Annotated in this window: 51 protein-coding genes and 1 pseudogene (2 of these 52 only partly in view); 34 read left to right on the top strand and 18 right to left on the bottom strand. The window is 72.5% G+C overall.

All coding sequences use genetic code 11. The annotated features are described in order from the left end of the window. Both BRM1_RS11315 and BRM1_RS11310 read left to right on the top strand, forming a co-directional pair. Positions 1-792, top strand: partial view of an HAD hydrolase family protein gene (locus BRM1_RS11315; RefSeq protein WP_268526029.1) — the 3' portion only. The gene continues 204 nt to the left of window position 1, outside the view; only the last 792 of its 996 coding nucleotides appear in the window; its start codon lies beyond the left edge, outside the window; its stop codon occupies positions 790-792. 54 nt (positions 793-846) lie between these two features. Then, entirely contained in the window at positions 847-1,428 is a 582-nt protein-coding gene (locus BRM1_RS11310) for a GNAT family N-acetyltransferase (RefSeq protein WP_268526027.1), read from the top strand. A 66-nt stretch (positions 1,429-1,494) separates the two neighbouring features. Here the strand turns inward: BRM1_RS11310 and BRM1_RS11305 are convergent, their stop codons facing one another. After that, on the bottom strand, positions 1,495-2,400 hold the full coding sequence (locus BRM1_RS11305) for an amidohydrolase family protein (RefSeq protein WP_268526024.1): 906 nt from the start codon (positions 2,398-2,400) through the stop codon (positions 1,495-1,497). Between the two features lie 219 nt (positions 2,401-2,619). Here BRM1_RS11305 and BRM1_RS11300 point away from each other — a divergent pair, with 219 nt between their 5' ends. From BRM1_RS11300 to BRM1_RS11260, 9 genes are all read left to right on the top strand, one after another. After that, positions 2,620-3,636: a TetR family transcriptional regulator gene (locus BRM1_RS11300; protein WP_268526021.1), complete on the top strand. Its 1,017-nt coding sequence runs from the start codon at positions 2,620-2,622 to the stop codon at positions 3,634-3,636. Beyond that, positions 3,633-4,517 carry a 3-keto-5-aminohexanoate cleavage protein gene (locus BRM1_RS11295; RefSeq protein WP_160952735.1) on the top strand — a complete coding sequence of 295 codons (885 nt, stop codon included), beginning with the start codon at positions 3,633-3,635 and terminating at the stop codon, positions 4,515-4,517. The genes BRM1_RS11300 and BRM1_RS11295 overlap by 4 nt, the downstream gene beginning before the upstream one ends. A gap of 43 nt (positions 4,518-4,560) precedes the next feature. Then, positions 4,561-5,586, top strand: a complete 1,026-nt coding sequence (locus tag BRM1_RS11290; RefSeq protein ID WP_268526018.1) for a 3-hydroxyacyl-CoA dehydrogenase NAD-binding domain-containing protein — start codon at positions 4,561-4,563, stop codon at positions 5,584-5,586. 1 nt (position 5,587) lies between these two features. Then, positions 5,588-6,028, top strand: coding sequence for a thioesterase family protein (locus BRM1_RS11285; protein WP_268526015.1), 441 nt, complete (start codon positions 5,588-5,590; stop codon positions 6,026-6,028). A 148-nt stretch (positions 6,029-6,176) separates the two neighbouring features. After that, positions 6,177-7,772 carry an ABC transporter substrate-binding protein gene (locus tag BRM1_RS11280; RefSeq protein WP_268526011.1) on the top strand — a complete coding sequence of 532 codons (1,596 nt, stop codon included), beginning with the start codon at positions 6,177-6,179 and terminating at the stop codon, positions 7,770-7,772. Then, positions 7,769-8,725, top strand: a complete 957-nt coding sequence (locus BRM1_RS11275) for an ABC transporter permease (RefSeq protein ID WP_160952731.1) — start codon at positions 7,769-7,771, stop codon at positions 8,723-8,725. The genes BRM1_RS11280 and BRM1_RS11275 overlap by 4 nt, the downstream gene beginning before the upstream one ends. Continuing rightward, positions 8,722-9,615: an ABC transporter permease gene (locus BRM1_RS11270; protein ID WP_268526008.1), complete on the top strand. Its 894-nt coding sequence runs from the start codon at positions 8,722-8,724 to the stop codon at positions 9,613-9,615. The genes BRM1_RS11275 and BRM1_RS11270 overlap by 4 nt, the downstream gene beginning before the upstream one ends. Further along, entirely contained in the window at positions 9,615-11,312 is a 1,698-nt protein-coding gene (locus BRM1_RS11265) for an ABC transporter ATP-binding protein (RefSeq protein WP_268526004.1), read from the top strand. Before BRM1_RS11270 ends, BRM1_RS11265 begins: the two co-directional genes overlap by 1 nt. 97 nt (positions 11,313-11,409) lie before the next feature. Then, complete coding sequence (locus BRM1_RS11260) at positions 11,410-12,165, top strand: SDR family oxidoreductase (RefSeq protein ID WP_268526001.1); 756 nt, start codon at positions 11,410-11,412, stop codon at positions 12,163-12,165. Positions 12,166-12,169: 4 nt separating this feature from the next. On the opposite strand, the gene BRM1_RS11255 is transcribed toward BRM1_RS11260, so the two are convergent. The 3 genes from BRM1_RS11255 to BRM1_RS11245 form a co-directional block, all read right to left on the bottom strand. After that, positions 12,170-13,702: a DHA2 family efflux MFS transporter permease subunit gene (locus BRM1_RS11255; protein ID WP_268525999.1), complete on the bottom strand. Its 1,533-nt coding sequence runs from the start codon at positions 13,700-13,702 to the stop codon at positions 12,170-12,172. 69 nt (positions 13,703-13,771) lie between these two features. Then, positions 13,772-14,353, bottom strand: a complete 582-nt coding sequence (locus BRM1_RS11250) for a PadR family transcriptional regulator (protein ID WP_268525996.1) — start codon at positions 14,351-14,353, stop codon at positions 13,772-13,774. 354 nt (positions 14,354-14,707) lie between these two features. Then, positions 14,708-15,973 carry a CaiB/BaiF CoA transferase family protein gene (locus tag BRM1_RS11245; RefSeq protein WP_268525994.1) on the bottom strand — a complete coding sequence of 422 codons (1,266 nt, stop codon included), beginning with the start codon at positions 15,971-15,973 and terminating at the stop codon, positions 14,708-14,710. Between the two features lie 292 nt (positions 15,974-16,265). Here BRM1_RS11245 and BRM1_RS11240 point away from each other — a divergent pair, with 292 nt between their 5' ends. The 5 genes from BRM1_RS11240 (at position 16,266) to BRM1_RS11220 (ending at position 21,643) form a co-directional block, all read left to right on the top strand. Next, entirely contained in the window at positions 16,266-17,177 is a 912-nt protein-coding gene (locus BRM1_RS11240; RefSeq protein ID WP_268525992.1) for a LysR family transcriptional regulator, read from the top strand. 72 nt (positions 17,178-17,249) lie between these two features. Then, on the top strand, positions 17,250-18,476 hold the full coding sequence (locus BRM1_RS11235; protein ID WP_268525989.1) for an acetyl-CoA C-acetyltransferase: 1,227 nt from the start codon (positions 17,250-17,252) through the stop codon (positions 18,474-18,476). A gap of 178 nt (positions 18,477-18,654) precedes the next feature. Next, on the top strand, positions 18,655-19,446 hold the full coding sequence (locus BRM1_RS11230) for an electron transfer flavoprotein subunit beta/FixA family protein (protein WP_160952722.1): 792 nt from the start codon (positions 18,655-18,657) through the stop codon (positions 19,444-19,446). Positions 19,447-19,464: 18 nt separating this feature from the next. Then, positions 19,465-20,415: an electron transfer flavoprotein subunit alpha/FixB family protein gene (locus tag BRM1_RS11225; protein WP_160952721.1), complete on the top strand. Its 951-nt coding sequence runs from the start codon at positions 19,465-19,467 to the stop codon at positions 20,413-20,415. A 130-nt stretch (positions 20,416-20,545) separates the two neighbouring features. Continuing rightward, positions 20,546-21,643, top strand: coding sequence for a YihY/virulence factor BrkB family protein (locus tag BRM1_RS11220; protein WP_268525985.1), 1,098 nt, complete (start codon positions 20,546-20,548; stop codon positions 21,641-21,643). Between the two features lie 236 nt (positions 21,644-21,879). Here the strand turns inward: BRM1_RS11220 and BRM1_RS14085 are convergent. After that, positions 21,880-22,041, bottom strand: a pseudogene (locus tag BRM1_RS14085) (hypothetical protein); the annotation flags it as partial. An 81-nt stretch (positions 22,042-22,122) separates the two neighbouring features. On the opposite strand from BRM1_RS14085, the gene BRM1_RS11215 reads away from it, so the two are divergent. Beyond that, positions 22,123-22,791: a hypothetical protein gene (locus BRM1_RS11215; RefSeq protein WP_268525983.1), complete on the top strand. Its 669-nt coding sequence runs from the start codon at positions 22,123-22,125 to the stop codon at positions 22,789-22,791. Positions 22,792-22,873: 82 nt separating this feature from the next. Here BRM1_RS11215 and cls read toward each other — a convergent pair whose 3' ends face one another. Next, positions 22,874-24,361 carry a cardiolipin synthase gene (cls, locus tag BRM1_RS11210; RefSeq protein ID WP_268525980.1) on the bottom strand — a complete coding sequence of 496 codons (1,488 nt, stop codon included), beginning with the start codon at positions 24,359-24,361 and terminating at the stop codon, positions 22,874-22,876. A gap of 251 nt (positions 24,362-24,612) precedes the next feature. On the opposite strand from cls, the gene BRM1_RS11205 reads away from it, so the two are divergent. Next, a complete protein-coding gene (locus tag BRM1_RS11205) occupies positions 24,613-25,803 on the top strand; it encodes an acyl-CoA dehydrogenase family protein (protein ID WP_268525977.1) in 1,191 nt (396 codons plus the stop codon). A gap of 45 nt (positions 25,804-25,848) precedes the next feature. Here the strand turns inward: BRM1_RS11205 and fabG are convergent, their stop codons facing one another. The 3 genes from fabG to BRM1_RS11190 all read right to left on the bottom strand — a co-directional run bounded on the left by fabG (position 25,849) and on the right by BRM1_RS11190 (position 28,355). Next, entirely contained in the window at positions 25,849-26,592 is a 744-nt protein-coding gene (gene fabG / locus BRM1_RS11200) for a 3-oxoacyl-ACP reductase FabG (protein ID WP_160952717.1), read from the bottom strand. A 120-nt stretch (positions 26,593-26,712) separates the two neighbouring features. Continuing rightward, positions 26,713-27,876: an acyl-CoA dehydrogenase family protein gene (locus tag BRM1_RS11195; protein ID WP_268525972.1), complete on the bottom strand. Its 1,164-nt coding sequence runs from the start codon at positions 27,874-27,876 to the stop codon at positions 26,713-26,715. Between the two features lie 20 nt (positions 27,877-27,896). Then, positions 27,897-28,355, bottom strand: a complete 459-nt coding sequence (locus BRM1_RS11190; RefSeq protein WP_160952715.1) for a MaoC family dehydratase — start codon at positions 28,353-28,355, stop codon at positions 27,897-27,899. Positions 28,356-28,488: 133 nt separating this feature from the next. Here BRM1_RS11190 and BRM1_RS11185 point away from each other — a divergent pair, with 133 nt between their 5' ends. Further along, positions 28,489-29,262 carry an NUDIX hydrolase gene (locus BRM1_RS11185; RefSeq protein ID WP_268525970.1) on the top strand — a complete coding sequence of 258 codons (774 nt, stop codon included), beginning with the start codon at positions 28,489-28,491 and terminating at the stop codon, positions 29,260-29,262. Between the two features lie 26 nt (positions 29,263-29,288). Here BRM1_RS11185 and BRM1_RS11180 read toward each other — a convergent pair whose 3' ends face one another. Next, a complete protein-coding gene (locus BRM1_RS11180) occupies positions 29,289-31,229 on the bottom strand; it encodes a molybdopterin molybdotransferase MoeA (protein ID WP_268525967.1) in 1,941 nt (646 codons plus the stop codon). 52 nt (positions 31,230-31,281) lie between these two features. Between BRM1_RS11180 and BRM1_RS11175 the strand changes: the two genes are divergently transcribed. The 3 genes from BRM1_RS11175 to BRM1_RS11165 all read left to right on the top strand — a co-directional run bounded on the left by BRM1_RS11175 (position 31,282) and on the right by BRM1_RS11165 (position 33,858). Continuing rightward, complete coding sequence (locus BRM1_RS11175) at positions 31,282-31,851, top strand: molybdopterin-binding protein (RefSeq protein WP_268525964.1); 570 nt, start codon at positions 31,282-31,284, stop codon at positions 31,849-31,851. Further along, on the top strand, positions 31,851-32,705 hold the full coding sequence (gene fdhD, locus BRM1_RS11170; RefSeq protein ID WP_268525961.1) for a formate dehydrogenase accessory sulfurtransferase FdhD: 855 nt from the start codon (positions 31,851-31,853) through the stop codon (positions 32,703-32,705). The genes BRM1_RS11175 and fdhD overlap by 1 nt, the downstream gene beginning before the upstream one ends. A gap of 151 nt (positions 32,706-32,856) precedes the next feature. Then, positions 32,857-33,858, top strand: a complete 1,002-nt coding sequence (locus tag BRM1_RS11165; RefSeq protein ID WP_268525958.1) for an AMP-binding protein — start codon at positions 32,857-32,859, stop codon at positions 33,856-33,858. Between the two features lie 59 nt (positions 33,859-33,917). Here BRM1_RS11165 and BRM1_RS11160 read toward each other — a convergent pair whose 3' ends face one another. Beyond that, positions 33,918-34,715: a crotonase/enoyl-CoA hydratase family protein gene (locus BRM1_RS11160; protein ID WP_160952709.1), complete on the bottom strand. Its 798-nt coding sequence runs from the start codon at positions 34,713-34,715 to the stop codon at positions 33,918-33,920. Positions 34,716-34,738: 23 nt separating this feature from the next. Here BRM1_RS11160 and BRM1_RS11155 point away from each other — a divergent pair, with 23 nt between their 5' ends. Then, the gene (locus BRM1_RS11155; RefSeq protein ID WP_268525954.1) at positions 34,739-35,572 is read left to right on the top strand and encodes a class I SAM-dependent methyltransferase; all 834 of its coding nucleotides are present in this window, start codon (positions 34,739-34,741) and stop codon (positions 35,570-35,572) included. A gap of 141 nt (positions 35,573-35,713) precedes the next feature. On the opposite strand, the gene BRM1_RS11150 is transcribed toward BRM1_RS11155, so the two are convergent. After that, positions 35,714-37,702, bottom strand: a complete 1,989-nt coding sequence (locus tag BRM1_RS11150) for an FAD-binding monooxygenase (RefSeq protein ID WP_268525952.1) — start codon at positions 37,700-37,702, stop codon at positions 35,714-35,716. 144 nt (positions 37,703-37,846) lie between these two features. Here BRM1_RS11150 and BRM1_RS11145 point away from each other — a divergent pair, with 144 nt between their 5' ends. From BRM1_RS11145 to BRM1_RS11120, 6 genes are read left to right on the top strand one after another with little or no spacing between them, the layout of a single operon-like run. Next, a complete protein-coding gene (locus tag BRM1_RS11145; RefSeq protein ID WP_268525949.1) occupies positions 37,847-39,484 on the top strand; it encodes a fumarylacetoacetate hydrolase family protein in 1,638 nt (545 codons plus the stop codon). Further along, the gene (locus BRM1_RS11140; protein WP_160952706.1) at positions 39,481-40,191 is read left to right on the top strand and encodes a GntR family transcriptional regulator; all 711 of its coding nucleotides are present in this window, start codon (positions 39,481-39,483) and stop codon (positions 40,189-40,191) included. Before BRM1_RS11145 ends, BRM1_RS11140 begins: the two co-directional genes overlap by 4 nt. Then, positions 40,188-41,711, top strand: coding sequence for a 5-carboxymethyl-2-hydroxymuconate semialdehyde dehydrogenase (gene hpaE / locus BRM1_RS11135; protein WP_160952705.1), 1,524 nt, complete (start codon positions 40,188-40,190; stop codon positions 41,709-41,711). The genes BRM1_RS11140 and hpaE overlap by 4 nt, the downstream gene beginning before the upstream one ends. 23 nt (positions 41,712-41,734) lie before the next feature. After that, positions 41,735-42,853 carry a 3,4-dihydroxyphenylacetate 2,3-dioxygenase gene (gene hpaD, locus BRM1_RS11130; RefSeq protein ID WP_268525944.1) on the top strand — a complete coding sequence of 373 codons (1,119 nt, stop codon included), beginning with the start codon at positions 41,735-41,737 and terminating at the stop codon, positions 42,851-42,853. A gap of 14 nt (positions 42,854-42,867) precedes the next feature. After that, entirely contained in the window at positions 42,868-43,662 is a 795-nt protein-coding gene (locus tag BRM1_RS11125) for a 2-oxo-hepta-3-ene-1,7-dioate hydratase (RefSeq protein ID WP_268525940.1), read from the top strand. Next, positions 43,647-44,429, top strand: a complete 783-nt coding sequence (locus tag BRM1_RS11120; RefSeq protein ID WP_268525938.1) for an HpcH/HpaI aldolase family protein — start codon at positions 43,647-43,649, stop codon at positions 44,427-44,429. Before BRM1_RS11125 ends, BRM1_RS11120 begins: the two co-directional genes overlap by 16 nt. A gap of 9 nt (positions 44,430-44,438) precedes the next feature. On the opposite strand, the gene BRM1_RS11115 is transcribed toward BRM1_RS11120, so the two are convergent. Beyond that, positions 44,439-45,191 (bottom strand): sulfite exporter TauE/SafE family protein, encoded by a 753-nt coding sequence (locus tag BRM1_RS11115; RefSeq protein WP_160952703.1) that lies wholly within the window; start codon positions 45,189-45,191, stop codon positions 44,439-44,441. Further along, positions 45,188-45,319 carry a hypothetical protein gene (locus tag BRM1_RS11110; RefSeq protein WP_268525935.1) on the bottom strand — a complete coding sequence of 44 codons (132 nt, stop codon included), beginning with the start codon at positions 45,317-45,319 and terminating at the stop codon, positions 45,188-45,190. The genes BRM1_RS11115 and BRM1_RS11110 overlap by 4 nt, the downstream gene beginning before the upstream one ends. A 71-nt stretch (positions 45,320-45,390) precedes the next feature. Here BRM1_RS11110 and BRM1_RS11105 point away from each other — a divergent pair, with 71 nt between their 5' ends. The 4 genes from BRM1_RS11105 to BRM1_RS11090 all read left to right on the top strand — a co-directional run bounded on the left by BRM1_RS11105 (position 45,391) and on the right by BRM1_RS11090 (position 51,068). Beyond that, a complete protein-coding gene (locus BRM1_RS11105) occupies positions 45,391-45,990 on the top strand; it encodes a dienelactone hydrolase family protein (protein WP_160952702.1) in 600 nt (199 codons plus the stop codon). A 211-nt stretch (positions 45,991-46,201) separates the two neighbouring features. After that, a complete protein-coding gene (locus BRM1_RS11100; protein WP_160952701.1) occupies positions 46,202-47,227 on the top strand; it encodes a 3-oxoacyl-ACP synthase III in 1,026 nt (341 codons plus the stop codon). After that, positions 47,224-50,103 (top strand): alpha/beta fold hydrolase, encoded by a 2,880-nt coding sequence (locus BRM1_RS11095; RefSeq protein ID WP_268525929.1) that lies wholly within the window; start codon positions 47,224-47,226, stop codon positions 50,101-50,103. Before BRM1_RS11100 ends, BRM1_RS11095 begins: the two co-directional genes overlap by 4 nt. Next, a complete protein-coding gene (locus tag BRM1_RS11090; protein ID WP_268525926.1) occupies positions 50,100-51,068 on the top strand; it encodes an NAD-dependent epimerase/dehydratase family protein in 969 nt (322 codons plus the stop codon). The genes BRM1_RS11095 and BRM1_RS11090 overlap by 4 nt, the downstream gene beginning before the upstream one ends. A 174-nt stretch (positions 51,069-51,242) precedes the next feature. Here BRM1_RS11090 and BRM1_RS11085 read toward each other — a convergent pair whose 3' ends face one another. The 4 genes from BRM1_RS11085 to BRM1_RS11070 all read right to left on the bottom strand — a co-directional run bounded on the left by BRM1_RS11085 (position 51,243) and on the right by BRM1_RS11070 (position 54,966). Then, on the bottom strand, positions 51,243-52,526 hold the full coding sequence (locus BRM1_RS11085) for a TRAP transporter large permease (protein ID WP_268525923.1): 1,284 nt from the start codon (positions 52,524-52,526) through the stop codon (positions 51,243-51,245). Next, a complete protein-coding gene (locus BRM1_RS11080; RefSeq protein WP_268525920.1) occupies positions 52,519-53,106 on the bottom strand; it encodes a TRAP transporter small permease in 588 nt (195 codons plus the stop codon). Before BRM1_RS11080 ends, BRM1_RS11085 begins: the two co-directional genes overlap by 8 nt. A gap of 2 nt (positions 53,107-53,108) precedes the next feature. Beyond that, the gene (locus tag BRM1_RS11075) at positions 53,109-54,152 is read right to left on the bottom strand and encodes a DctP family TRAP transporter solute-binding subunit (protein WP_268525919.1); all 1,044 of its coding nucleotides are present in this window, start codon (positions 54,150-54,152) and stop codon (positions 53,109-53,111) included. Positions 54,153-54,300: 148 nt separating this feature from the next. Continuing rightward, a complete protein-coding gene (locus BRM1_RS11070) occupies positions 54,301-54,966 on the bottom strand; it encodes a GntR family transcriptional regulator (protein WP_268525916.1) in 666 nt (221 codons plus the stop codon). Between the two features lie 135 nt (positions 54,967-55,101). Here BRM1_RS11070 and BRM1_RS11065 point away from each other — a divergent pair, with 135 nt between their 5' ends. Further along, on the top strand, positions 55,102-55,665 hold the 5' portion of the coding sequence (locus tag BRM1_RS11065; protein WP_268525913.1) for a CaiB/BaiF CoA transferase family protein. It continues 609 nt past the right edge of the window; 564 of the gene's 1,173 nt are visible here — the first part of the coding sequence; the start codon lies at positions 55,102-55,104; the stop codon falls past the right edge of the window.

The following is a 55,665-nucleotide window of genomic DNA, read 5'->3' as shown; positions in this document are numbered from 1 at the left end:
TGGGGCCAGCTCGCGCGGCTGCGCGCCGCGGGCATCGCCTTCGCCCCGGCCAGCGGGCGCCCGTACGCCACGCTGGGCCAGCTCTTCGTCGAGGACGCGCCCGCCCCGCGCAGCGGCGAGCCGTACGCCCGCGGCATGTTCTTCCTGGCGGAGAACGGCGGCTTCGTCGTCCGCGACGACGCCCAGGTCTCCGCGCAGATCCTCGACCCCGGCGTGGTGCGCCGGATCGTCGAGGCCTCGCGCAGCCCCGAGCTGGCCGGGCTCGATGCCGGGATCATCGTGTGCGGGGCGCGCGGGGCCCGCGTCGAGCGCGGCGACGAGCGCTTCCTCGCCGAGGTGCGCCGCTACTATTCGGCACTCGACGTCGCGGCCGATGTGCTGGCCTTCGACCTGGAGGGCGGGGACTCGGTCACCGGGCCCATCGTCAAGCTCTCCGCCTATGCGTTCAGCCCCACCGAGCGGCTGGCCGAGGTGTTCGCCGGCATCACCGACCCGGCCGGGCACCGGACCGTCATCTCCGGGCAGAGCTGGATCGACATGATGCGCGCGGACACGGACAAGGGGGCGGCCCTGCGCAGCCTCCAGGCCCACCTGGGCGTGGGGCGAGCGCAGACGATGGTGTTCGGCGACTTCCACAATGACCTCGGCATGCTGACCGAGGCGGGCATCCCCGTCGCGATGGCCAACGCCCACCCGGACGTGCTGGCCGCGGCCCGCTTCACCGCCCCGCCGAACACGGCGGCCGGCGTCAGCCAGGTCATCGAGGCGGTGCTGCGCGCGCAGGGGGCGTAGCCGCCGCGCCGCGGGGCGGCGCGCGGTGTGCCGCGGCCCGCTAGGCTCGTGCCCATGGCTCTCTATCCCGGACTCGACCCGCAGAAGGCCGCGAAGCGGCACGTCCGCTACGCCCAGGCGCTCATCGACGCCGGCTTCGAATTCGAGCTGCAGACCGGTCAGGCCGGCCGCGACGACGTGGCCGGGCTCATGGCCGAGTCGGTCGCCGAGGCGCGCGAGGACGCGGGCGATCCCGTCGCGCAGGCGGGCTTCGCGCTCAATCCGCAGGATTCGGGCATCGCGGTGCGCTCCCCGGACGGTGAGCTGGCCGGCGCGAGCGTCGTCGCCGCCGTCGAGTTCGACGAGCGCACCGCGCTCTTCCTGCGCGGCCTGGGGGTGGCCGAGGCGTTCCGCTCCCGCGGGATCGGCACGGTCCTCATCGGCATGACGCCCCAGGTGCTCACGCAGGCCGGCCTGCCCAGCCGCTCGCGCATCGTCACCCGCTGCCCCGAGGTGCGGGCCACGTTCTTCCACCGCGCCGCGTTCACGGTCGAGCAGCCCGGCGCCGAGGTGCCCGAGGCCCTCGCGCGGGTCGGCGGCGAGCTGCTGCCGGACTTCGGGCCCACCGCCTGCTGGGCGCACATGGACGTGCCGTAGGCGGCACCTCTCCGAGCCCGCACTGCGCCGGCCCATCCCACGTCGGCCCACCCCACGCCGGCCTCGTCAAGCCGATTCGCTCAGGCCCAGCAGCCGCGCCCCGTTGTCGTGGAGGACGGCGCGCAGCCAGTCCGCGCCCAGCCCCAGGCTCTCGAGCGCCTCGAGCTGGTGGAGATAGGGGTAGGGGATGTTGGGGAAGTCCGTGCCGAGCACCACGCGCTCGCGCAGCTGTGCGAGGCGCGGCAGCAGCTCGCGCGGATAGGGGTCCGCCGCCTCGACGAAGTCCGTGAAGACCATCGTCGTGTCGAGGCCGACCGATTCGTGGGCCTCGGCCAGCGCAAGGAACTCGGCGTACTCCGGCATGCCCATGTGGGCGAAGACGAGGCGCAGCCGGGGGTGGCGGCGCAGCAGCTCGGCCGGGCCGCGCGGCCCGGTGAACTCCCCGGGCCGCGGCCCGGAGCCCACGTGGATGACGACGGGCACCTGTGCGTCCTCGACGAGGCCCCAGACGGCCGCGAGGCGCTCATCGAGCGGATCGAACGCGCCCACCTGCACGTGGACCTTGAAGATCCGCGTCCCGGCGGCCAGGGCCTGCGCCACGTACTCGGGCGCGGACTCCTCCGGGTAGAAGGTGGCCGACAGGGCGCACTCCGGCACGCGGGCCGCGAAGCCGCGCGACCAGTCATTCAGCCACGCGGCCATGCCGGGCCGGTGTGCGTAGTTGAGCGAGGTGAACGCCCGCAGCCCGAAGCCGCGCAGCGCGGCCACCCGCCCGTCCTCCGGCAGGCGGTAGGCGATGGGCCAGGCGCGCCCGATGAGCGGGCCGGCGGAGTCGAAGTAGTCCCAGACCTTGGCCAGCACCCGCTGCGGCATGAAGTGCGTGTGGACGTCGATGAGGCCGGGCAGGCCCAGGCTCTCGGTCAGGGCGCGGATGCGCTGGGGCTCGTCATCGGGCGGAGTCGCACTGGGCATGCCCCATGGTCTCATTCCGGCACAGCGTCCGGTGCGGCCGCATGGCCCCCACCGCAGCGCCCGCTCGCGCCCGCTCGCGCCTCGGTATGCCGGCGCGCCCCCTCCCACCTCGGTATGCCGGCCAGCGCCCGCCCCACCGGCCCGTTTGCGATTCGGACCGATAACTGACTGGGCATCAACCACTTGCGATGAGCGCAAGCGGTCCGTAGGCTCGCTGCCATGGTGAGCCCAGCAGTGCCCGCGGCGCCGGGCGGGGAGTCCGCGCAGGAGTCCCCCGCCCCTGCCGCCGCGTCGCGCACCGCAGCGCGGGCGCGCGAAGCCGTCGCCGCCTCGGGCCTGGCCCAGCGCGAGGTGGCCCGCCGCATGGGACTCGACGAGACGAAGCTGTCGAAGTCGCTGCGCGGGGCGCGGCGCTTCCAGCCCGACGAGCTGTTCCGGCTGGCCACGGCCACCGGCGCCACCGTCGCATGGCTGCTCGCCGACTCCGGCTCCGCGGCGGCGCCGCGGCCGGGCTCACTGCCCGCGGCCCACGGCAGGGGCGAGCACGCCTCCCGCCGCCTCGCCATCGTCGAGCGCGCCTGGGAGCTCTTCGCCCACCGCGGCTTCTCCGGTGTGCGGATGTCCGACGTCGCCCAGGCCGCCGGGGTCTCCCCGGCCGCCCTGCACTACCACTTCGAGTCCAAGCGCGAGCTGTTCCACGAGACGCTGCGCTACTCCATCAAGCTCGCCTACGACCGCCAGGCGGCGGAACTCGCCGGCATCGCGGACCCGGCAGCCCGGCTGCGCCGCCTGTTCGCCCTCCAGGCCCCGCAGGGCGAGACCGGCCGCGCGGAGTGGTCGATCTGGATGCAGACGTGGGCCTCGGCCGCCGTGGGCGAGGGCGCCCAGGTGCACGCCGAGGGCTACGGCCGGTGGCGCAGGACCGTCGCGGCGATCGTCGCCGAGGGCTGCGCGAGCGGGTCCTTCGCCCCCGCCTCGACGGCCGAGCAGGACGCCGCAGTCGAGGCGCTCACGGCCTACGCCGACGGCCTGGGCATCCGGGTCATGACGGGAATGATCGACGCGCCGGACATGCTCGCCCGCCTCGCTGCGGCCATCGAGCGCACGCTGCGCCCGCACGCCCCCTCCCCCGCAGCGGCACTGCCGCGCCCGCCGCTGGCAGCTGCCCCTGAGCCCCCTGACTCCCGGCACACCCCGACCGCCCCGCCCACCCCCACGGAAGGAACCGCGCCATGAACCGCAACGTCATCGTCACCTGCGCCCTGACCGGAGCCGGCGACACCGCCGGCAAGAGCGAGCACGTGCCCGTCACCCCGGAGGAGATCGCAAACGATGCGATCGCCGCGGCCCGCGCGGGCGCCTCGGTCGTCCACATCCACGTGCGCGACCCGCAGACGAAGCAGGGCTCGCGCGAGACCGCCCACTACGAGGAGGTGCTGCGCCTCGTGCGGGAGTCCGATGTGGACCCCGTCATCAACATGACGGCGGGCATGGGCGGCGACTACGCGATCGACCCGCAGAGCCCCCTGGACTCCGTCGCCGGCACCGACCTCGTCAACCAGGCCACCCGCCTCACCCACGTGGAGAGGCTGCGCCCGGAGATCTGCACGCTCGACTGCGGGACCCTCAACTTCGGCGAGGGCAGCCAGATCTACATCTCCACCCCGGACATGATGCGCGAGGGCGCCGCCCGCATCCGCGAGCTCGGCGTCAAGCCCGAGCTCGAGTGCTTCGACACGGGCAACGTGTGGTTCGCCAACGTCATGAACGACGAGGGCCTGCTCGACACGCCGCCGCTCTACCAGCTGTGCCAGGGCATCCCCTATGGCGCCCCGGCCGATCCCGCCCTGCTCCAGGCCATGGTGGGCCTGCTGCCCGCCGACGCGCAGTTCACGGCGTTCGCGATCGGCGCCAACCAGCTCCCGTGGGTCGCCCAGTCGATCATGCTCGGCGGCCACGTGCGCGTGGGCCTCGAGGACAACCTCTACCTCTCCAAGGGCGTGAAGGCCACCAACGCCTCGCTCACGCAGCGCGCCATCGAGATCATCGAGCGCATGGGCGCGCGGGTCGCCTCCCCGAACGAGGCCCGCGAGATCCTGGGCCTCGCCCAGCACTGAGCGCCGCCGCACTCCCCCTGACCCCGCACCGAAAGGACACCCCATGGCCCCTCGCCCGCCCCTGCGCCCCCTGGACTCCGTCGACACCGCCGCCTGCGTCGGCGCCGGCACGATCGGCGGCGGCTGGGCCGCCTACTTCCTCTCCCGCGGCATGCGGGTGCGGGTCTGGGATCCCAGTCCCGATGCCCCGGAGAAGCTCGAGCGCCTCATCGACGCCGCCTGGCCCGCGCTCACCGAGCTGGGCCTGGCCCCCGGCGCCGATCGCAGCGCGTGGTCCGTGCACACCGACCTCGCCGAGGCCCTCGAGGGCGTGGGCTTCGTCCAGGAGTCCGCTCCGGAGGTCCTCGAGGTCAAGCAGCGGCTGCTCGCCGACATCGCCGCGGCCGCCCCCGCCGACGTCGTCATCGGCTCGTCGACCTCCGGGTACTCGATGACGGAGATGGCCGGGCTGGCGGCAGATCCCTCGCGCCTCGTCGTGGGCCACCCGTTCAACCCGTCCTACCTCATCCCGCTCGTCGAGGTGGTGGGCGGGGCGGCCACGGAGCCCGCCGCCGTGGACTGGGCGGCGGCCTTCTACGAGCGCCTGGGCAAGTCCGTCATCCGGATGGACGCCGAGGTGCCCGGCTTCATCGCCAACCGGCTCCAGGAGGCGCTGTGGCGCGAGGCGCTGCACATGGTGGACAACGGCGAGGCGACCGTCGAGCAGATCGACCGCTCGATCACCGATGGGCCGGGCCTCCGCTGGCCCCTCCAGGGCCCCATGCTCACGTTCCACCTGGCCGGCGGCGAGGGCGGCATGGCCCACATGCTCGACCACTTCGGCCCCTCCCTGCTGTCCCCGTGGACCCGCCTCGAGGCCCCCGAGCTCACCGACCGGCTGCGCGATGCCGTCATCGCGGGCTCGGACGACGAGGTGGGCGAGCGCACCTTCGAGCAGCTCGTCCACGCCCGCGACGCCTCGATCATCGCCGTCCGCAAGGCCGTCGCCTCCGTGAGGGAGGCCTACGAGTCGGCCGCCGCGCAGGCGGCCCGGGAGATCGACGGCGCCGCGGAGCGGGAGGAGGGCTGAGATGGGCGTGAGCGAGTACGCGACCGAGGTCCGCGCGGAGTGGATCGACTACAACGGCCACTTCTCCGAGGGCTACTACGTCCTGGTCTTCGGCTTCGCGACGGACGAGGCGATGGCCGCGCTGGGACTGGGCGAGGACTACCGCGCCGCCAGCGGCTGCTCCCTGTACACGGTGGAGTCGCACGTGCGCTACCTCTCCGAGGTGGGCCTGGGCGCCCCACTGCGGATCGCCACCGAGGCCATCGGCGCCGCGGAGAGGAAACTGCAGCTGGCACATACGATGTATGCGGGAAATGAGATCATCGCCACAGAGGAGCTGCTCGCACTGCACGTCGACCAGGCGGCCGGGCGCGCGGTTCCGCTGCCGGCGGAGGTGAGAGCCGCCGCCGAGGCGCGCCTGTCGCCCGCTCCCGACTGGAGCGGCCGCCGGGTCGGCCTCTGAGTCCTGCCGGGCGGCCGCGGCGCACCCAGCGCGGCCGGCCCCGCCCCGGGTGCGCACGCGCCCGCAGCCCGCAGCGACAGCAGCCGCCGCCTCGGGCTCCGATGCACGGCTGCGCCGGCCGCACCGCGGCCGAAAGTGAGGAGAGACGATGCCAGAGCCCGAACACAGGAGGAGGCCGGGCGCGCACAGGCTGAGCCGCCGCGGCCTGCTCGGCTCGGGAGCGGCGCTGGGCTCGCTCGGCCTGCTGGCCGCCTGTTCGAACGGCGCCGGCGGCGGTGAGCACTTCCAGGTCGAGGGGCCCCCGCGCAAGGGCGGGGTCCTGCGCGTGGGCCTGACCGGTGGCTCGGCCGCGGACACGGCCGATGCCCACTCCCCCGTCAACAACGGCGACATCGCCCGCACGGTCAACGTCTACGATCCCCTCCTCATGCGCGACGACGACTACGTCCTGCGTCCCCGCCTGGCCACCTCGTTCAAGCCCAACGCCGCCGCCACCGTGTGGACGGCCACGCTGCGGACCGGGGTGAGGTTCTCCGACGGCTCACCGCTCGAGCCCGAGGACGTCGTCTACACGTTCACGCGCATCACCGACAAGAAGGACCCCAAGGTCATCGCGTCCGGGCTCACGATGCTCGACGACGTCGTCAAGACCGGTCCGCACACGGTGGAGTTCCGCCTGAGCGAGCCCAACAGCGTCCTCGACGACCAGATCGGGCAGTACGCCGGCGGGATCGTGCCCCGCGGCTACGACCCCAAGAAGCCGATCGGCACCGGCCCCTTCGTCCTCGAGTCATTCGCCCCCGGCGAGTCGACCGTCCTCAAGCCCAACCCGCACTACTGGGGCAAGACGGGGCCGTTCGTCGACGAGGTGCGCCTGCTGAGCTTCAACGACGACGACGCGGTCATCAACGCCCTGCTCTCCAGCCAGGTCGACGCGGTCTCGCAGATCCCCCTCGCCCTCGTCGAGGTGATCGGCTCCGACGAGCGCATGGCGATCCTCAACTCCAAGACCGGCCGGTGGATGCCCTTCACCATGCGCGTCGACCGCCCGCCGTTCGACGATGTGCGGGTCCGCCAGGCGTTCCGGCTCGTCGTCGACCGCCAGCAGATGATCGACCAGGTCCTCTCCGGGTTCGGCCAGCTGGGCAACGACATGTACGGCATCCTCGATCCCGCCTATCCCAAGGACATCCCGCAGCGCACGCAGGACATCGCGAAGGCCAAGGAGCTCCTCGCGGCGGCCGGCCACGGCAACGGCCTCAAGGTCGAGCTCGTCACGGCCCCCATCCAGTCCGGCGTCGTCGAGGCCGCCCAGGTCTTCGCCCAGCAGGCCAAGGCCGCGGACATCGACGTGAGCATCCGCCGGGTGGACTCCACGACGTTCTTCGGCGACGACTACCTCCAGTGGGACTTCGCACAGGACTTCTGGAACTCGCGCAACATCCTGGGCCAGACCGTCGCCGGCACCGTCAAGGACGCCCCGTTCAACGAGACCCACTGGGACAATCCGCGCTTCGAGCGGCTCGCGGCGCAGGCGCGCGGCGAGCTCGACGAGGCCAAGCGGGCGAAGCTCATCCGGCAGGGCCAGGAGATGCTCTACGACGAGGGCGGCTACATCATCTGGGGGTTCGCCAACCAGGTGGACGCCTACCAGAAGTACGTGGCCGGCATGAAGGAGAACGCGACCGGCCTGCCCCTGGGCGGCTACAACTTCAACCGCGTGTGGATCGGGGAGGTCTCATGATCGCCAAGCTCATCGCCAAGCGGCTGGCCGTCTCCGTGCTCATCCTGCTGGCCGTATCCGTCATCGTCTTCGCCGCGACCCTCCTGCTGCCGGGCGATCCGGCCCGCGCCATCCTCGGCCAGCAGGCGACCCCGGAGCGGATCGCCGCGCTCAACGAGCAGATGCACCTCGACCAGCCGCCCGTCGTGCGCTACTTCCTGTGGCTCGGCGGCCTGTTCACCGGCGACTTCGGCCTCTCGACCTCCGCGAACGCCCCCGTGGCCGTGCTGCTGGGCGAGCGGCTGGGCAACAGCCTCGTCCTCATGGCGCTGGCCGCGCTCATCTCCGTGCCGGTGGGCATCGCGGTGGGAATCTTCTCCGCCCTGCACCGCGGCAGGCGCTCGGACTCGGCGGTCACGTGGGTGACGCTCGCACTCGCGGCGCTGCCCGAGTTCGTCATCGGCATCGGCCTCATCACGCTGTTCGCCACCTCGGTGCTGAAGATCCTGCCCGCCGTGACCATGTCGCCGCCCGGCCAGCCGGTGTGGCTCATCCCCTCGCAGCTCGTGCTGCCCACCCTCACGCTCGCGCTGGTCGTCGCGCCCTACATCGCGCGCATGATGCGCGCGACGATGATCGAGGTGCTCGACTCCGGCTACATCGAGATGGCACGCCTCAAGGGCGTCCCGGAGCGTCGGGTGATCTTCCGCCACGCGCTGCCCCACGCGATCGGGCCCGTCGCCCAGGTCGTCGCGATCCAGCTCGCGTGGCTGGCCGGCGGCGTCGTGGTCGTCGAGTTCCTCTTCCGCTTCCCCGGCATGGGCCAGGCGCTCATCGACGCCGTGAACTACCGTGACGTCGCCGTCGTCCAGGCGGTGTCGATGATCGTCGCGGCGGTCTACATCGTCGTCAACCTCGCCGCCGACATCATCGGCATCATGGCCGATCCGAAGCTGAGGAGCGCAGCCGCATGAGCACGCACATCCTGACCTCGGACCCCACGGGCGCGCCCCCGCGCACCTCGTCCAAGCCGCCCGGCGTGCTGCGCCGCGTGTGGGCGCAGAGCGAGGGGCGCGTGGGCATCGTCCTCACGGCCGTCGTCGTGGTCCTCGCCGTCTTCGGCCCACTCCTCGCGGCGCCCCTCACGGGCTACACGCCCTACCAGTTCGCGGACAAGCCCTTCGCCCACTCCGGCGTCTTCGGCACGGACAACCTGGGCCGCAGCGTGCTCGCCCGGTTCCTCGACGGCGGGCGCCTGCTCCTCCTCTACTCCGTGCTCGCCACCGCCCTGGGCATGGTCGTGGGCGGGGCGCTGGGCATGCTCGCCGCCTATGCCCGCGGCTGGCTCGACTCCGTCATCATGCGGCTCAACGACATCGTGCTCGCCATCCCGCAGCTCGTGTTCGCGCTGCTGGCGATCACCGTGCTCGGGCCCAAGGGGTGGGTCCTCGTCGTCGTCATCGGCCTCACCCACGCACCCCGGATCGCCCGCGTGGCGCGCTCGGCGACGCTGCGCGTCATCAACGAGGACTACATCCGCGCCGCGGAGATGTACTCGGTGCCGCGCTGGCGGATCATCGGCCGCGAGATCCTGCCCAACATCGCCGGCCCCCTGTCCGTGGAGGCCGGGCTGCGCCTGACCTACTCGATCGGCGCGATCGCCTCGCTGTCGTTCCTGGGCCTGGGCATGCAGCCGCCCACCGCGGACTGGGGCCTCATGATCAACGAGAACCGGATCGCCCTGAGCGTCCAGCCCTGGGGCGTGCTGCTGTCCGTGTTCGCGATCGCGGTGCTCACCATCGGCACGAACCTCCTCGCCGATGCGATCGCCCGCGCCACCGCCCAGACGACCGTGGAGGAATGATGACCACCGCTCCCCCTGCCGCGCCCGGCGCGGCCCCCGCGCCCGGTGCGGTGCAGCCGGCCCCGGCCGGACCCGCCGACGGCGCCGACGTCGTCCTGCGCATCGACGACCTGAGGATCGCCACGACCGGCGACGCCGAGATCCTCCACGGGATCAGCCTGAGCCTGCGCCGCGGCCAGCTGCTGGGCCTCGTGGGCGAATCCGGCTCCGGCAAGACCACCGCCGGGCTGGCCTGCCTGGGCCACTTCCGCGCGGGCCTCAAGCACACGGGCGGGTCCGTGACGATCTGGCCGCGCGGTGGCGAGCGCATCGTCGTCCAGGAGCTCGGCGAGGACGCGCTGCGCCAGCTGCGCGGCGCGCGCGTGGCCTACATCCCCCAGGACCCCGCGCTCTCCCTCAACCCGGCGATGCGGGTGGGCGAGCAGATCCGCGAGGTCCTCGACGTCCACCGCTGGGGCGATTCGGATGCCGCACGCGAGGCGCGGGTCGCCGAGGTCCTCGCCGACGTGGGGCTGCCCTCGGACCGGGACTACCGGAGGCGGTGGCCCCATCAGCTCTCCGGCGGCCAGCAGCAGCGCATCGGCATCGCGATGGCGTTCGCGATGTTCCCCGATGTGCTCATCCTCGACGAGCCCACCACGGGCCTCGACGTCTCCACGCAGGCGCACGTGCTCGACACGATCCGCGACATGACGCGCCGCAACGACGTCGCCGGGCTCTACATCACCCATGACCTGGCGGTCGTCGCGGAGCTCGCGGACCGGGTCGCCGTCATGCTGCGCGGCATGCGCATCGAGGAGGGCCCGGTCGAGCGCGTCCTCCACCATCCCGAGCACGACTACACGAAGCGCCTGCTCGAGGCGGTGCCGGACCTCGCCGGGCGCAAGGCGATCGGCGGCGACCCCTACCGCGATTCCCCCGCCCGGATCGCCGACGACGCGGCGGCACCGCCGCTGCTGGCCGCACGGGACATCCGGCTCTCCTACGGTGAGGCGCAGATCCTCGACGGCATCGACCTCACGCTGGAGCCCGGCGAGTGCACGATGCTGCTGGGCGAGTCCGGCTCGGGCAAGACGACGCTCTCCCGCTGCGTCGCGGGCCTCATCGACGACTACACGGGCACGGTGGCGCTCGAGGGCGCCCAGCTCGCGACCTCGACCCGCAAGCGCACCGCCGAGCAGCGCTCGGCCATCCAGTACGTCTTCCAGAGCCCGTTCTCCTCGCTCAACCCGCGCCGCACGATCGGCGAGTCCCTCACGGTGCCGCTCGAGACGTCGCAGCGGGTGCCCAAGGCCCGGAGGCGCCGGGTCGTCGAGGAGGCCCTCGACGCCGTGCGGCTGGGCCGCTCGTTCTTCGACCGCCGGCCGGGCGACCTGTCCGGCGGCGAGCGGCAGCGCGCCGCGATCGCGCGCGCGCTGGTGAACTCGCCGCGCGTCCTCGTGTGCGACGAGGTCACGAGCGCCCTCGACGTCTCCGTCCAGGCCTCGATCATCGGGCTGCTGCGGCGGCTGCGGGAGGAGAACGGGCTGGCGATGCTCTTCGTCACGCATAACATCACGCTGGCCCGGCACATCGCGGACAACCTGGCGATCCTCAACCAGGGCCGGATCGTGGACTACGGGCCGGTGGACGACGTGTTCGCCCACCCCACCCACGCGTACACGAAGGCGCTGCTGGCCGACGTCCCCACCCTGTAGGGGCGCACCGCCCTTGCGGGGCCCACCCGGCTGTTACGATGCTGAACAATTGTTCGGCGCGCTCAAATCCGGGTGTGCGCAGTCACGAGGAGGAGACATGGCAGGACGCTTCGAGGGCAAGGTCGCCATCATCACCGGGGCCTCGCGCGGGATCGGGCTCGGCATCGCCGAGCGGCTCGTCGCCGAGGGCGCGCGCGTGGCCATCACGGCCCGCGGCGAGGAGGCGCTCGCCGCGGCGGTCGAGCAGCTCGGCGGGTCCGCCCGCGCGCTCGGCATCGCCGGCAAGGCCGATGACCCCGCCCACCGCGACGCGGCGATCGCGCAGACGATCGATGCGTTCGGCCCCATCGACTTCCTCGTCAACAACACGGGCATCAACCCCGTCTACGGCCCCATGATCGAGCTCGAGGACCGCAGCGCCAGGAAGATCTTCGAGGTCAACGCGCTGGCGCCGCTGCTGTGGGCCCAGGCCGTGTGGAGCGCCTCGATGTCCGAGCGCGGCGGTGCGATCGTCAACCTCGCCTCCGTGGCGGCCCTGCGCCAGCCCGACGGGATCGGGTTCTACGGCTCGTCCAAGGCCATGCTCATCCACATCACGCAGCAGCTTGCCTATGAGCTGGGCCCCACGGTCCGGGTCAACGGCGTGGCGCCGGCGGTCGTGAAGACGAAGTTCGCGGAGAAGCTCTACGAGGCCGGCGAGGAGAAGGTCGCGCAGGGCTACCCCCTCAAGCGCCTCGGCGTGCCCGCGGACATCGCCGGGCCCGTCGCCTTCCTCCTGTCCGAGGACGCGAGCTGGGTCACCGGGCAGATCCTCACGCTGGACGGCGGCGTCACGCTGGGCGGCGGCGTCTGAGCGCCTACCCCTGTGCCGCGGCGGCCTTGCGCGCGGCATCGCGGCGCGAGGAGACGAGGAACAGCGCGGCCACCATGCCCAGGGCGATGACGGCGGCGGGCAGGTACTCGGACTGGCCCATCGCGCGGGAGAACGCGGCGTGGAGGAACTCCGGCAGCGCCCCGGAGGCCCCGGCCGAGGTGCCCGCCCCCGCGCCGCCGGCGCCCCCGGCCGCGGCGCTGAGCTCGGCGGTGATCCGCACCTCCATCATCGCGGCGATCGCGGCCGAGCCGAGCACGGCGCCCACCTGGCGCGTCGTGTTGTACACCCCGGAGCCCGCGCCGGCCAGCAGGCGCGGCAGGTTCCGGGTGGCGGAGACCGACAGCGGACCCCACGTGCAGGCGTTGGCCAGCCCGAGCACCACCGCGGGCACGAGCAGCCACGGCCAGGCCGCGTTCGCGGCGATCTGCGCGCCGTAGAGGGCCGTGCCGGCCGCGAATATCCCCAGTCCGGCGGAGGCCACCCAGCGGGTGCTCCACACCTCGAGCCTGCGGCCCACGACGGGTGCCAGCACGCCGGAGATCACGGCCGTGGGGGCCAGCAGCAGGGCCGACTGGGTGGGCGTGAAGCCGTGGACGTTCTGGGTCCACAGCATGATCGGCAGCATCATGGACGACACGACGAAGCCCACGGTCGTCACGGCGACGTTGGCGAGCGCGAAGTTGCGGTCGCGGAAGAGCACGAGCGGCAGCAGCGGCTCCGGGCGCGGCCGGGCGCGCCGGCCATCGGGCTCCGGCGGCCGGCCCAGGTAGGCCTGCCAGCCCACGAACGCGGCGAGGACGACGACGCCCCCGATGATGAGCGACCACACGCTGATGGGCCCCGCGATGGTGCCCCAGCCGAAGTTCTCGCCCTCCTGGATGCCGAAGACGACGAGGAACATGCCGATGGCCGACAGGGCCACGCCCAGCCAGTCGAAGCGGTGGCGGTGGGTCTCGAGGACGGGCACGTTGACGATCGCGAGGACGAAGCCCACGATGCCCACCGGCACGTTGACGAAGAAGATCCACTGCCAGCCCAGGCCGTCGACGAGGACGCCGCCCAGCAGCGGTCCCACGAGGCTTGCGACCCCGGCCGTCGCACCCCACAGGCCCATGGCGGCCCCGCGCTTGTCCGGCGGGAAGAGCCGCGTGATGACGGCCATGGTCTGCGGCGTCATGATCGAGGCACCCAGGCCCTGCGCCACGCGGGCGAGGATGAGCATCTCGATCGAACCGGCGAGCCCGCACCACAGGCTCGAGGCGGTGAAGACCGTCAGGCCGATGAGGTAGAGCCGCCGCGGGCCGAACCGGTCGCCCAGCCGGCCGGTGATGAGCAGCGGCACCGCATAGGCGAGCAGGTAGGCGCTCGTCACCCAGATGACGGCGGTGAGCGAGGTGTCGAGGTCGGTCGCGAGCCGCGGGATCGCAACGGTCACGATCGTCGCGTCCACGAGGATCATGAAGAAGCCGAAGATAAGCGACCACAGGGCGGGCCACGGCTTCACGGAATCGGTCATGGTGGGTGAGTCCTTCGGGTTCGGCGGAGGGGAACGGGCGGGATGGTCCGGGCGGGCCGGCGGGTCGGCTCAGGAGGGGCCGGCGATGCGGCTGCCCTCCCACGCCAGCGAACCGGCGTCGAGGCGCTCGAGGACACCCGCGAGCCAGGCGATCTGCGCCTCGGCGACGGCGAGCCCGTACGTGTGGTCGAGCCAGTGCCGCTCGGCGAGGCCCACGCGCTCGATGCCGCGGATCGCCGCGCGCGCCTCCTCACGCTCGGCGCGCGCGCTGGCCAGCCGGTCGGCCAGGGCGGCGCGCGCCGCCGGGGCGCTCAGGTGCCCGATCTCCGCGAGGCCCACGCGGAAGTCGGACCGCTCGCCGGTCGGCTCCGCGATCAGCCGCCGCACCTCGGCGCGCAGGGCCTCCCGCCCCGCCGAGGTGATGGCGTAGGTCGTGCGCTCGGGCCGGTTGCCCGCCCGCTCGGTCCCGCGCTCGCGGACGAGGCCGTACTCGGCGAGCCTGCCGACCTGGTGGTAGAGGGTGCCGGGGCTGACCTTGACGAGGCGGTCGTCGTGGCGCCGCAGCATCGTGCGGTACATCTCGTACGGATGGGCCGGCGCCTCCGCGAGCAGGCCGAGCGCCATGCAGGCGAGCGGGGTCAGCTGCGGCACGGGCATCCTCTCGGGAGGCGGTGGTGAGACGGCACGGGCGGGGCAACGGCACGGGATGGAACACGGGACGTAGACCGAGGCGACGCTCGACTGCACCCGGGCGGCCACTTTGCGACGTCGATTATTCCAACTGGAATATACACGGTGGGATGGGGCGCCCCGGGCAGGCGCCGGATGCGGGTGCGTGTGCGGGGCGGCCGGCTTCCGGCTGGCACCGCACACGCCCGGCTCGGCCCGCCGCACGGCTGGCACCGCACGCCCCCGGCTCGCCCCATGCGCCCCTCCGGACCTCGAGCCCCTCCTGCCCGCACGTCCCGGCGCACGGACCCCGCAGTCGCGCGGGAGCCGGAGGGCTCAGCGCTCGCGCAGCCAGGCGCGGACGGCCTCGGAGTCCGCGCCGAGGGCGGGCGGGTCCAGGTCGTACTGCACGCTCGTCTCGGACAGGGTGATCGGATTGGCGACCGTCGGCACCGCATCGGGCCGCCCGCCGGCCCGCGCGATCGGGGCGAGCCCCAGGCTCTCCGCCAGCTCGACGCCCTGGGCCACGGAGTTGATCGGCGCGCACGGCACACCGCGCTCGGTCAGCCGCGCGTACCACTCCTGCGCGTCGCGGTGGGAGAGCGCCTCGACGAGCAGCTCGGCCAGCTCTGGGCGGTGGCCGTTGCGCGCGTCGTTGCGGGCGAAGCGCTCGTCGTCGGCCCACTCCGGGTGGCCGAGGACCTCGCAGGCGGCCCGGAACTGCCGGTCATTGCCGACCGCGAGGATGAGCTCCCCCTCCCCCGTGGGCAGCGGCAGATAGGGGTAGAGGCTCGGGTGCTCGTTGCCCATCCGCGTGGGCGTCACCCCGCCGGCCACATAGGCACTCGTCTGATTCGCCAGACCGGACAGGGCCGAGGACAGGAGGTTCGCGTCGACCTTCTGACCGCGCCCGGTGGCGTCGCGGTGGCGCAGGGCGGCGAGGATGCCGATCGTCGTGTGCAGCCCGGTGATGACGTCGAAGATCGCGACGCCCGCGCGCATCGGCTCGCCGTCCGGCTCGCCCGTCAGGCCCATGAACCCGGAGAGGCCCTGGACGAGCAGGTCGTAGCCCGGCTGCGGATTGGCCGGCCCGAACCCGGTCACCGAGGCGTAGACGATGTCCGGGTTCTCCTCCCGCACGCTGTCGTAGTCCAGGCCGTACTTCGCCAGGCCGCCCGGCTTGAAGTTCTCCACGAGCACGTCGGCGCGGCGGGCCAGCTCGCGGGCGAGCGCCATGTCCTCGGGATCCTTGAAGTCGAGCACGACGTCGGTCTTGTTGCGGTTGACGGACAGGTAGTAGGTCGCCTCACCGTCGCGCACCGGCGGCCGCCAGGTGCGGGTGTCGTCGCCGCCGGGCCCCTCGACCTTGATGACGGTCGCGCCCAGGTCGGCGAGCATCATCGTCGCGTAGGGACCCGCCAGCACGCGGGCGAAGTCCGCGACGAGCAGCCCGGCGAGCGGACCCTCGCCGCTGCGCCCGAACAGCCGGGCGGCCCGGCGCCCCGCGTCCTCCCGTGCCTCGCCGCCCCGGGAGCCTGCGCCCGGCCGGGCCTCCGCCGCCGGCGCGCCGGCCTCCCGCTCGCTCGCATTCCCGTTCGCCATCGAACACTCCTCGCCTCGTGGTCATCGGGCGGCCCTGCCGCACCCGCCACGAGCCTACGCGGAACGGCCGGGCCCGCGGCGCGGGGGACGGCGCCACCCACGACCGCGGTGCACGGGCAGGCGTTCATATGTGCGAAAAGCAAACAGTCCATATCGAGCGTGCAATAATGGACGCGCAATCGGCGGCACCGGGCGACCGCGCTCCGGAGGCCCGAGTAAGGGCCCCGGCCCCGCGGGAGCACGGGCCCGCACGCGCCGCCGCCGCGCACGCCACTGCGCTCCGCGCCCGTCCATGAGGGAGACTGCCATCGAAATCCACCAGGTCCGCGCCTTCCTCGCGGTTGCCGAGGAACTGCACTTCGGCCGCGCCGCCGAGCGCCTCGAGATCGCCCAGCCGCCGCTGAGCCGCACGATCCGCCAGCTCGAGGGCGAGCTCGGCACCCGCCTGTTCGACCGGACGACCCGCTCGGTCACGCTGACCCCCACGGGGGCGGCCCTCGTCGAGCCCGCCCGGGCCGTCATCGAGGCCACCGATGCCGCCGCCGAGTCGATCCGCAAGGCCGGCGCCGGCCTCATCGGCACGATCCGGGTGGGCTTCACCACCGCCGCCGGCGGGCAGTACATCGCCCAGCTCGTGCGCGCCTCGAAGGAGCGCAACCCGGGCATCGACTTCGTCCTCGAGACGGACGTCTACACCCCGGACGCTCTGCCGCGCCTCGTCGACGGCACCCTCGACCTGGCCCTCGTGCGCGCCGACGCCCTGCCCACGCGCCTCGAGGGCCGCGCCGTCGTGCGCGAGTCGCCGGTCGTGCTCCTGGCCCGCGACCACCCGCTCGCGGGCCGGGCCGAGCTGACCATCGCAGACCTCGCCGACGAGGACTTCATCATGCTGCCGGGCAATCCCAGCCCGCCCACCCGCGAGCTGTTCTTCCACTGGTTCTTCGCGGCCGGGCTGCGGCCCAAGGTCGTCCAGGAGGCGCCGGACTCGCTCATGATCGCCTCGCTCGTGGCCACCGGGCTCGGCATCTCCATCAGCCTCGACCAGGCCATCGCGCACGTCGACTCGGAGCGCCTCGTGACAGTGCCGCTCGCGGTGGACCACCCGCCCATGCTCATGCAGCTCGCCCACCGGGAGCAGGACGCGAATCCCGCGCTCGCCCAGGTCCTCCAGACCGCCGACGAGGCCCTCCCGACGGTGGGCTGAGCCGCCCCCGGGGCGGTAACGTGGGCCTGGCCGAGCGGGCACGGGCGCCCGCTCACACTCACGGGAGGTCCCATGCTCGACGACATCGTCATCTGCCGCCCCCTGCGCTCCCCGGTGGGCGCGTTCGGCGGCCAGTTCCGCGCGCTGCCCGCGGAGGAGCTGGGCACCCAGGTGGTGCGGGCGCTCATGGACCGCAGCGGCCTCGACCCGGCGGCCGTCGACGATGTGGTCTTCGGCCAGTGCTATCCCACGATGGAGGCCCCGGCGCTGGGCCGCATCATCGCGCTCAACGCCGGCCTGCCCGTCACCGCGGCCGGCTGCCAGGTCGACCGCCGGTGCGGCTCCGGCCTCCAGGCCGTCATCAACGCCGTCGGGGAGGTCGCGACCGGTGGCGCCGAGGTGGTCATCGCCGGCGGCGCCGAATCGATGTCCGGCACCGGCTATTTCACCGACCCCATCCGCTGGGGAGTGCGCGGCGGCAACATCGAGCTCAAGGACAGCCTGGTGCGCGGGCGCGCCACCGCGGGCGGCAGGGACCACCCCATCCCCGGCGGGATGATCGAGACGGCGGAGAACCTCCGCCGGGAGTACGGCATCGGCCGTCAGGAGCAGGACGAGTACGCCGTGCGCTCCCACCAGCGCGCCGCCGCGGCCGCCCGGGAGGGCCGCTTCGACGACGAGATCGTGCCGATCACCGTGCCCGGCACGCGCAAGGAACCGGAGCACGAGGTGCGCACGGACGAGCACATCCGCCCCGACGCCTCGCTGGAATCGCTGTCCAGGCTGCGGCCCATCATGGGCGGCCAGGACGCGGAGGCGACCGTCACCGCCGGCAACGCCTCCGGCCAGAACGACGGGGCAGCGGCCTGCATCGTGACCACGCGCGCCCGGGCCCAGGCCCTGGGCCTGAGCCCGCAGCTGCGGCTCGTCAGCTGGTCCGTGGCCGGGGTGCCGCCGGAGACCATGGGGATCGGGCCGGTCGCGGCGACGGCCCGCGCGCTCGACCGCGCCGGCCTGAGCATGGCCGATATGGACCTCATCGAGCTCAACGAGGCCTTCGCCTCCCAGGTCCTCGCGTGCACCCGCGCATGGGGCCTGGGCACCCAGGACTTCGAGCGCGTCAACGTCAACGGCTCGGGGATCTCGCTCGGCCACCCGGTGGGCGCCACCGGAGCCCGCATCCTCGCGACGCTGGCCGGCGAGATGGGCCGGCGCGGGGCCCGCTACGGCCTGGAGACGATGTGCATCGGCGGCGGCCAGGGCCTCGCGGCCGTCTTCGCCGGCGCCGAGCGCAGCTGAGCGCCGGTGGCCGTGGACTCCGCGGTCGCGCAGGCGATGGCTGAGGCGGACCTGACTGCCGCCCCCGTCCCCAGCGAATACACACTGAACAGTTGATAACCTAGGGGGAGCCAGCCCTCGCGAGCCGCAGACGACTCGCACCGGGCACCGGTTCCCCGCAGAGAGGATGACCGAACACATGCGAATCATCGCTTTTGTCAAGTATGTTCCGGACGCCGCCGGCGACCGCAGCTTCGAGGACGACAACACCGTCGACCGCGAGTCCGACGGCCTGCTGTCGGAGCTCGACGAGTACGCGGTCGAAGAGGCGCTCCAGATCGTGTCCCAGGCCGGCGACGGCGAGGTCATCGCCCTCACCGTCGGCCCCGAGGACGCCGAGGACGCCGTCCGCAAGGCACTCCAGATGGGCGCCCACAAGGGCGTGCACGTCTACGACGAGGACATCGAGGGCTCCGACGCGCTCTCCACCTCGAAGGTGCTCGCCGCCGCGGTGCGCAAGGTCATCGAGGACGAAGGCGATGTCGACCTCATCCTCACCGGCCTCGCCTCGACGGACGCGCTCATGTCCGTCGTCCCGGTCCAGGTGGCCGAGCTGCTCGGCCTGCCCGCCGCCACCCAGGCCTCGGACGTCGAGGTCAACGGCTCGACGGTGCGCGTGCGCCGCGACGGCGACACCGCCTCCCAGTACATCGAGGTGGCGCTGCCCGCGCTCGTGTCCGTGACGGACCAGATCAACGAGCCCCGCTACCCCTCGTTCAAGGGGATCATGGCAGCGAAGAAGAAGCCGCTCGAGGACTACGACCTCGAGGACATCGACCTGGACGCCGCCGAGGTGGGCGAGGACGCCGCCTACACGGAGGTCATCGACATCACGGCCCGCCCGCCGCGCCAGGCCGGCGAGATCGTCGCCGATGAGGGCGAGGGCGGGCAGCAGCTCGTCGACTGGCTCGCATCCAAGAAGCTCGTCTGATCAGAAGGGACTGCACACATGTCTGAAATCCTCGTTCTCATCGACCATGCGGACGGCTCCGTCGACAAGTCCTCGCTCGAGCTGCTCACCGCCGCGAAGTCCGCGGGCACCCCGGTCGCCGTGTTCGTCGGCACCGCCGAGGCCGCCCAGCAGGCCGCGCCCACCCTGGCCGAGTACGGCGCCGAGCGCGTCCTCGTGGCCTCCGACCCGGCGCTCACCGAGTACCTCGTCGCCCCGAAGGCCGAGCTGCTCGCCTCGCTCGTCGAGTCCCAGCAGCCGGCCGCGGTGTTCGTCTCGGCCAGCCCCGAGGGCCGCGAGGTGGCCGGCCGCGCCGCCGCGAAGACAGACTCGGGCATCATCACGGATGCCGTCGACGTCACGCCGGATCTCGTCGCCACCCAGTCGGTCTTCGCCGGCGGCTACACGATCACCGGCAAGGTCGTGAAGGGCACGCCCTTCATCGCGATCAAGCCCAACTCCATCTCCGCCGAGCCCTCCCAGGGCGCAGGCTCCGTCGAGGAGATCTCGTTCTCCCCGTCGGACGCGGCGAAGACGGCCCGGATCGTCTCCGTCGAGGAGAAGCCGGCCTCCGGGCGGCCGAACCTCACCGAGGCTGCGATCGTCGTCTCCGGCGGCCGCGGCACGAACGGTGACTTCGCGCCGGTCGAGGCGTTCGCCGATGCCGTCGGCGCGGCCGTGGGCGCCTCGCGCGCCGCGGTGGACGCCGGCTGGTACCCGCACGCCAACCAGGTGGGCCAGACGGGCAAGACGGTCTCGCCGCAGCTCTACGTGGCGGCGGGCATCTCCGGTGCGATCCAGCACCGCGCAGGCATGCAGACCTCGAAGAACATCGTCGCCGTCAACAAGGACGACGAGGCGCCCATCTTCGAGCTCGCCGACTACGGCGTCGTGGGCGACCTGTTCGCCGTGCTGCCGCAGGCAACCGACGCGGTCAACGCGCGCAGGTGAGCCGCGCCCGCGCTGCGGTGCGGATCGGCTGATCCGCTCCGGCGCGCGGCGGCCCGGGGTCCGTGCCCCAGCGGGGCGGGCCGGCACGAGGTGCCGGCCCGCCCCGCTTTCCGTGCCGTAGACTTGGGCGGTGCCCCAGCAGAAGATCTTCTCCTCCGTGCGCCCCCAACGGCTGACCAGAGCCGGCCGGGGCTATGCGTGGGCGCGCACGGTCCAGCGCTTCTCCGATGAGCGGCGCATCGACTCCGCCGCCGCCCTGTCCTTCTACTTCCTGCTGGCCACGGTGCCCGCCCTGGGCGCGGCGATCTCGACGATCTCCGTGTTCGGCCGCGGCCCGCAGACGGTCACGAGCCTGCTCACCTGGCTCACGCAGGTCACCGGCAGCCAGCAGGCGATGGCGGCCGAGGAGCCGCTCATGACACTGGCGCGGTCGTCCGCGAACATCTTCGTGTTCGTCATCGGCATCGCCGTCTCGCTGTGGTCGGCCGGCAAGTTCGTCGGCGCGTTCGGCACGGTCGTCAACAGCCTCTACGGCATCCCCGAGGGCCGCCCCTACTGGTACCTGCGCCTGCAGAGCTTCATCCTCACGATCATCCTCATCCCGCTCGTCGCCGCCGCCCTCGTCTGCATCGCGGGGCAGGCGGACCTCATCGAGGCAATCGGCGTCCACGGCACCTTCGTCGTCATCTGGCAGGTGGCGCGGATCCCGGTGGCGATCCTCCTGGGCTACCTCATCATCGTCGCGCTCAACACGCTGTCCTCGAACGTCAAGCGCAAGCGGCTGGCCACCTCGTCACTGGGCTCCCTCGTGGCCCTGCTGGCCTGGGCGATCCTCACGGCGCTGCTCTACCTGTTCGCCGCGATGGGCGGGTTCAGCTCGACCTACGGTGCGCTCTCCGGCGTCCTCCTGGTCCTCCTGTGGCTGTGGCTGTCGAACTGCGCGCTCATCTTCGGCGCCCTGTTCGAGGCCGAGCTCGACCGCGCCCGCCAGCTGCAGTCCGGCCTCGCCGCCGAATGGGAGATCATCGCCCAGCCGCGCCGCCGCAAGCGCATCGACGATCGCGCAGCACGCGAACTGGGCTTCGTGCGCATGGGCGATGCGCTGCGCGCCAGCGGGGGCCAGTCCGTGGGCAGCGTGCGCATCGCCGATTTCCGCGCGAAGAGCGCCAAGCGGCGCCGCGCCCGCGCCAAGCGGCTCGCCGCCGCGCGCGGTCGGCGCGGGGCCTGAACGGCGCCCGGCCGGAAGGCCCCCGGACGCCCGGCCGCAGGGCCCCAGCCGCCGCGCACCCCTGGCTCAGCCGCACCGCCCTCCCGGCTCAGCCGCGCTCGGCGCGGTCCCCGCTCAGCCACGTGCCCACGGTGGGGCTCCAGGCCGCGATGTCGACCCGGCCCACGCAGCCGTGCACCGCGGAACGGATCCTCGGCCAGGAGCGCGCGCGCCTGGGCCTCATCGGCGGCGCGGAGCACGAGCATCCCGTCGCCCAGGTCCCCGCTCGTGAGCTGGCCGGACGCCAGGAGCGCCCCGCGCTGCTCGAGGTCGGCGAAGTACGCGTGGCGGGCGGGCCGCAGTGCGGCGAGGGCGGGCTCGGGTGCGCTGTAGGCGAATGCGACGGTGAAGACGGCCATCGTGTCATCGTAGGCCGGCGTTTCGGACGACGGCGGCAGAACGCGCCCTGTCGCGGCGCGAAGCCGTATAGACTCGGGGGCATGAAGAAGCGCATCATTCTGCTGGCGGGACTGGGCATCGGCTTCGTGCTCGGTTCGCGTGCCGGCCGCCAGAGCTACGAGAAGCTCAAGAACCAGGCCGCCTCCGTGTGGAACGACCCGAAGGTCCAGGAGGGCGTGCACCGCGCCGCCGAGACCGTCAAGGAGCAGGCCCCCGTCGTCGCGGAGAAGGTCAAGGAGGCCGCGCCCGTCGTGGCTGAGAAGGCCAAGGAAGCGGGCACGAAGGTCGGCGAGGCCGCCTCGGATGCCGCCTCGAGCGCCAAGGACAGGGCCGCCGACGCGAAGGGCGCCGCGCAGGACAAGGCCGCCGAGGCCAAGGGCGCCTGCAAGGACAAGCCCGCCGCGAAGCAGGAGACCGGGGCCGCCGCGAAGGGCTCCCCCAGTGCCGCCAAGCACCCCGCGAGCTCCGCGAAGGCGACGACGGGCAAGGACTCGACGGCCGCCTCGGCGCAGGCGACGGGCACCGAGCCCGCCTCCGACCGGCGCTCCGCGCCCGATGGCCGCAACGAGGATGTGGTGCCGGAGGGCCCGACGAAGTCGAACAACCTCGCCCCCGCCGTGCTGCCCGACGTAGCCAGCGATCCCGAGGGCCAGATGGACAGCGAGGGCCCGGACGCCTCGTACATCCACGGCCAGGAGGGCAAGGCCTGACGGGCTGAGTCCGACACGCGAACGGCCACAGGGCCGGTCGACTCCTGCGAGTCGGCCGGCCCTGTTCCCGTCCCGCCGCAGCTCAGAGCAGCGAGCTCGTCAGCCGGCTGACGTTCTCCGCGTACTTGAGGTACCAGGGCCGCCGGCGCCACCGCTGCAGGTCCAGCTCCGGGGAAACCGGCCGGTAGTCGCGGTCCTCGAGGGCGTACATCTGCGCGGCGAAGCCCTCGTCGACGATGAGCATGGAGACCTCGAGGTTCATGGCGAACGAGCGCTCGTCCATGTTCGAGGAGCCGATGATCGTGACGTCGTCGTCGATGATGAGGAACTTCGAGTGCAGCACGGTGGGCGCCGGGTAGCGGAAGATGCGCACGCCGGCATCCACGAGCTCGTCGTAGTAGGACTCCTGGGCCTTCTGGGTGATCGCGTGGTCGCTCGTGGCGCCCACGTAGATGCGGATGTCCACACCCGAGTGCGATTCGGTGACCAGCGCGTGGAGCAGCGACTCGTCCGGCACGAAGTAGGGCGAGCAGATGACGACCTGACGGTTGGCGTTGTAGATGAGGTGGTTGAACATCCGCAGGTTGTTCTCCAGTTCGAAGCCCGGGCCGCTGGGCACCACCTGCGCGAGCAGGCCGCCGGACTCCGGTGCCTCGAGGACCAGGTTGACCTCATCGGCGATGATGTCGCCGGTCTCCGAGTACCAGTCGGAGGCGAAGACGGCGTCGAGCTCCGTGACCATGGGGCCTGTCACCCGCATCCCCAGGTCCTTCCACTGGTAGCCCTTCCGGCGGTTGCGGCGCTTGTTGTACGAGCGGTCGATGACGTTGAGCGAGCCGGTGTAGGCGACCGCGCCGTCGATGACGAGGATCTTGCGGTGATTGCGCAGGTCAGGGCGCTGGTACTCCCCCCGCCACGGGCGCACGGGCAGGCTGCGGCGCCACGCGACGCCCGCGTCGTTGAGCAGGCCCACGAGCTCGGAGTAGCCGGGGTAGCCGACCGAGCCGATGTGGTCGATGAGGATGCGCACCTGCACCCCGCGGGCGTGGGCGCGCAGCAGCGCGTCGATGAGTGGGCGCGTCGTGTCGTCGAGTGCGACGATGTAGAACTCGAAGTGGACCGTGTGCCGGGCGCCGTCGACCTCGGCCGCCATCCGCGCGATGCACGCGTGGTTGTCCGCGATGAGCTCCACGCCGTTGCCGTGGGTCATGGGCAGCGCGCCCAGCGAGTAGTTCAGCCGCGCCGCCGTCGTCAGGGGCTCGATGAGATGGTCGCTGCGGCCGATGAGCGCGGTGTCGCCGGTGCGCTGCTTGATGAGCTCGTTGACCGCCCGCTGCCGCTCGCGGCGCCGGCGCGGCAGCTTCGCGGAGCCGAACAGCAGGAACGCGATGAGCCCGGCGTAGGGGTTGAGGAAGATCGCCATGAGCCAGCCGAGCGCCACGGTGGGCTTGCGGCGATAGGGGATGACGCCCAGCGCGACGATGCGGATGATGAGGTCGGGGACGACGAAGAGGGCGATGCGCCACCAGGGCTGGCCGACGTCGCCGTCCCACAGGCTCCAGAACTCCACGGTGCCTCCCCTCCGCCGCATTGGGCCGCTGGGCGGCCGCGCCCCACCCGGGGTCCTCGCCGATTCTAGTGGCGACCCTCAGCGCCCGCGCAGTCGGCCGCACCGCGGGCGGGGGGGGGCTGCCGAAGGCCACACTCCGGACGCGAGCCCCGCGTCCGCGACGATGGGCGAGCATGGCTGCGGGCGCCCGCGCGCCCCGGGCCCGCGCCTTAGCGGAGCCCGCGCCCAACCCTCGACGGTGAGGAGCACCCGTGACGCACAAGCCCAGGCCCCGCCCGGATTCCCCGCAGCTCATGACGGATGACCGGCGCGAACTGCAGGGCCTTGCTCGGCGCTTCGCCCGCGAGGTGGTGCTGCCCATCGCGAACGAGCTCGACCCGGTCGAGGGCCAGTTCCCGCCCGAGCTCGTCGCGCAGATGGGCGAGATGGGCTTCTTCGGCATCCTCATCCCGGAGGAGTACGGCGGGCTGGGCCTGGGCGTCTTCGAGTACTGCCTGGTCGCCGAGGAGCTGGGCCGCGCCTGGATGAGCGTCGCCGGCCTGCTGGCCCGCGGCAACGGGATGGGCGGCGGCTTCTCCCCCGAACAGGAGGCGCGGCTGCTGCCCAAGGTCGCCACCGGCGAGTACCTGGGCGCGTTCGCCCTGTCCGAGGCGGAGGCCGGCTCCGATGTGGCGAACATCCGGTGCCGTGCCGAGCGGGCCGACGACGGCAGCGGCGACTGGCTCATCACCGGCACGAAGATGTGGTGCACCTACGCGGACCAGGCCGACTACCTCGTCCTCTTCGCCCGCACCGCCACGGACCCGGACCCGGCCAAGCGCCACCGCGGGATCTCCGCCTTCCTCGTGGAGAAGGAGCGCGGGACGTTCCCGGAGCGCGTGACGGGGACCGCGGCGCGCAAGATCGGCTACTTCGGCTGGAAGACGTGGGAGCTGGCCTTCGACGGGCTGCGCCTGCCGGCCGACGCGCTGCTGGGCGAGGAGGGGCGCGGGTTCTACCAGGCGGTCTCCGGGCTCGAGGTGGGCCGGGCGCACACGGCCGCCCGCTCAATCGGCCTGGCGCAGGCGGCGCTCGAGGACTCGCTGGCCTACCTGCACGCCCGCGAGCAGTTCGGCCACCCGCTCGCCGACTTCCAGCACCTGCGCTTCACGGTCGCGGACATGGCCGCCCAGATCGAGGCGAGCCGCCAGCTCATGTACCACGTGTGCACGCTCATCGACTCCGGCCAGCGGGCCTCGCAGGAGGCGGCGATGGTGAAGTACCTGGCCGCGGAGATGAGCGAGAAGGTCACGTCCCAGGCCGTGCAGATCCACGGCGGGGCGGGCTACACGAAGGACTTCGCGGTGGAGCGCCACTGGCGCGACGCGCGGCTGACGAAGATCTTCGAGGGCTCGTCGGAGATCCAGCTGCGCATCGTCTCCGACGAGCTGCTGGGCCGGTAGGCGCGGTACCGCCCCTGCGCCGGGGCGGTACCGGCCGCGGCGCGCTCAGATGTGGCGTCCGCCGCTGATCTCCGTGACCGTGCCGGTGAGGTAGCTCGACATGTCGGAGGCGAGGAACACGACGACCGAGGCGACCTCCGCGGGCTCGCCCGCGCGGCCCATGGGGATCTCCGCGAGCTTCGCGTCGATGACGTCCTGGCGCATGGCCGCGGTCATCGCGGTGTTGATGAAGCCGGGCTGGATCGCGTTGACGCGCACGTTCTTGAAGCCCACCTCCTTCGCCGCGGCCTTCGTCATGCCCACGATTCCCGCCTTCGCCGCGGAGTAGTTCGTCTGCCCGAGCATCCCCACCTTGCCGGAGATCGACGAGACGTTGACGATCGACCCGCCGCCGGGCTGTTCGCGCATGATGCCCGAGGCGGTCTTGAGCCCGTTCCACGTGCCGCGCAGGTGCACGGCGATGACCTGGTCGAACTGCTCCTCGGTCATCTTGCGCATCGTGGCATCGCGGGTGATGCCCGCGTTGTTGACCATGATGTCGAGGCTGCCGAACGCGCTCACGGCGCGCTCGCACAGCGCCTCGACCTGCGCAAGCTCCACGACGTTGCAGGCCATGCCCACCGCGCGCTCCCCGATGCCCAGCGACTCCGCGGCCCTCACGACCGCCGCCTCGTCCAGATCGCCGAGCACCACATTGGCGCCCTGGGCCGCGAAGGCCTCCGCGATCGCGAATCCCAATCCCTGCGCGCCGCCGGTGATGACCGCGGTGCGCCCCTCGAGAAGTCCCATGATCCGTCCCCTCACTCCGTTGTTCGTCCGTGCTCTGTCGATTCGCTTCCGCCCGCGCTCCGTGCACCCGCCGCCCACCGGCCCCGGCCACGGCGCCGGCCCCGGCCCCGGCCCTGACGGCTACTGCCTGTGCGCGCCCTTGAGGACCTGGCGGGCGATGACGAGGCGCTGGATCTCCGAGGTGCCCTCGTAGATGCGGAAGAGGCGCGCGGCCCGGTAGAAGCGCTCGATCGCGGACTCGCGCATGTAGCCCATGCCGCCCAGGATCTGCACACCGCGGTCGGCGACCCGGCCCAGCGCCTCGGAGGCCACGAGCTTCGAGGTGCTGGGACCCAGCTTGCGGTCCGCACCCGCATCCCAGCGCCGCGCGGAGTCCAGCACGAGCGCGCGGGAGGAGGCCAGGTCCGCATAGCTGTCCGCGATCATCGCCTGGACGAGCTGGAAGTCCGCGATGGGCCGGCCGCCCTGGTTGGCCTGCGCGGCGTAGTCCGTGCACTCGTCGAGGATGCGGGTCATCTGCCCCACGCAGACCGCGGCGATGTGGAGCCGGCCCTTGTTGAGCGAGGACATGGCGGCGCGGAAGCCCGCCTCCTCCTGCCCGCCGATGAGGTTGGCGCCCGGCACCCGCACGGAGTCGAAGAACACCTCGGAGGTCCAGGCGCCGGCCTGGCCCATCTTGTGGTCGTGCGGGCCCACGGTTACGCCGGGCGAGTCCGTGGGGACGAGGAAGACGGAGATGCCCTTCGTGCCCGTGGCCTGCGGGTCCGTGCGGGCGAAGACGATGAGGACGTCCGACATCTCCGCATTCGTGATGAAGCGCTTGGTGCCGGTGATGACGTACTCGGCAGCCTCGCCCTCCCCCTCCCGCAGCGCACGGGTGCGCAGCCCGGAGGGATCGGACCCGGCCTCGGGCTCGGTGAGCGCGAACGACGCCACGACCTCGCCGGAGGCGATCTTCGGCAGCCACTCACGCTGCTGCTCGGGCGTGCCGTAGTTGACGAGCACCTGCCCGGCGATCCCGTTGTTCGTCCCGAACAGCGAGCGGAAGGCCGGGGTCGTGTAGCCCAGCTCCATGGCGAGCAGCGCGTCCTGCTCCGCGTTGAGCCCCAGCCCGCCGTGCTCGGCCGGGATCGCCCAGCCGTAGAGGCCCATGGCCGCCGATTGGGCGATGACCTCGGCGGGGAAGGCATCGTCGGCCTCGATCTGCAGCTCGAGCGGCACCACCTTCTCCCGCACGAAGGCGCGCACGGTGGCGAGGACGTCTGCGAGCTCGGCGCTGTCCATGGGCGTGCTCCCCCGGTGCCTCAGGCCTCGACCATGATGGACACGGATTCGGCGATGCACGCCGGGCGGTCCGCGCCCTCGATCTCGATCGTGTGCGTCATGACGACCTGGGTGCCCGAGTCCTTGCGGGTGACCTCGCTGAGCGCGATCGTGTCGCGCAGCTTCGAGTCCACGGGCACGGGGTGGGGGAAGCGGACCTTGTTGAGGCCGTAGTTGATCTTCATCTTCATGCCGGTGACGTCGACGACCTCCGCGCCGAACATGGGCAGCAGGGACAGGGTGAGGAACCCGTGGGCGATCGTCGTGCCGAACGGCCCGGACTTCGCCCGCTCAGCGTCCAGGTGGATCCACTGGTGGTCCTCGGTGGCGTCGGCGAACGCGTCGATCCGCGCCTGGTCGACGGTGAACCACTCCGAAGTGCCCAGCTCCTGGCCGACGAGCGCTTCGAGTTCGGCGATTCCGTTGATGGTGCGCACCATTGCTGCCTCCTGGCTGAGCGACTGCGCGGTTGGGCAGCCGGGTGGGTGTGGCGGTGGTCGGCCGGCGTGAAGGCCGTCGAACGACTGTTCTGCCATGCTAACGCTCCACCCGGGGCCCGGCTAAGGTGTGCACATGTCTGAGACTCCTCTCGCCGGCAGCGCTGCCGGCGCCCCGCCCGCCGGTGGGGGCCCCGCCGCCGGCACCGGGCCGGCCAACCCGGCCCCCGTCCGCCCGGCCGTCAGCGTCATCCTCGTCCGCGATGGGGCGGACGGCCTCGAGGTCTTCGTCCAGCACCGGGTGAAGACCATGGACTTCGCGGCGGGCATGGTCGTCTACCCCGGGGGCCGGGTCGATCCCGCCGACGTGCGCGCCGCCGCCTCCGCCGGGTACCCGGACGAGCTCATCGCCGCCCACGAGCGAGCGTGGGAGGCCTCCACCCTGGCCGCCGAGGGGCTGGGCGGCGGGCTCGCGGACCCGGCCGCTGCCGGGGCCGGCGCCGAGGCGCCCTCGTTCGCCGCCGTGCTGCTCGCCTGCGCGCAGCGCGAGCTGGGCGAGGAGACCGGGGCCGTCATCGATCCCGCGGCGCTGCGGCCGTGGGCGAACTGGACGACGCCGCCGGGGCGCCACAAGCGCTTCGACACGTACTTCTACGTGGCGCGCGGGGCGCACACGCAGGTCCGGCACCAGACGACCGAGGCAACCGATTCGCTGTGGATGCCGGCGGCCCGCATCCTGGCCGAGCGCTCAGCGGGGCGCCTGCGGCTCATGCGCCCCACCCTCACGCTGCTCATGGAGCTCGACTCGCTGGGCAGCGCCGATGCGATCATGGGCGTCGAGCGGGTGGTCGAGCCCGTGCGCCCGAACGTGCCGATCTCCGAGTCCGACGCGCACCGCCCGCTGGACTGACGGGGCTGCGGCCGCACCCGCCGCACTCACCACGGCAGCATTAGCAGCGGGACCTCCTGGCCGTCCTCGGCCCCGCCCGCGGGGATGACGATGAGCCCGTCCGCCGCGGCCAGGCCGCGCAACATGTTCGAGCCCGTTCCCGAGGTCTCCGCCCAGTTCCCGCGCGCATCGCGCGCCGCGGGGACAATGCGCTCCGCACGGCCGCCGGGGATCGCCTCTGCCACCCGGCCCACGGCCGTCTCCTCCGCGCGCTGGCCCAGCAGGCCCCGCACGGCTGGCTGCGCCACGACGCGCAGCGCGACCATGGCGGCCAGCGGGTTGCCCGGCAGCGCGATGTGGAGGACGCGGCGACCGGTCGGCGCCGGGTACTCGAGGGCGAACGTCGGGTGGCCCGGGCGCATCGCCAGCTCCGCGAAGAGGCTGCGCGCCCGGCCAGCGGCGACCCGGTCCTGCGCGGCGGCGCGCACGGCATCGACGTCGGCGTGCCCGGTCCCGCCCGTGCTGACGATGAGGTCGCAGTCGAGGCACAGCGCATCGAGCGCGGCGTCGATCCCCGCGCGCGCATCGCCGCGGCGTTCGACCCCCGCGATCTCACACCCCAGGGCCGCGAACACGGCGGGCAGCTGCGGGCCGAAGGCGTCGCGCACCCGGCCCGGGGCGGGCATGCCGGCCTCGATGACCTCGTCGCCGGTGAGCAGGAGGCCCACCCGGGGCCGGCGCCGCACGGGCAGCGCATCGATCCCGCAGACCGCCGCGTACGCCGCGTGCGCGGGGCTCAGCGCGACCCCGGCCGGCACCACGGTCTCCCCCGCGCGCGCCTCACGGCCCATCGGGCGGATGTGGCGGCCGGGCACGAGGTCCGAGGGCGGGGCCCCGGGGGCCAGGGAGAGGAGCCCGGCTGCGGTGCCGACGCCGGTCACCTCGGCATACTCGAAGCGCAGGATCGATTCGGCCCCGGCGGGCACGGGGGCCCCGGTCACGACGGGCAGCGCCTGGCCGGCGGCGAGCGCCTCCGGCGCGGTGTCCCGGTCCGCGGTGGCGCGCAGCAGGTTCCACGGCCCCGACCCCGCGACCGCGTAGCCGTCCATCGCCGAGGAGGCGTAGTGCGGCACGTCCGCGGGGGCGCGGACGTCGGCGGCGCTCACCCGGCCGATCGCGGCGGCGAGCCCCACCTCCTCGCCGCCGAGCCGACCGGCGGCGGCCGCGGCGTGCGCGATCCGGCCCGCCTCGCGCCACGCGGGGTGGGCCGAAGGCGCACGCACGCCCAGCAGCTCCGCGTCCTCGACGGTGTCGACGTCCGCCGCGTACTGCTCGGGCAGGTCGACCGCGGCGCTGCGCAGGTCCGCCCAGAGCGCCCGCGCCGGCGCATCGGCCAGCGGCCGGCCGCGCACGGCGGACACCAGGGGGCCCACGCGAGCGCACGCGAGGAGCTGCTGGACGCGCCAGGCCGGTGCGCTCCCCTCGCCGGGGTCCGGGGTGCGCGGGGTGCGGGCGAGCACGGCGTCGGGCCCCTCGGCCTCCTCGAGCGCGCGGGCCAACGGGGCCAGCGCCTCGGCGAGGGCGGGCATGTCCGCCGCGACGACGAAGACGAGGCCCGCCCGGTCCCCCGTGGTGGGCTCCCCCGTGCCCGTGGCACCGATCGGTGCCCCCGCCCCGGCGGGGTCCACGGAGGGAAACAGCGCCTCCAGGCCCGCGGCCGCCGCGGCGGCGGGGCCGGCGAACGGGGGCTCCTCGCGGGTGAGCAGGACCCCGGCCGGCAGGTGGGCCGCGAGCTCGGGCCCGCCCACCACCGCGATGCGGGAGGCCGACACCCCCGCGGCGCGCACGGCGCTCAGCGCGGAGGCGAGGAGCGTGGTGCCGGCGGCATCGGCGAACAGTGCCTTCGTCCGCCCGCCCAGGCGGCTGCCCCGCCCGCCTGCGAGCACGACCGCGGAGCGGGGCTGCGCGCGGTCCGGCCGTGGGGTCATGGCCGCCAGTCTAGGAGCGCGGCCCGGGTGCGCGGGGACTATCGTGGCCGGCATGGACGACGATGCGCCCTTCGGGGCCGGCCGGCGGGCCGCGGTGATCGTGTGCGTGCGCGGCGGCTTCGACCCGGCAGCGCCCCCGGACCACAACGGGGCGCGGGCCGTCGAGTGGCTGCGCGAGCGCGGCTATGAGACCCCGGATTCCGTGCTCGTGGCCAACGGGCCGGCATTCGGCCCCGCCCTCGACGCGGCACTGGAGCCGGGCGGCGCCCGGTCCACTGCCCGGGCCAGCGCCTCGGCAGCGCGGGGCGCGGGCCTGCCGGATCCCGCCAGCGTGCCCCGCTTCGTGCTCACCCTGGGCGGGACGGGCCTCAACCCGCGCGACCGGACGCCGCAGCTGACCGCCGAGCGACTGGACTACGAGGTGCCCGGGATCGTCCACGCCATCTGGGCGCGCGGGCTGGAGAACACGGCGACGGCGATCATGAGCCGCGGCACGGCCGGTGTCGCCGGGCGCACGTTCGTCCTCAACCTGCCCTCCTCGCGCGGCGGCGTCAAGGACGGCCTGGCGGTGCTCGGGACGGTCGCCCCCCTCATCCAGGCGCAGATCGAGGATCCCGCCTGATGGTCCGGGCAACGGTGCGCACGCGCGTCCATTCCTTCGCGGCCGCGGGCGAGGTGCGGGCCAGGGCCGATGTGCTCGCGGGCGAGGAGCCCCTGGAGATCCGCCTGGACGGCGAGGAGTTCGCCGTGGCGATGCGCACCCCCGGTGCGGACGTGGACCTGGTCTTCGGACTGCTCCTGGCCGAGGGCGTGATCGTCGCCGCCGCGGACATCCGCGAGATCGACTTCTCCACGGGCCTGGTCCCCGACGGCTCGCGCGACCTCAACGTCGCCCGGGTGCGGCTGGCCCCGGAGGCCGGCCTGCGTGCGGCCGCGCGGACCGGGCGCAACGTCTACACCTCCTCCGCGTGCGGGATCTGCGGGACGAACGCGATCGAGGGCGTGGCGAAGGCCTCCGCCCACCCGGTGCCGGCCGCCCGGCCGCTCCTCGCGCCCGCGCGGATCCTCGAGCTGCCCGAGCTCCTGCGCGCCCAGCAGCCGGCCTTCGAGCGCACGGGGGGCATCCACGGGGCGGGCCTGTTCCGCTGCCCCGATCCCACCGGGGCGCCCGAGCTGCTCGCGGCCGCGGAGGACGTGGGACGGCACAACGCCGTGGACAAGGCGCTGGGCCGGGCCCTGCGGGAGGGCCTGCTGCCGCTGGGCGACTGCGTGCTCCAGGTCTCGAGCAGGGCCTCGTACGAGCTCGTGCAGAAGGCCTCGATGGCCGGCGTGCCCGTGCTCTCGGCGGTGAGCGCGCCGTCTTCGGCCGCGGTGGAGCTGGGCCGCCAGCTGGGCCTGACCGTGATCGGCTTCAATCGCGGTCGGACGTTCAACGCCTACACGGGGCTCGAGCGGATCGCGGCCGGACCCGCGTAGCGCCGGTTCCGCACGGCACCGGTTTCGTGCAGCGGACGGCGCCCACTCGGGCTTTTCCCATTGCCCGCGGAGGATCGCCCCGTACACTGAGTGTGTTCTACCTCACACACTCGCGCGGATCGTGCGCGCCCGTGCGCCGTCAGGAGCTGCCGTGCCCACTTCGCCCCTCCCCCAGGTCGCGCCGCCTGCGGGTGCGCCCGCCCCGGCGCCCGCCCGCCCCGGTGGCGCGGAGCCCGTCGGCGAGCGCCCCGGTGCGCAGTTGACCGCCGTGTGGGATGGCGCAGTGCGCGTCCACGGCCAGCGCCTGTTCCTCGTGTTCGGCAACTCCGCCGACGAGGCCAACGAGTGGACCTTCGCCCAGTTCGACATGCTCACCGGCCTCACCGCGCGCCGCATGGCCGAGCGCGGCGTGCGACCCGGCAGCACGGTGCGCGCCGCCCTCTTCAATTCGCCCGAGCTGCTGCTGTGCTGGCTGGCGGCCGCGCGGCTGGGCGCCCGCTTCGAGCTCATCGACCCCAATGCGCTCACGCCCGAGCCCGCCGTCCCGGGTGCGCTCATCGTCGCCGGCCGCGGCCCCGGGCGCCCCGGCGCGGCCGCGTACCCGGGGGCCAATGTGCTCGAGGTCAACGAGGACTTCGCCGGGATGCTCGCCGGCTCGCCGCTGTTCGGCGCCCAGGAGCTCACGTCCGCGCAGGCGGCGCGCCTGACCGGCGCCGCCGGGCCCTCTCCTGCCCCCACCGCTTCGGGTGCGCCCGTGCCGCCCTCGACGCCGGTGCCGGCCTCCGCGCCGGGCCGGCGCTGGCTGCTGAGCAAGCCGCTGTGGAAGAGCGCGGGACTGGAGGACTGCCTCGTCCCCGCGATCGCCGCCGGGCGCGCCACCGCGCTCGCGGCCCTCTTCGATCCCGCGCGCACGGCTCAGCAGGCCGCCCTGCTCGGCGCCGACCGGGTCCACCTCACCGCGCTCGCCGCGCAGCGCATCATCGCCGAGGCCCCGGCACCCGACCCCGGCGCCGGGGTGGCGCTCGTGTGGGTCCGCGATGCGATCTGCGCGCGCGAGCAGGCCGAACTCGCGCGGATCTTCGCGCTGCCGGTCGACCGCGTGCTCAGCGGGCCGCCGGCCGCCGCGCCGCCGGCGGCTCCCGCCGCGGACTGAGAGCCCCAGGGCTGCCTGCGGGCTGACGGCTCGGGGCCGCCCGCGGACTGACACCGGGGCTACCCGCGGCGCTGGGCCCTGAGCTCGGCCGTGCGGGCCGCCACCGCGGCCTTCTGCTCGGCGCCGCCCATGAGCTCGGCGAGCACCCGCTGCTCGGCGTCGAGGGCGTCGGAGAACGGCACGGTGCCCGCCAGGTCGATGAGCTCCTTGGCCCGCCGCAGCGCGGTGCCGGACTTCCCTGCGAGCTCGCGGGCGAGCGCGTGGGCGCGCTCGACGGGCTCCTCGGCCAGCTCCTCGGCGAGCCCCAGCCGGTACCCCTCCTCGCCGCTGATGACCTCGCCGGTGAGGATGAGGTGCTTGGCACGCGCCGGGCCCACGAGCCGCGGCAGCAGCTGGGTGCCGCACATGTCCGGGACGATGCCCCAGTTGATCTCCATCATCGACAGCTTGGCGCCGGGCGCGACGATGCGCATGTCCGCGCCCAGGGCGATCTGCAGGCCGCCGCCGAACGCCACGCCCGCGATCCCCGCGATGACGGGCGCCTCGACGAGGCTCCACACGTGCACGGCCTGCTGGGCGAGTGCCCGCGCCGCGCCCAGGCGCTCGCGGATCTCGACGACGTGCTCGCCCGAATCGTCGACCATGCGCCCGAACTCGGACATGTCGAGGCCGGAGGAGAACGCGCGCCCCTCGCCCGCGAGCACGACCGCGCGGATCGCCGCGTCATCGCGCACGCGCAGGCCGGCGTCCACGAGGTCGGCGAAGACCTCGCGGGTCAGGGAGTTCAGCGTCTGGGGGCGGGTGAGCCGCACCGTTGCGACGGCATCGTCGACGGTGACGGAGACGTGTTCGCTCATGGCGGCAACGGTAGCCTACGGCTATGGCACAGAGCACACCCGCCGACGGCGACCCGATCGGAGCGCTCCATCCGCACGATGCGGCACGCCGCGCGCGCTCGTTCGGCTCGATCGCGGCGCAGTACGACCGCTTCCGGCCCGGCTACCCCGCAGCGCTCGTGGCGGACCTCCGCGCCGCGATTACGGCGGGCGCGGCAGACCCGGTGGCAGCGCCGACCCTGGCGGACATCGGCGCGGGCACGGGCCTGTTCGCGGCGGACCTGCGCGCCGGCGGCTTCGAGGTGACCGCCGTCGAACCCGACCACGACATGGCGGAGGTGGCCCGCGCCCGCGGCCTGGCAGTGGAGGAGGCGGCATTCGAGGACTGGGATCCGGCCGGCCGCCGCTTCGACGCGGTCGCGTTCGGCCAGTCGTGGCACTGGGTGGACCAGGACACGGGCCCCGAAAGGCTCGCAGACCTCCTGGTGCCCGACGGCGTCGCATGCCTCGCGTGGAACGAGTACAGCCCGGCGGCCGCGCTGAGCGCACGCCTGGCGGCCGTCGAGGCCGACTACGGCATCACCGTCCACCGCCGCCACGCGGAGCTCCTCGCCGAGCGCGACGATTCCCAGCGCGCGACGGCCGCCCGCGCCCTCGCCGACGCGGGATTCCGCACGCGCGTGCGGTGGTACGACTGGGACTGCACGGTCACCCCGGCCGACTGGCTGGAGAGCCTCATGACGTTCTCCGAGTACGCGGTGCTGGCCGACGAGGTGCGCGCCGAGGTGCGCGCGCGCCTGCGGGCCGAGCTCCCGGCCGAGCCCCTCGAACTCGTCGCGGGCACGCTCGCGGTGTTCGGTCGGCGGCCGGCGGCCTGAGGGCCGCGCACCTCGCGGCTTGCGCCGCCGAGCAATGCGGCCTGAAGGCCGCGCACCCGCAGCCAGCATCGCGGGCCCCGGCGCCCACGGCCTGCGCTTCCGGACGCCGGCGCCCGGACTGCCCGAGCCGGGCCGCCCGGCCTACCGCGCGCGGCCGGCGAGCCGCGCGAAGTAGCCGGCCAGCGCCTCGGTGTCGGACAGTGCCAGGACCTGGGCGACGTACTGGTCAGGGCGCACGACGACCACGGCGCCGGCGTCGCGGTCGATGCCGCGGGCCGCGAAGATGTCCTCACCGCCGGGCACGCTGCCGGCCGCATAGGCCCGCTCGTAGTCGATGAGCCCGAACGGCCCCACGCGCGGCAGGAACACGGCGGGCACGCCGGAGATGTCGGTGTCCGTGTGCGGGTGCTGGTAGACGACCTTGACGTCGAACGCCTCAGCGGCGCCCGCGCGCAGCGGCGAGTCCGGCGCCTCGGCCAACCACTGCGCCCAGCGGCTCAGGCGCGAGTCCTCGCCGGGGCCGGGACGGTCGGCGAACGCGTAGATGCGGAAGCGGCCGTCGGCGCGCGCGTGGTGGCCCAGGTGCACAGGATTCGCATCCGCGATCCGCACGACGGGGGCTGAGGCGAAGCGGCGGCCCACGGGGAAGCCCGTGGCGAGCGCCTGGTGCTCGGTGCCGCCGGTGAGCAGGGAGGGCGCGTACTCGGTGAGGAAGCCGGCGGGGAATTCCGCGGTCTTCGTGTAGAAGTCGGCGAGGAATGAGGGGTCCTCGAACTCCTCGGGCCGCTTGGCCATGAGCGAGGACCACTCGCGGTCGAAGTCGATGAGGTTCTGCGCGACGACCTGGCGCTCCGCGGAGTACGTGCGCAGCAGTGCGGGGTCGGCCCGGCCGGTGAGGACGTGGCCGAGCTTCCACGCGATGTTGAAGCCGTCCTGCATGGACACGTTCATGCCCTGGCCCGCCTTCGCGGAGTGCGTGTGGCAGGCGTCGCCGGTGATGAAGACCCGCGGCTCGCGGGGTCCGGCCGAGCCCACGCCGTTCCCGTCCGAGCCCACGCCTTTCCCGGCCGGTGCCTCTGCGTCCAGAGTCTGCCCGGCCGATGTTTCGCCGTCCAGAGCCTCCCCGGCCAGCGCCTCGGCGTCGTCGAAGCGGTCCGTGAGGCGGTGGCCCACCTCGTAGACGCTCCACCACGCGACGTCGCGCACGTCGAGCGCGAAGGGGCTGAGGATGCGGTTGGCCTGCGCGATGATGTCCTCGATGCCGGTGGCCCGCACGGCCGCCGAGCCGCCCAGCGGCACCTCCCCCAGGTCCACGTACATGCGGAAGAGGAACCCACCCTCGCGCGGGATGAGGAGGATGGAGCCTCCGGCCCCGGACTGGATCGCGCACTTCGTGCGGATGTCCGGGAAGTCCGTGACCGCGAGCACGTCCATGACGCCCCAGGCGTGGTTCGCGGCATCGCCGCTCATCGTGCGCCCGATCGCCGCGCGCACCTTCGAGTGCGCCCCGTCGCAGCCCACCACGTACCGGGTGCGGACCGTGCGCTCGGCCCCCGCGTCCGGACCGGAGGTGCGCCGCAGCGCCACCTCGACCGGGTAGTCGCGCCCGTCGTCGGCCACGCTCAGACCGCAGAACTCCCAGCCGTAGTCCGGGCGCAGGCGCGCCGGCGAGTCGGCCATGAACTGCGCGAAGTAGTCCTGCACGCGGGCCTGGTTGACGATGAGGTGGGGGAATTCGCTGACGCCGCGGGGGTCGTCGACCTCGCGGCCGGTGCGCACGATGCGCGCGGGATCGGCGGGGTCGGGGCCCCAGAAGTTCATCTCCGTGATGCGGTAGGCCTCCGCGATGAGGCGCTGGGCGAACCCGAACGCCTGGAACGTCTCGACGCTGCGCGCCTGGATGCCGTCGGCCTGGCCCACCTCCAGGCGATCGGGGCGGCGCTCGATGATGCGCGTGCAGACGGTGGGGAACTGGGCGAGCTGGGCCGCGGCGATCATGCCGGCCGGGCCCGTGCCCACGATGAGGACGTCCATGGTCTCCGGCAGCGCCTCGGGGCGGTCGATCCCCAGGCCCGCCGCGGGCTCGACGCGCGGCTCGCCGGAGACGTAGCCGTGGTGGTGGAACTGCATGGTGACTCCCTCTGCGCGCCGCCCGCCCCGTTGCGTCAGCGTGATCCGCGTCATACTATGACCGAAGATATACGATTTCGGATACGGGGTAAAGGCCGGGCGGCACGGCCGCCGCGCGCCGCCCCAGATGACTCGGGAGGCCACATGCCCACGGATCCAGCGCAGGACGCACCGCCGCCCCCGCCGGCCGGCAAGGTCATCGCGGTGCACCTGAGCTACGCCTCCCGCGCCGCGCAGCGCGGCCGCACCCCCGCCGCGCCCTCGTACTTCCTCAAGCCCACCTCCTCGCTGAGCGCCGGCGGCGCCGTCGAGCGGCCCGCGGGCACGGAGCTGCTCGCCTTCGAGGGCGAGATCGCGCTCGTCATCGGCACCCGCGCACGCCGCGTGAGCACGGACGAGGCCTGGGACCACGTGGGGTGGGCGACCGCGGCCAACGACTGGGGCCTCTACGACCTGCGCGGCGCGGACAAGGGCTCGAATGTGCGCAACAAGGGGCGCGACGGCTACACCCCGGTGGGCCCGCGCCTCATCCCCGCAACTGGGCTCGACCCCGCCGCGCTGCGCGTGCGCACGTGGCTCGACGGGCGCCTCGTGCAGGACGACACCGCCGCCGGCATGCTCTTCGCACTCCCCCGGCTCGTCGCGGACCTCTCCCAGCACCTCACGCTCGAACCCGGCGACATCATCCTCACGGGCACCCCGGCCGGCGCCTCGGTGGCCCGGCCGGGCGAGGTCGTCGAAGTCGAGGTCGACGCGCCCACCGCCCCCGGCGCCCCGAGCTCCGGCCGGCTGCGCAGCACCGTCGTCCAGGGCGCCGAGGAGTTCGATCCGGCGCTGGGCGCCCTCCCCCAGGCCACCGACGAGGCGCGCGCCGAGGCCTGGGGCTCCCGCGCGGCCGCGGGCCTGGACCCGGAGGAGGCGGCTTCCGAGGCCGCGCCGACCGGCCGGGCACCCGCCCTCTCCCCCGCCGTGCGGGAGCTGCTCGAGCGGGCCCCCGTGGCAGGCCTGTCCCAGCAGCTGCGCAAGCGCGGGCTCAACGCCGTCTCCATCGACGGGGTGCGCCCCCTCGCCCCCGGGTCGAAGCTCGTCGGCACCGCCCGCACGCTGCGCTTCCTGCCCGGCCGCGAGGACCTCTTCGCCTCCCACGGCGGCGGCTACAACGCCCAGAAGCGCGCCTTCGACGCCGTGGACGCGGGCGAGGTCATCGTCATCGAGGCCCGCGGTGAGACGGGCTCCGGCACGCTGGGCGACATCCTCGCGCTGCGCGCCCGCGCCCGGGGCGCGGCCGGCATCGTCACCGACGGCGGGGTGCGCGACTCCGATCAGGTGCGCGCGATCGGCGTGCCCGTCTTCACCGCCGGCCCCCATCCGGCGGTGCTGGGCCGGTGCCACGTGCCGTGGGATGCGGACATCGCGATCGCCTGCGGCGGCGCCGCGGTGCTGCCCGGCGACGTCATCGTCGGCGACGACGACGGCGCCATCGTCATCCCGCCGCGCCTGGCCGAGGAGGTCGCCCGCGCGGCGCTGGCCCAGGAGGAGTCCGACGCCTGGATCGCCGCGCGGGTGGCCGAGGGCCACCCGGTGGACGGCCTGTTCCCCATGGACGCGCAGTGGCGGGCGCGCTACGATGCCGAGCGCGCCTCGGGCGCGGGCAACGACGACGGCGGCAGCGACGGCGACGACGCGAGCATGGGCACACCCGGAGCCGGCGGCACCGGCGGTACTGGTGGGGCCGGGGACGGTGCGCGGGACACCGGGGAGAGCGCGGCTGGTCGCGCATGAGCGCCGTGAGCAAGTCGGAGACGGCCTACCGCTGGATCCGCGAGCAGATCGAGGCCGGGGTGTTCGGCCCAGGCTACCGGCTGGTGCTCGGCCCCATCGCGGACGGCCTGGACATGAGCGTCGTGCCGGTCCGCGAGGCCGTGCGCCGCCTCGAGGCCGAGGGGCGGGTCGAGTTCGAGCGCAACGTGGGCGCCCGCGTGGCGATCATCGACGATGCGGAGTACGCGCACACCATGCAGACCCTCGGCATCGTCGAGGGCGCGGCCACCGCGCTGTCCGCGCCCCTGTTGGGCCGAGGCGCCCTGGAGCGCGCCGCCGCCGTCAACGAGCAGCTGCGCGCCATGCTCGACGAGCTCAACCCGCACGCCTTCACCCTGCTCAACCGGCAGTTCCACGCCGTGCTGTTCGAGCCGTGCCCCAATCCGGAGCTGCTCGACCTCGTCCACCGCTGCTGGGCGCGGATGAGCGGGCTGCGCGATTCGACGTTCACGTTCATCCCGCAGCGCGCCCACGAATCCGTCGCCGAACACGACGAGATCCTCGCGCTCATCGTCGGCGGCGCCCAGCCGCTCGACCTGGAGCTGGCCGCCCGCCGACACCGCCACGCCACCCTCCGCGCCTATCAGGCCCGCGGTGGGAGCGCCGCGGACTCCCGCCCCCACGCCGGCGGCACCGCCGGCCCCGCCCAACCGAGGAGCCACGCATGACCCCCGCACCCGCAGCAGGCGCGCCCGCCGGCCCGCGCCGCCCGGCCGACCTGCCGGACTTCCTCGGCCACGACATCGACGGCGAGCGCGCGGAGGCGGCCGACGGCGCCCGCTTCGACGTGCTCGACCCCGTGACGAACGAGGCCTACGTCCAGGCCGCCGCGGGCTCCGCGGCGGACATCGACCGGGCGGTCTCCGCGGCCTCGCGGGCGTTCGCGGAGGGGCCGTGGCCGCGCATGCTCCCGCGCGAGCGGGCCCGGATCCTCCACCGGATCGCCGACCTCGTCGAATCCCGCGACCGGACGCTGGCGGCGTGGGAGTCCTTCGACTCGGGCCTGCCCATCTCCCAGGCGCTGGGCCAGGCGCGGCGCGCGGCGGAGAACTTCCGGTTCTTCGCGGACCTCATCGTGGCCCAGGTCGACGATGCCTACAAGGTGCCCGGCCGCCAGATCAACTACGTCAACCGCAAGCCCAAGGGGGTGGCCGGCCTCATCACGCCGTGGAACACGCCGTTCATGCTCGAGAGCTGGAAGCTCGCCCCCGCGCTGGCCGCCGGCAACACGGTGGTCCTCAAGCCGGCGGAGTTCACCCCGCTCTCCGCCTCGCTGTGGGCGGGCATCTTCGCGGAGGCGGAGCTGCCCCGGGGAGTGTTCAACCTCGTCAACGGGTTCGGCGAGGCCGCCGGCGATGCGCTGGTCAAGCATCCGGACGTCCCGCTCATCTCATTCACCGGTGAGAGCGCCACCGGCAAGCTCATCTTCGCCAACTGCGCCGAGCACCTCAAGGGCATGTCGATGGAGCTGGGCGGCAAGTCCCCGGCCGTCGTCTTCGACGACGCGGACGTCGACGCGGCGGTCGACGCCACCGTCTTCGGGGTCTTCTCCCTCAACGGCGAGCGCTGCACCGCCGGCAGCCGCATCCTCGTCCAGCGCGGGATCTACGACGAATTCGTGGACAAGTACGCGGCGCAGGCCGCGCGCGTGCGCGTGGGCATGCCCGATGACGAGGCCACGGAGGTGGGCGCGCTCGTCCACCCCGAGCACTTCGCCAAGGTGATGGGCTACATCGAGCTGGGCCGCAGCGAGGGCCGGCTCATGGCCGGCGGCGGCCGGGCCGAGGGCTTCCCCGAGGGGAACTTCGTCGCCCCCACCGTCTTCGCCGACGTCGCCCCCAACGCGCGGATCTTCCAGGAGGAGATCTTCGGCCCCGTCGTCGCGCTCACGCCGTTCGACACGGAGGACGAGGCAGTCGCGCTGGCCAATGACACGAAGTACGGGCTGGCCGCCTACGTGTGGACGAACGACCTCAAGCGCGCGCACAACGTCGCGCAGGCGATCGACTCCGGCATGGTGTGGCTGAACTCGAACAACGTGCGCGATCTGCGCACGCCGTTCGGCGGCGTCAAGGCCTCCGGTCTGGGCCACGAGGGCGGCTATCGCTCGCTGGACTTCTACACCGATCAGCAGTCCGTCCACATCAACCTGGGCGAGGTCCACAACCCCAGCCTCGGCCGCCGCTGACGCCGGCCAGCAAGGAGACGACGATGTCCTCACACCCCATCCCCGCGCCGGCGGACCCGGTGCCCACGCCCGGGGCGCCGCCGCCGGACGTGCTGCGCTGCGCGTACCTCGACCTCCAGGTCACCGATCTCGCGGCCTCCGGCGCGTTCTACGCCGACGTGATCGGCCTCGTCGTCACGGCCGAGGGCCCTGGTTGGGTGGCGCTGCGCACGTTCGACGAGTTCATCCACCACAACCTCCTCCTGCGCGAGGGCCCGGTCGCCGCCACCGCCGCGTTCGCATTCCGCGTGCGCTCCCCGGAAGACGTGGACCGCGCCGAGGCGTTCTACCGGGAGCTTGACTGCCCCGTCGAGCGCCGCCGCGAGGGCTTCGCCCCGGGGGTGGGCGATGCGGTGCGCGTGCAGGACCCGCTGGGCTTCCCCTACGAGTTCTTCCACGCCGTCGAGCACGTCGAGCGCTTGGCGTGGGCCTATGACCGGCACGGCCCGGGTGCGCTCGTGCGCCTCGACCACTTCAACCAGGTCACGCCGGACGTGCCGCGCGCTGTCGCGTTCATGGAGGACCTGGGCTTCCGGGTGACCGAGGACATCCAGGACACCGCGGGCACCGTGTACGCGGCGTGGCTGCGCCGCAAGCCCACGGTCCACGACACCGCCCTGACCGGTGGTGCCGGGCCGGCCCTGCACCACGTGGCGTTCGCCACCCACGAGAAGCACAACATCCTGGCCATCTGCGACCGGCTGGGCGCGCTGCGCCAGTCCGACCGGATCGAGCGGGGACCGGGCCGCCACGGCGTGTCCAACGCCTTCTACCTCTACCTGCGCGACCCCGATGGCCACCGCGTGGAGATCTACACGCAGGACTACTACACGGGCGACCCGGACAACCCCGTCGTCACGTGGGACGTCCACGACAACCAGCGCCGGGACTTCTGGGGCAACCCGGTCGTGCCCAGCTGGTACACGCAGGCCACCCCCGTCCTCGACCTCGGCGGCCGGCCGGTGGCGCTCACACAGCGCCGCGACGACAGCGAACTCGAGGTTACGATCGGCGCGGACGGGTTCTCCTACACGCGCCCCGACGAGGACGCCCCGATGCCATCCTGGAAGCAGGGCGAGTACAAGCTGGGCCACCAGCTGTGAACGAGGAGACGCACGTGGAGACGACACTGACGGCCAGCCAGCTGCACGCGATCGCGGACGCGATCGCCGACGCCGAGGCGCGCGGCACCGTGGGCGAGCGCCCCACCCGGGCGCACCCCCGGATGACCGTGGCCGATGCGTACGCGGTGCAGGGCGAATGGCGCGCCCGGCAGGCCGCGGCGGGCCGCCGGCCGGCAGGGCGCAAGATCGGCCTGACGTCGAAGGCCATGCAGCAGGCCGTCGGAATCGACGAGCCGGACTACGGCACGATCTTCGGCGACCAGATCTGGGAGTCCGGCACCGTCGTCGACCACGCGCGGTTCTCCAACCCGCGCATCGAGGTGGAGCTCGCCTTCGTGCTCCGCTCCCCGGTCGAGGGGCCCGACGCCACGGCCGTCGACGTGCTGCGCGCCGCCGAGTACGTCGTGCCCGCCCTGGAGATCCTCTCGAGCCGCGTGGAGATGGACGGGCGCTCGATCGTCGACACGATCAGCGACAACGCGGCACTCGGTGCGGTGGTCACCGGGGGGCGCGCCGTGGACCCGGCGGACATCGACCTGCGCTGGGCCGCCGCCATGCTCTTCCGCAACGAGGGCATCGAGGAGACCGGTGTGGCCGGCGGCGTGCTGGGCGATCCGGCCCGCGGCGTCGCCTGGCTGGCCAACCGCCTGGCGGTGCACGGCGAGCGCCTGGAGGCCGGGGAGTTCGTGCTGGCGGGCTCGTTCACGCGACCGGTGGCGGCGGTGCCCGGCGACACGTTCTTCGCCGACTACGGGCCGCTGGGGGTCGTGACGTGCCGCTTCTCCTGAGCTCCACGCTGCGCGCCCGGCTGGCCGCGCTGCCGGACGGCGGGACGCTGTTCGGGGCCTGGGTGTGCTCGGGCTCGCCGGCGCTCGCGGAGATCACGGCGGGCTCCGGGCTGGGCTGGATGCTCATCGACATGGAGCACTCCCCGGCCTCGCTGCAGGATGTGCAGGCCCAGCTGTGGGCGGCCTCGGCCTACGACATCGCGGCGGCCGTGCGGCTGCCGAGCGATAACCCGGTCGTCATCAAGCAGGTCCTGGACCTGGGTGCGCAGAACATCGTCGTGCCCATGGTCTCCAGCGTCGAGCAGGCGCGGTCGATCGCCGCGGCCGCGCAGTATCCCCCGGCGGGGATGCGCGGGGTGGGTGCCGCGTTCGCCCGCTCCGCCCGCTGGAACCGGGTGCCGGACTACCTGACGACCGCAGCTGAGCACGTGAGCGTGATCGTCCAGCTCGAGAGCAGGGCCGGGGTGGAGGCGGCCGGGCAGATCGCGGGAGTCGAGGGCATCGACGGCGTCTTCATGGGCCCCGCCGACCTGGCGGCGGACCTGGGGCTCATCGGCCAGCAGGGCGCACCCGAGGTCGTGGCAGCGGTGGAGTCGGCCATCGCGGCAGCGGTGGGGGCCGGTGCGTTTGCCGGGGTCAACGCGTTCGACCCGCAGGCAGCGCGCCGCTATGCGCGCGCCGGCGCCTCGTTCGTGCTCGTGGGGGCCGACGTCACCCTGGTGGCGCAGGGGACCGCGCGCCTGGCCGCGGAGTTCTCCGGAGCCTAGCCCGAGCGCTCAGGCGACCAGCATGAGCGCACCGCGCACGATCGCCACGGCGCCGCCCAGGCCGGCGAGTGCGATCGCCAGGCGGCGCGCCTGCGGGGCCGGCACCCGGCGGGCGAGCCGGCCGCCCAGCCAGATGCCGAGCAGCACGGTGATCACGATGATGGGCAGCAGCCACCACGGCGGCAGCTGGTCGATCGTCGTGGCGCCCACGCTGAGCTTCGCGGCCACGGAGAGGATGCCCATCGTCATGAACGTGGGCTGGAGGGTCGCGGCGAAGGACCGCTGCTCCCAGCGGGCGAAGCGGGCGTAGATGACCATGGCCGGGGCGGCCACGCCGGCGCTCGTGTTGAGGAAGCCGCCCACGATTCCGGCCGCGGCCGTGAGCGCCGAGGACGTCAGCCGCGGCAGGCGCGGCATCCCGAACGTCAGGGCGAGAGCGAACAGCACCACCGCCCCGACGACGATGTTGAGCCACGCGCTGGAGAGGTCGCGGACCAGGAGCGCCGCCGGAAATGCCCCGAGGGCTGCGCAGACCGCCAGGATCCAGAAGCGCTTCCAGTCCACCTCGCGGATGACCGCGAGCATGATGAGGAACCCGGAGATCACGGTCGTCGAGTTCGCCACGAAGACACCCACGTGCGGACCCATGGCCAGAGCGAGCGTGGGCGCGACGACGAGGCCCACCCCGGTGCCGGAGAGCCGCTGGAGCGTCGAGCCGACGAAGACCGCGGCAACCGCGATGAGGATGACGGCAGCGGTCATGGCGCCGCCCCGCAGGCGCCGGCGCCCGCGACGGTGCGCTCCTCGTTTGCGGTGGTGCGCCCATCGGCCACGGCGGCGCGCCGGCTGGCCGCAGCGGCGGCCGGGGCGAGCGCGGAGAGCGGGGGCATGATTTCAGCGTACTCCGCACCCCGCCGTCCGCTGCCTTGCCCAAGACCGCCGCGCAGGCGATGATGGCCCCATGTCCAACGTCGTACTCTTCCACTCCGCGCTCGGCCTCAACGACGGCATGCGCGCCATGGCCCAGGTCCTCGAGGACGAGGGCCACCGGGTCTTCATCCCCGACTACTACGAGGGCCGCACCTTCGACAGCGCGGAGGAGGGCACCGCCCACCGCGATGAGGTGACGTTCCCGGTCCTTGCCCAGCGCGCCTCGGCGGCCCTGGACGAGCTGCCCGCCGAGGTCCGCGATGCCCGCCTGGTCTTCGGCGGGTTCTCGCTGGGCGCCGCGATCGCCCAGTCCATGGGCAAGCGCGATCCGCGCGCGGCTGGCGCCCTGCTCTTCCACGCCGGGGGCGTCCCCAAGCTCACGAGCTGGCAGGAGAGCGCGCCGCTGCAGATCCACCACAGCGTCGACGATCCGTGGATCGACGGGGGCGCCCCGGAGCTGCTCGTCGAGTCCGCCGCCCGCGCCGGAGCGAATGCCGCCCACTTCGTCTACCCCGGCGCCGGCCACCTGTTCGCCGACCCCACGAACCCGGAGTACGACCCGGTGCAGGCCGGCGTCCTGTGGCAGCGCGTGCTGGCCTTCCTCGGCTCCGAGGCGACGGACAAGGCCTGAGCCGGCCAGGGCGCTCGCCGCTCGCCGGCGGCGACGTCAGCAGCCCGCCGGCGCCGCGCCTCGGGCCCGGCCAGCACCCCTAAACTCCCGCTGTGAGCCGCGGCGGCGCGCGGCGGTACGATTGTCTGCGGACTTCAAACCGTGCAGACGCGCCGCGATCCCCCTGGCACCGCACCGCGCACGGCCGTGCAGACAATCGAATGGACGCTCATTGAACGGCAACACGACTTTCCGGCACGACGATGTGGCCCTGCTCGGCATCGCAGAGGTCACCGCACCCAATGAGGTCACCTCCGAGTCCTTCGACGCGCAGCTGCACAGCACGCTCGAGCGCCTGCGCCTGCCCAACGCGCTCCTCCAGCGCGTGGCCGGCGTCGAAGCCCGCCGCAACTGGGACCACCCGCATGACTTCGTCGCCGGAGCGGCGCGGGCCGGACGCCGCGCGCTCACCGCCGCCGGCATCGAGCCGGAGCAGATCGGCCTCATGATCAACGCGTCCGTCACCCGCGAGAACCTCGAGCCCTCCGTGGCCGTCGCGGTGCACAACGGGATCGGGCTGAGCCCGGCCGCCATGAACTTCGACATCGCCAACGCGTGCCTGGGCTTCGTCAACGCCATGACCGTGGCGGCCACGATGATCGACTCCGGCCAGATCGAGTACGCGCTCATCGTCGCCGCCGAGGACGCCTCGCGGGTCCAGCAGGCCACGCTCGCCCGCCTCTCCCGCGAGGGCATCACGCGCGATGAGTACCTCAACGAGTTCGCCTCGCTGACGCTGGGCTCCGGGGCCGCGGGCGCCGTGCTGGGCCCGGCCTCCAAGCACCCGGAGGGCCACCGCATCAGGGGCGGCGTGACCCGCGCGGCCACGTGGAACCACGAGCTGTGCGTGGGCGACCACGACGGCATGTTCACCGACGCCGACGGGCTGCTGAAGAACGGCATGAAGCTCGTGACCGAGGCGTGGACGGAGGCGCACGAGGACGGCTGGGACTGGCAGAGCATGGACCGCTACGTCATGCACCAGGTCTCCAACATCCACACGAACTCCATCACGAAGGCCGCCGGCCTCAACCCCGACCGCATCCCCACGACCTACCCCTACCTGGGCAACGTCGGCCCGGCCTCACTGCCCATCACGCTGGCCCGCGAGGTCGAGACGCTCGCGCCCGGCGAGCGCGTCCTGTGCATGGGCGTGGGCTCGGGGCTCAACACAGCGATGACGGAGATCGTCTGGTGACGGCTTCGCCCGCCCGCCCTGCGACCCTTCCCCCGGAGCTGCCCGAGTGGGATCCGCAGTGGTCCAGGCTGGTGGGCGCGGCGTGCGCGGACGGCGTGCGCACCTTCCACGTGCTCGACACCCTGCCCGCGCTGCGCGCGCAGGGCATCGAGCCCACCGGCACGATCCTCGCCCTTCACGGCAACCCCACCTGGTCCTATCTGTGGCGCCGACTGGCCGCCGCGACCGTGGCCGCGGCGCCCGCCGCCGCGGCGGCCGGGGAGCGCGTGTGGCGCGTCATCGCCCCCGATCAGCTGGAGATGGGCTTCTCCGAGCGCCTCGCCCACCCGGCGCTGCCCGCGCCCCGCACCGGCGACTGGCGGCGCATCGCCGACCGGGTGGCCGACTTCGATGCCGTCGTCACGCAGCTCCTCGCCGAGGTGCCCGGTTCGGACGCCGGGCGGGACACCGCCGGTTCGGGCGCGGCCGGTTTGGACTCCGCCGGTGAGGTCTCCGCCGCTGAGACCTCAGCCGATCCCCGTGCCGCCGAGGCGCCCGCGGGCCCCGCCCACCCCGTCGTCACGCTCGGCCACGACTGGGGCGGGGTGCTCTCGCTGACGTGGGCCGCCCGCAACCGGGCGCGCGTGGCGGGTGCCATGACGCTCAACACCGCCGTCCACCAGCCCGAAGGCGAGCCGATCCCGGCCGCGCTGCGCGCGGCCCTGGCGGGACCCCTGCTGCCGGCCTCCACCGTCTTCACCGATGCCTTCATCCGCGTGACCCTGGAGCTGGCCGACCGGCTCGACCCGGCCCTCGCCCGCGCCTACCGGCTGCCCTACTGCGCCCGCGCGCTGCGCGGCGGTGTGGGCGCCTTCGTCGCGGACATTCCCGTCGACGAGCGCCACCCCTCCTACCGGGAGCTCCAGCGGCTGGGCGAGGAAATCGCCGGACTCGACGTCCCGGCGCTCATCCTCTGGGGGCCCAAGGACCCGGTCTTCCAGGAGCGCTACCTGCGCGACCTGCGCGCGCGGCTGCCCCAGGCCGACGTCCACCGCTTCGAGACGACGTCCCACCTGCTGGCCGAGGACGTCGACTACGCGGCCACGATCCTGCGCTGGCTGCGCCACCGCTTCCCCGCCGGTCGATCCCACGCCCCTGCTCGCGCGGACGGGGCGCAGAACGCACCGTCGGACGGCGCCCCCGCGCCGGGCGACGGCGCGCGCCTCATCTTCGACGCCCTCGACGCCCGCGCCCAGGATGGCTCGCCGGCCAGCGTCGACATGTCCCGCACGCCCGCGCAGTCCGTGAGCTGGGCCCACCTGTCCTTCGTCGTCGACCGGATCGCGCGCGGCCTGCAGCTGGCCGGCCTGCGCCGCGGGGACCGGGTGAGCCTACTCGTGACGCCGGGCAACGACCTCACCGCCGCCGCGTACGGCGTGCTCAAGGCCGGCGGTGTCGCCGTTGTCGCCGATGCCGGCCTGGGCCCGGCGGGCATGACGCGGGCCATTCGCGCGGCGGATCCGCAGTGGATCATCGGCGAAGTGCCCGGCCTGACTCTGGCCCGCGCGGCGGGCTGGCCGGGCCGGCGCGTCTCCGTGCGCCCGCTCGGGGCGCTCCCCGGCAGGGCGCTGCGCGTCGAGACGAGCCTCACCGCCCTCGTGCGCGACACCCCGGACGGGCCGATCGCCACGCCGGGCCTCGACGACGACGCGGCCATCCTCTTCACCTCGGGCTCGACGGGCCCGGCGAAGGGCGTGCGCTATACCCACCGCAGCCTGGGCGCGCTCGCGGGCCTGCTCGCCGGCCACTTCGGCGTGCGGCCCGGCACCGGCCTGGTCGCCGGCTTCCCGCCGTTCGCCCTGCTGGGGCCGGGAATCGGCGCCACATCGGTGACCCCGGACATGTCTGTGACGAAACCGCGCACGCTCACCGCCGCCGCCCTGGCCGATGCCGTGGCCGCCGGGGACTGCACAATGGTCTTCGCCTCGCCCGCGGCCTTCGCCAACGTCGTCGCCACGGCCGCAGACCTCACCGCCGAGCAGCGCGCCGCGTGCGGGCGCGTCGAACTCGTGCTCTCCGCCGGCGCGCCCGTGCCGCTGAGCCTCATGGACGCCGTTGCCCAGGTCTTCCCGGCCGCCCAGCTGCACTCCCCCTACGGCATGACCGAGGGACTGCTGCTCACCGACATCGACCGGCCCGGCGTCGCCCAGGCGGCCGAGTCCGGCGAGCACGGCGTGTGCGTGGGCACCCCCATTCCCGGCGTGGAGCTGACCATCGCACCGCTGACCATGGACGGCACCGCCGCCGCCTCGCTGCTGTCCGACGCCGATGCCGCCGGCGTGCTGGGCGAGGTCGTCGTGGCCGCACCCCACGTCAAGGACGGCTACGACCGGCTGTGGGATACCCAGGCGCGGTCGGCCCGCGATGGCAGCGCTGCCGTGGATCCGGCCGCCGAAGCCGGTGCAGGCCCCGGTGCCCAGCGGCACCGGACCAATGACATCGGCCACCTCGACGCCGCGGGACGGCTGTGGCTTGAGGGGCGCCTGCAGCACGTCATCACGACCCCGGCCGGACCAATCGGGCCCGCGGGGCTCGAGGCGATCGTCGACGAGCTGCCCGGCGTGCTGCGCTCGGCGGCCGTGGGCGTGGGGCCGGTGGGCACGCAGGCGATCGTGTGCGTCCTCGAGCCGAACCCTGCCCAGGGCCTGCGCCCGGGCCTTGCCCCCCTCGAGCTCGCCGATGCGGTGCGCGCCGCCGCGCTGGACCGCCTGGGCCTCGACGTCGCGGCCGTGCTCGTCGCCCGCGAGTTCCCCACCGACATCCGGCACAACTCGAAGATCGACCGCTCGCGCCTGGCCCGCTGGGCCGCCGAGGCGCTGGCCGGAGGTGCGCTGTGAGGGTGCTGGTGACCGGCGCCTCGGGCCTGCTGGGCTCCTCGACGGCGCGCGCGCTGCTGACCGCCGGGCACGAGGTGACGACGCTCCAGCGCCGCCCCTCGGGGGCGGACGGCGCGCGCGACGTGCTGGGCTCGGTCACCGACCGCGAGGCGGTTGAGCAGGCGGTGCACGGTCAGGACGCGCTCATCCACCTGGCCGCGAAGGTCTCGATGGCCGGCAGCGCTGCGGACTTCGACCGGGTGAACGTCGAGGGCACGCGCACGGTCCTCGCTGCCGCGCGCACAGCGGGGGTGGGCCGGATGGTCCACATCTCCTCGCCGTCCGTGGCGCATGCGGGGTCCTCAATCATCGGCGAGCCCGCAGGGCCGGCCGATCCCGCCCGGGCGCGCGGGGACTACGCGCGCACGAAGGCCGCCTGCGAGCTCCTCGCCCTGGCCGCCGACGGCCCGGACTTCCCCGTCCTCGTGCTGCGCCCGCACCTCATGTGGGGCCCCGGTGACGCGCAGCTGACCGAGCGGATCATCGACCGTGCCCGCGCCGGGCGCCTGCCGATCCTCGGTTCGGGCCTCATGCTCGTGGACACGCTCTACGCCGCCAATGCCGTCGAGGCGATCGTGGCGGCGCTGCGCTCAGTCGAGCGCACCCACGGCGAGTCCCTCGTCGTGACGAACGGCCAGCCGCGGCCCATCGGCGAGCTCCTCACCCGCATCGCCCTGGCAGGCGGCGCACCGGCGCCCCGCCTGCGGCTGCCGGCCCGCCTGGCGCAGGAGGCAGGCGGGGCCGTGGAGCGGGTGTGGAACCTGCGCGAGCACGACGACGAACCGCCGCTCACCCGGTTCCTCGCCGAGCAGCTGTCCACTGCGCACTGGTTCGACCAGCGTCGCACCCGCGAGGTCCTCGGCTGGGCCCCGGCCGTGAGCATCGAGCAGGGAATGGCCGAGCTCGCCGAGCACTACGGGCAATAGCCGCAGCGGTGAGCTGAGCCCGGGCACATTCGCCCCGCTGCGCCCACGACGCGGGAGCCGCTGGCCTCGTGCTGCACGGCACAGCACTCCCGACGTAAGCGGGACTGTCGTCGCTTCAACGAAGGCTCGCAAGACGTTTGGCGTGGAGCCGTCGGACCCCGCCTTCACCCCTCATCAACCGAGGAAGGCTGTCGAAAGGAACGGGACGAACGTCACTATCATGAGCGCGACGAGCAGCACAAGCGCCGTGGGCAGCGCAGCCTTCGCCACCCGTAGCACCGAGAGTCCCGACATGCCGGATGCCACGAATAGGTTGAGGCCCAGTGGAGGCGTGATCATGCCGATTTCGAGGTTCATCACGACGATGATCCCGAAGTGGATCGGATCGACGCCCACAGACATCGCGATCGGCAGGAGAATGGGCGCGAGGATGAGGATGGCGGAGGACGTCTCCATGACGCATCCGACAATCAGCAGCAGGATGTTCACGAGAATGAGGAACTGCCATGCTTCGAGATTCCAGCTTGCTATGGCATCGCTGATGTTCGCGGGGATGCGCTCGATCGTGAGCACGAACGTGAAGAGGATGCCGTTCGCGATGATGAACATGATCATCGCTGATGTGCGGGCAGACTTCACAGCGATGGAGAACAGGTCCTTGAACTTGAGCTCGCGGTAGACGATGAGCGAGACGAGGACCGAGTATCCGACAGCTACGGCTGATGCTTCAGTGGGGGTAAAGAGCCCCGTGTAGATCCCGCCCAGCACGATGACGGGGAGCAGCAGAGCGAGGATCGCATCGCGGAACGTCTTCAGCTGCGCTTTCGGACTGGCCTTCACTGCGGGACCGGTTCGGCCATATCCGCGCTTCCACGCCATGAACACCACGACTGCGAGGAGCAAGAGGCCCGCGAACACTCCCGGCAGAACCCCCGCCAGGAAGAGATCCCCGATATTCTGTTCTGTGGAAATCCCATAGACGATGAGTGGGATGGACGGGGGGATGAGGATGCCAAGTGATCCGGACGTCGCCACAATGCCGGTCGAAAACTCTCGCGGATAGCCGTTCTTGATCATCGCCGGGATGATGAGACCGCCCACCGCGACGACAGTCGCAGGCGAAGAACCAGAGACCGCAGCGAAGAACATGCACGCGAGGACCGCTGTGGCTCCCAGACCACCCTTCATGTGCCCGACCAGGCTCGCACCGAATTCGGTAAGGCGCCGTGAGATCCCACCTGTCGACATGACATTCGCAGCGACGATGAAGAAGGGGATTGCCATAAGCGGGAACGAGTTCAGCGCATTGAACAATCGCTCAGGCACCTGCGTCATCGGCATAAGAGTGAAGTAGTAGATGTAGATGAGGCTGGTCAGCCCGAGTGCGACCGCGATGGGCGCGGACGAGAGCAGCAGCAGCGCGAGCACAACCACGAGTGCGACGGTGGCTTCAACCATGGCGGTGCTCCCCCTTTCCATCGGAAACGCCTCGGTCGACGTCGTCACCCAACCCGGTGGGCCCATCGGCCATTTCAGCGGCGAACTCGTCAGCGGGATCTGCAATCAGCTCGTCACTTGGCGTCCGCAGAGCTCGTATCAGCATTTCGATGGCACGGAGGAAGAACAATGTCATGCCGATACTCAAAGACAGCTCGAAAACCCACAACGGCATCTTCAATGCCGCAGTCTGTGTTACGCGCGAGAACGGTTCAGCAACGAGCTGCCAGGAAAGCAGAGAAAGGAAGAATGCATAGACGATCGACATCAGAATTCCGATGAGAACTAAAATCTTGCGAGCCCAACCGCGCAACAGGACGGGAAGAATATCGACATTGACGTGATCGTTATGCCGGAGAGCAACAACCGCTCCGAAGAAGGTCGAATAGATAATGAGGTAGATAATCGCCTCCTCCGACCAGAAGATCACGTCACCGGTGATATTGCGCAGCAGAACTGCGACGATGGCAAGGATGCAGGCTCCTGCGAGCGTGCCGGCAGCGAGCACATTCTCAGTCCATCGCAGCATCACGTCGAGCATTCTCACAGTGCTCGCCCCCTCTCCCTCCGCAGGAGCTCGTCAACGATATCGCTGCCGATCACCGACCGATAGGTTTCATAGACCGAAGGCATCACCAAGTTCTTGAGCGCCTTGAGTTCAGAACTCGTGGGAACGACGATCTTGGTTCCCCCGGCAGCCTCGATCGTCTGCTTCGACGCTTCGTTTCCCGCAATCGATTCCTTACGGTTAAATGCGGCTGCATCGTCGGCGGTCTTCACCACAACCCCCTGCAGGTCAGCAGGGAGCGAGTCGAAGAACTTCTTATTGATGACGTGGACGTAGCCGATGTACCCATGGTTCAGCTCTGCAATAAATTTCTGCACCGTGTGCATTTTCTGTGACTCGATGTTTGAGTAAGTGTTCTCCCCACCATCGATGAGCCCCTGCTGTAATCCGCTGTATACCTCTGCGAACGCGAGGGGCGTAGGCACCCCTCCCCACTTTTCGAACTGGGTCCGCAGTATGTCCGACGGCTGGATGCGGTACTTCTTGCCCTTCATATCGGAGGCAGCGACAGTCCGATTGTTCGAATGGATCTGCTTCATTCCGGAATCCCATAGACCGAGCACCTTCATACCGCGCTTCTCAACGTCGGTATTCGCGTAGATGGCCTTCCCCACCGTCGAGCTCTTCGTCACGACCTGTGGGACCTCCGCCGGCGAGTCGAAGACGAAGGGCAGATCGAGGACCTGGATACTCGGGGCCACTGTGGTGAACTTCGCACTCGCAGGCGCGAGCATCTGGATCGAATTCGACTGGATCGCCTGCATCTCGTCCTTATCCCCATAGAGCTCCGAGTTCGGGTAGAGCTCAACACGGATGCGCCCTCCGGTCCGTTCTTCCAGGAGCCGCTTGAAGTACTCGGCCGCCTTTCCTTTCGGAGTCTTGGCAGTGGTGACATGCGAGAAGCGCAGCACGAAGGTATCTGCACTTCCACTGCGCATGGGACTGCACCCGGCGGCGGCCACGGCCGCCCCGACGGCGAAGGACCGGAGCACAGTCCTGCGTCCAAGCAGATCGGACATCGTTGTCCTCTTTCATGGATAGTCATCGGCGAAGTTGAAGTCCGCCTGTTATCCCGGTCACATTAGACGCCGCTAAAGGAATTTGCAACATCATCTCCGCCAGAATGCATAATCTGCGGGCGAGACCGGGTCGCTCTGGCCGGGCGCTTCAGTCCACGTCGACGTCGAACGGGTCTTCGATCTCCGCTCCGACGATTTTCCGCGACAAGCTGAGGAAGCCCCTCCGGATGTGCTCGGCAGTCAGGCGGGCCGCGGCTTCCCCGTCGACACTCCGCACAGCCTCGACGAGCTCGATGTGCTCGTGGTGCGACTGGTCGGCGCGGGCCGCATCATCAAGGGTGAAGTCCCAAGGGAATGAGTCCCACTTCGCTTCGATCTCGCCGACCAGACCGGGCATCCCACAATGGCGATAGAAGAAGAAGTGGAACTCCCGGGTCTTGAGATTGCGCAGCGAACCGTCACCGGCTGCGTTCGCCTGCGCCAGTTCATCGAGCAGTGCATAGGCCCCTTTGAGCTCGTGCCGCGAGATGCGCAGCACCGCGCGGCGCATCGCATAGGGCTCAAGGAGCATCCGCGTCACATAGAGCGCCTTGAAGCGCTCGAGATCGATGCCGGCAACCCGCACGCCGCGATGGGCCTCGGAGACGACCAGTCCCTCGGCTTCCAGACGATGGAACGCCTCGCGGACCGGCGTAATCGAAGCATCGAACCAGGTGGCAACCTCATCTTGGCGCAGACGCGACCCGCGCTCGATTTCACCGCCCAGTATTCTGCGGCGCAGTGCCTCCACGATGGCGTCCCGTTTGGTGGGCATGCCACCGCCTTTCCTCGAAGTCCGTCTCCCCCAGCTTACGGAACCACTAACAGCGAGGTCGACGCCCATTATTATGCACTCTTGTTTTCGTGATACATTATCTTCCCTACCGTCTTCAAGTGCCCGGGAGCCCTCGTGACGACCGATCCACCCACTGACCATCTGCCACTGCAGGGCATCACAGTCGTGAGCTGCGAACAGGCCGTCGCGGCGCCATTCGCCACCCGTCAGCTCGCGGACCTCGGTGCTCGCGTCATCAAGATCGAGCGGCCCGGCAGCGGTGACTTCGCCCGCGGGTACGACACATCGGTCCGGGGATTATCAAGCCATTTCGTCTGGATCAACCGCTCGAAGGAGAGCTTTTCCGCTGACCTCAAGGAGCCGGCGGACCGCGAGATAGTACTTGAAATGATTCGAAGCGCCGATGTCTTCGTGCAGAACTTCGCGCCTGGAGCAGCAGAACGGCTGGGCTTCGGGCCAGACGAACTGCGGGCCCACAACGATCGGCTGATTTACACCTCTATTTCAGGTTTCGGCGACTCAGGACCGTATCGTGATGCAAAGGCCTACGACGCCTTGATCCAGGCTGAGGCGGGGCTCGTCTCGATCACCGGAACCGAAGATTCGCCCGCGAAAACGGGGATTTCCACGGCGGATATCGCCGCGGGAATGTACGCGTTCTCCGGCATTCTCACCGCC

The sequence above is a fragment of the Brevibacterium sp. BRM-1 genome (assembly GCF_026802075.1).
In the GTDB taxonomy this organism is placed as follows: domain Bacteria; phylum Actinomycetota; class Actinomycetes; order Actinomycetales; family Brevibacteriaceae; genus Brevibacterium; species Brevibacterium rongguiense.
This window is presented reverse-complemented; position numbering and strand designations above follow the sequence as displayed.

Bases quoted from the DNA above. Each gene is read 5' to 3' on its own strand.
- BRM1_RS11075 (WP_268525919.1), bottom strand. From the start codon at position 54,152: ATGTCCGATCTGCTTGGACGCAGGACTGTGCTCCGGTCCTTCGCCGTC.
- BRM1_RS11185 (WP_268525970.1), top strand. From the start codon at position 28,489: ATGTCTGAGACTCCTCTCGCCGGCAGCGCTGCCGGCGCCCCGCCCGCC.
- BRM1_RS11215 (WP_268525983.1), top strand. From the start codon at position 22,123: ATGAAGAAGCGCATCATTCTGCTGGCGGGACTGGGCATCGGCTTCGTG.
- BRM1_RS11245 (WP_268525994.1), bottom strand. From the start codon at position 15,973: ATGGCGAACGGGAATGCGAGCGAGCGGGAGGCCGGCGCGCCGGCGGCG.
- BRM1_RS11270 (WP_268526008.1), top strand. From the start codon at position 8,722: ATGAGCACGCACATCCTGACCTCGGACCCCACGGGCGCGCCCCCGCGC.
- BRM1_RS11150 (WP_268525952.1), bottom strand. From the start codon at position 37,702: ATGCAGTTCCACCACCACGGCTACGTCTCCGGCGAGCCGCGCGTCGAG.
- BRM1_RS11260 (WP_268526001.1), top strand. From the start codon at position 11,410: ATGGCAGGACGCTTCGAGGGCAAGGTCGCCATCATCACCGGGGCCTCG.
- BRM1_RS11305 (WP_268526024.1), bottom strand. From the start codon at position 2,400: ATGCCCAGTGCGACTCCGCCCGATGACGAGCCCCAGCGCATCCGCGCC.
- BRM1_RS11140 (WP_160952706.1), top strand. From the start codon at position 39,481: ATGAGCGCCGTGAGCAAGTCGGAGACGGCCTACCGCTGGATCCGCGAG.
- BRM1_RS11190 (WP_160952715.1), bottom strand. From the start codon at position 28,355: ATGGTGCGCACCATCAACGGAATCGCCGAACTCGAAGCGCTCGTCGGC.
- BRM1_RS11080 (WP_268525920.1), bottom strand. From the start codon at position 53,106: ATGCTCGACGTGATGCTGCGATGGACTGAGAATGTGCTCGCTGCCGGC.
- BRM1_RS11255 (WP_268525999.1), bottom strand. From the start codon at position 13,702: ATGACCGATTCCGTGAAGCCGTGGCCCGCCCTGTGGTCGCTTATCTTC.
- BRM1_RS11085 (WP_268525923.1), bottom strand. From the start codon at position 52,526: ATGGTTGAAGCCACCGTCGCACTCGTGGTTGTGCTCGCGCTGCTGCTG.
- BRM1_RS11310 (WP_268526027.1), top strand. From the start codon at position 847: ATGGCTCTCTATCCCGGACTCGACCCGCAGAAGGCCGCGAAGCGGCAC.
- BRM1_RS11265 (WP_268526004.1), top strand. From the start codon at position 9,615: ATGACCACCGCTCCCCCTGCCGCGCCCGGCGCGGCCCCCGCGCCCGGT.
- BRM1_RS11235 (WP_268525989.1), top strand. From the start codon at position 17,250: ATGCTCGACGACATCGTCATCTGCCGCCCCCTGCGCTCCCCGGTGGGC.
- BRM1_RS11175 (WP_268525964.1), top strand. From the start codon at position 31,282: ATGGACGACGATGCGCCCTTCGGGGCCGGCCGGCGGGCCGCGGTGATC.
- BRM1_RS11300 (WP_268526021.1), top strand. From the start codon at position 2,620: ATGGTGAGCCCAGCAGTGCCCGCGGCGCCGGGCGGGGAGTCCGCGCAG.
- hpaE (WP_160952705.1), top strand. From the start codon at position 40,188: ATGACCCCCGCACCCGCAGCAGGCGCGCCCGCCGGCCCGCGCCGCCCG.
- BRM1_RS11145 (WP_268525949.1), top strand. From the start codon at position 37,847: ATGCCCACGGATCCAGCGCAGGACGCACCGCCGCCCCCGCCGGCCGGC.
- BRM1_RS11155 (WP_268525954.1), top strand. From the start codon at position 34,739: ATGGCACAGAGCACACCCGCCGACGGCGACCCGATCGGAGCGCTCCAT.
- BRM1_RS11275 (WP_160952731.1), top strand. From the start codon at position 7,769: ATGATCGCCAAGCTCATCGCCAAGCGGCTGGCCGTCTCCGTGCTCATC.
- BRM1_RS11285 (WP_268526015.1), top strand. From the start codon at position 5,588: ATGGGCGTGAGCGAGTACGCGACCGAGGTCCGCGCGGAGTGGATCGAC.
- fabG (WP_160952717.1), bottom strand. From the start codon at position 26,592: ATGGGACTTCTCGAGGGGCGCACCGCGGTCATCACCGGCGGCGCGCAG.
- BRM1_RS11290 (WP_268526018.1), top strand. From the start codon at position 4,561: ATGGCCCCTCGCCCGCCCCTGCGCCCCCTGGACTCCGTCGACACCGCC.
- hpaD (WP_268525944.1), top strand. From the start codon at position 41,735: ATGTCCTCACACCCCATCCCCGCGCCGGCGGACCCGGTGCCCACGCCC.
- BRM1_RS11280 (WP_268526011.1), top strand. From the start codon at position 6,177: ATGCCAGAGCCCGAACACAGGAGGAGGCCGGGCGCGCACAGGCTGAGC.
- BRM1_RS11295 (WP_160952735.1), top strand. From the start codon at position 3,633: ATGAACCGCAACGTCATCGTCACCTGCGCCCTGACCGGAGCCGGCGAC.
- BRM1_RS11105 (WP_160952702.1), top strand. From the start codon at position 45,391: ATGTCCAACGTCGTACTCTTCCACTCCGCGCTCGGCCTCAACGACGGC.
- BRM1_RS11115 (WP_160952703.1), bottom strand. From the start codon at position 45,191: ATGACCGCTGCCGTCATCCTCATCGCGGTTGCCGCGGTCTTCGTCGGC.
- BRM1_RS11070 (WP_268525916.1), bottom strand. From the start codon at position 54,966: ATGCCCACCAAACGGGACGCCATCGTGGAGGCACTGCGCCGCAGAATA.
- BRM1_RS11225 (WP_160952721.1), top strand. From the start codon at position 19,465: ATGTCTGAAATCCTCGTTCTCATCGACCATGCGGACGGCTCCGTCGAC.
- BRM1_RS11180 (WP_268525967.1), bottom strand. From the start codon at position 31,229: ATGACCCCACGGCCGGACCGCGCGCAGCCCCGCTCCGCGGTCGTGCTC.
- BRM1_RS11110 (WP_268525935.1), bottom strand. From the start codon at position 45,319: ATGCCCCCGCTCTCCGCGCTCGCCCCGGCCGCCGCTGCGGCCAGCCGG.
- BRM1_RS11195 (WP_268525972.1), bottom strand. From the start codon at position 27,876: ATGGACAGCGCCGAGCTCGCAGACGTCCTCGCCACCGTGCGCGCCTTC.
- BRM1_RS11160 (WP_160952709.1), bottom strand. From the start codon at position 34,715: ATGAGCGAACACGTCTCCGTCACCGTCGACGATGCCGTCGCAACGGTG.
- BRM1_RS11240 (WP_268525992.1), top strand. From the start codon at position 16,266: ATGAGGGAGACTGCCATCGAAATCCACCAGGTCCGCGCCTTCCTCGCG.
- BRM1_RS11230 (WP_160952722.1), top strand. From the start codon at position 18,655: ATGCGAATCATCGCTTTTGTCAAGTATGTTCCGGACGCCGCCGGCGAC.
- fdhD (WP_268525961.1), top strand. From the start codon at position 31,851: ATGGTCCGGGCAACGGTGCGCACGCGCGTCCATTCCTTCGCGGCCGCG.